Source organism: Nocardioides sp., from assembly GCF_030150155.1.
Classification (GTDB): domain Bacteria; phylum Actinomycetota; class Actinomycetes; order Propionibacteriales; family Nocardioidaceae; genus Nocardioides.
On record NZ_JASLGR010000027.1, the window covers coordinates 1 to 54,786 of the forward strand.

General features: G+C 70.5%; 58 protein-coding genes, 2 tRNA genes and 1 pseudogene (1 of these 61 only partly in view). 40 read left to right on the plus strand and 21 right to left on the minus strand.

Annotated elements, in window-relative coordinates; translation table 11 throughout:
- The 3 genes from Q1V88_RS07410 to ilvC form a co-directional block, all read left to right on the plus strand.
- The coding region (locus tag Q1V88_RS07410) for a thiamine pyrophosphate-dependent enzyme (RefSeq protein WP_300679962.1) at positions 1-942 on the plus strand (942 nt) is incomplete at its 5' end.
- 2 nt (positions 943-944) lie between these two features.
- Entirely contained in the window at positions 945-1,511 is a 567-nt protein-coding gene (gene ilvN, locus Q1V88_RS07415; RefSeq protein WP_300679966.1) for an acetolactate synthase small subunit, read from the plus strand.
- A gap of 30 nt (positions 1,512-1,541) precedes the next feature.
- Positions 1,542-2,567, plus strand: a complete 1,026-nt coding sequence (gene ilvC, locus Q1V88_RS07420) for a ketol-acid reductoisomerase (RefSeq protein WP_300679969.1) — start codon at positions 1,542-1,544, stop codon at positions 2,565-2,567.
- Positions 2,568-2,659: 92 nt separating this feature from the next.
- On the opposite strand, the gene Q1V88_RS07425 is transcribed toward ilvC, so the two are convergent.
- On the minus strand, positions 2,660-3,052 hold the full coding sequence (locus Q1V88_RS07425) for a PPOX class F420-dependent oxidoreductase (protein WP_300679972.1): 393 nt from the start codon (positions 3,050-3,052) through the stop codon (positions 2,660-2,662).
- 166 nt (positions 3,053-3,218) lie between these two features.
- Between Q1V88_RS07425 and efeU the strand changes: the two genes are divergently transcribed.
- Genes efeU through efeB form a run of 3 tightly spaced genes read left to right on the plus strand, consistent with a single transcriptional unit; the run spans position 3,219 to position 7,293 of the window.
- Positions 3,219-4,748: an iron uptake transporter permease EfeU gene (gene efeU / locus Q1V88_RS07430; protein ID WP_300679974.1), complete on the plus strand. Its 1,530-nt coding sequence runs from the start codon at positions 3,219-3,221 to the stop codon at positions 4,746-4,748.
- Positions 4,749-4,777: 29 nt separating this feature from the next.
- Positions 4,778-6,013: an iron uptake system protein EfeO gene (gene efeO, locus Q1V88_RS07435; RefSeq protein WP_300679977.1), complete on the plus strand. Its 1,236-nt coding sequence runs from the start codon at positions 4,778-4,780 to the stop codon at positions 6,011-6,013.
- The gene (gene efeB, locus Q1V88_RS07440; RefSeq protein WP_300679980.1) at positions 6,013-7,293 is read left to right on the plus strand and encodes an iron uptake transporter deferrochelatase/peroxidase subunit; all 1,281 of its coding nucleotides are present in this window, start codon (positions 6,013-6,015) and stop codon (positions 7,291-7,293) included. Before efeO ends, efeB begins: the two co-directional genes overlap by 1 nt.
- Before the next feature lie 18 nt (positions 7,294-7,311).
- Here the strand turns inward: efeB and Q1V88_RS07445 are convergent, their stop codons facing one another.
- Entirely contained in the window at positions 7,312-7,881 is a 570-nt protein-coding gene (locus Q1V88_RS07445) for a class I SAM-dependent methyltransferase (protein WP_300679982.1), read from the minus strand.
- Positions 7,882-8,154: 273 nt separating this feature from the next.
- Here Q1V88_RS07445 and Q1V88_RS07450 point away from each other — a divergent pair, with 273 nt between their 5' ends.
- From Q1V88_RS07450 to Q1V88_RS07470, 5 genes are read left to right on the plus strand one after another with little or no spacing between them, the layout of a single operon-like run.
- On the plus strand, positions 8,155-8,301 hold the full coding sequence (locus Q1V88_RS07450; protein ID WP_300679985.1) for a hypothetical protein: 147 nt from the start codon (positions 8,155-8,157) through the stop codon (positions 8,299-8,301).
- A gap of 11 nt (positions 8,302-8,312) precedes the next feature.
- Positions 8,313-9,377, plus strand: coding sequence for a 3-isopropylmalate dehydrogenase (locus tag Q1V88_RS07455; RefSeq protein WP_300679988.1), 1,065 nt, complete (start codon positions 8,313-8,315; stop codon positions 9,375-9,377).
- 20 nt (positions 9,378-9,397) lie between these two features.
- Positions 9,398-10,492, plus strand: coding sequence for a branched-chain amino acid aminotransferase (locus tag Q1V88_RS07460; RefSeq protein WP_300679992.1), 1,095 nt, complete (start codon positions 9,398-9,400; stop codon positions 10,490-10,492).
- 30 nt (positions 10,493-10,522) lie between these two features.
- On the plus strand, positions 10,523-12,049 hold the full coding sequence (locus Q1V88_RS07465) for a serine/threonine-protein kinase (RefSeq protein WP_300679995.1): 1,527 nt from the start codon (positions 10,523-10,525) through the stop codon (positions 12,047-12,049).
- Between the two features lie 24 nt (positions 12,050-12,073).
- Entirely contained in the window at positions 12,074-13,468 is a 1,395-nt protein-coding gene (locus Q1V88_RS07470) for an amidase (protein WP_300679998.1), read from the plus strand.
- A 31-nt stretch (positions 13,469-13,499) separates the two neighbouring features.
- Here Q1V88_RS07470 and Q1V88_RS19570 read toward each other — a convergent pair.
- From Q1V88_RS19570 to Q1V88_RS07490, 4 genes and pseudogenes are all read right to left on the minus strand, one after another.
- Positions 13,500-14,600: pseudogene (locus Q1V88_RS19570) on the minus strand (GGDEF domain-containing protein); the annotation flags it as partial.
- A gap of 50 nt (positions 14,601-14,650) precedes the next feature.
- Positions 14,651-15,259, minus strand: a complete 609-nt coding sequence (locus tag Q1V88_RS07480; protein ID WP_300680000.1) for an energy-coupling factor transporter transmembrane protein EcfT — start codon at positions 15,257-15,259, stop codon at positions 14,651-14,653.
- Entirely contained in the window at positions 15,256-15,957 is a 702-nt protein-coding gene (locus Q1V88_RS07485) for an ABC transporter ATP-binding protein (protein ID WP_300680003.1), read from the minus strand. The genes Q1V88_RS07480 and Q1V88_RS07485 overlap by 4 nt, the downstream gene beginning before the upstream one ends.
- Positions 15,954-16,565: a biotin transporter BioY gene (locus tag Q1V88_RS07490; RefSeq protein ID WP_300680005.1), complete on the minus strand. Its 612-nt coding sequence runs from the start codon at positions 16,563-16,565 to the stop codon at positions 15,954-15,956. Before Q1V88_RS07490 ends, Q1V88_RS07485 begins: the two co-directional genes overlap by 4 nt.
- A gap of 95 nt (positions 16,566-16,660) precedes the next feature.
- Between Q1V88_RS07490 and Q1V88_RS07495 the strand changes: the two genes are divergently transcribed.
- Positions 16,661-17,239: a TetR/AcrR family transcriptional regulator C-terminal domain-containing protein gene (locus Q1V88_RS07495; protein ID WP_300680008.1), complete on the plus strand. Its 579-nt coding sequence runs from the start codon at positions 16,661-16,663 to the stop codon at positions 17,237-17,239.
- A 78-nt stretch (positions 17,240-17,317) separates the two neighbouring features.
- Here Q1V88_RS07495 and Q1V88_RS07500 read toward each other — a convergent pair whose 3' ends face one another.
- From Q1V88_RS07500 to Q1V88_RS07515, 4 genes are all read right to left on the minus strand, one after another.
- On the minus strand, positions 17,318-18,070 hold the full coding sequence (locus tag Q1V88_RS07500) for an SDR family oxidoreductase (protein ID WP_300680011.1): 753 nt from the start codon (positions 18,068-18,070) through the stop codon (positions 17,318-17,320).
- Positions 18,071-18,171: 101 nt separating this feature from the next.
- Entirely contained in the window at positions 18,172-18,585 is a 414-nt protein-coding gene (locus Q1V88_RS07505) for a VOC family protein (protein WP_300680014.1), read from the minus strand.
- Positions 18,586-18,662: 77 nt separating this feature from the next.
- On the minus strand, positions 18,663-19,082 hold the full coding sequence (locus Q1V88_RS07510) for a hypothetical protein (protein ID WP_300680017.1): 420 nt from the start codon (positions 19,080-19,082) through the stop codon (positions 18,663-18,665).
- 399 nt (positions 19,083-19,481) lie between these two features.
- On the minus strand, positions 19,482-20,258 hold the full coding sequence (locus tag Q1V88_RS07515; RefSeq protein ID WP_300680019.1) for a 3-methyladenine DNA glycosylase: 777 nt from the start codon (positions 20,256-20,258) through the stop codon (positions 19,482-19,484).
- 39 nt (positions 20,259-20,297) lie between these two features.
- On the opposite strand from Q1V88_RS07515, the gene Q1V88_RS07520 reads away from it, so the two are divergent.
- The 9 genes from Q1V88_RS07520 (at position 20,298) to Q1V88_RS07560 (ending at position 26,964) form a co-directional block, all read left to right on the plus strand.
- The gene (locus Q1V88_RS07520; RefSeq protein WP_300680022.1) at positions 20,298-21,014 is read left to right on the plus strand and encodes a hypothetical protein; all 717 of its coding nucleotides are present in this window, start codon (positions 20,298-20,300) and stop codon (positions 21,012-21,014) included.
- 50 nt (positions 21,015-21,064) lie between these two features.
- Complete coding sequence (locus Q1V88_RS07525; protein ID WP_300680024.1) at positions 21,065-21,889, plus strand: fumarylacetoacetate hydrolase family protein; 825 nt, start codon at positions 21,065-21,067, stop codon at positions 21,887-21,889.
- A 17-nt stretch (positions 21,890-21,906) separates the two neighbouring features.
- Positions 21,907-23,376 carry a glutamate--tRNA ligase gene (gene gltX, locus Q1V88_RS07530; protein ID WP_300680026.1) on the plus strand — a complete coding sequence of 490 codons (1,470 nt, stop codon included), beginning with the start codon at positions 21,907-21,909 and terminating at the stop codon, positions 23,374-23,376.
- A gap of 17 nt (positions 23,377-23,393) precedes the next feature.
- Complete coding sequence (locus tag Q1V88_RS07535) at positions 23,394-24,335, plus strand: CPBP family intramembrane glutamic endopeptidase (protein WP_300680029.1); 942 nt, start codon at positions 23,394-23,396, stop codon at positions 24,333-24,335.
- Between the two features lie 53 nt (positions 24,336-24,388).
- Positions 24,389-24,460 (plus strand) — tRNA-Gln (locus Q1V88_RS07540).
- Positions 24,461-24,555: 95 nt separating this feature from the next.
- Positions 24,556-24,631 (plus strand) — tRNA-Glu (locus Q1V88_RS07545).
- A 140-nt stretch (positions 24,632-24,771) separates the two neighbouring features.
- Complete coding sequence (locus tag Q1V88_RS07550) at positions 24,772-25,251, plus strand: peptidase inhibitor family I36 protein (protein ID WP_300680032.1); 480 nt, start codon at positions 24,772-24,774, stop codon at positions 25,249-25,251.
- A 64-nt stretch (positions 25,252-25,315) separates the two neighbouring features.
- Positions 25,316-25,849, plus strand: a complete 534-nt coding sequence (locus Q1V88_RS07555) for a sigma-70 family RNA polymerase sigma factor (RefSeq protein ID WP_300680034.1) — start codon at positions 25,316-25,318, stop codon at positions 25,847-25,849.
- Positions 25,849-26,964, plus strand: a complete 1,116-nt coding sequence (locus Q1V88_RS07560; RefSeq protein WP_300680037.1) for a hypothetical protein — start codon at positions 25,849-25,851, stop codon at positions 26,962-26,964. The genes Q1V88_RS07555 and Q1V88_RS07560 overlap by 1 nt, the downstream gene beginning before the upstream one ends.
- A 446-nt stretch (positions 26,965-27,410) precedes the next feature.
- On the opposite strand, the gene Q1V88_RS07565 is transcribed toward Q1V88_RS07560, so the two are convergent.
- Complete coding sequence (locus Q1V88_RS07565) at positions 27,411-28,130, minus strand: IclR family transcriptional regulator (RefSeq protein WP_300680040.1); 720 nt, start codon at positions 28,128-28,130, stop codon at positions 27,411-27,413.
- Positions 28,131-28,182: 52 nt separating this feature from the next.
- On the opposite strand from Q1V88_RS07565, the gene leuC reads away from it, so the two are divergent.
- The 3 genes from leuC (at position 28,183) to Q1V88_RS07580 (ending at position 31,080) form a co-directional block, all read left to right on the plus strand.
- On the plus strand, positions 28,183-29,595 hold the full coding sequence (gene leuC, locus Q1V88_RS07570) for a 3-isopropylmalate dehydratase large subunit (RefSeq protein ID WP_300680042.1): 1,413 nt from the start codon (positions 28,183-28,185) through the stop codon (positions 29,593-29,595).
- 27 nt (positions 29,596-29,622) lie between these two features.
- The gene (gene leuD, locus Q1V88_RS07575; protein ID WP_300680044.1) at positions 29,623-30,216 is read left to right on the plus strand and encodes a 3-isopropylmalate dehydratase small subunit; all 594 of its coding nucleotides are present in this window, start codon (positions 29,623-29,625) and stop codon (positions 30,214-30,216) included.
- A 231-nt stretch (positions 30,217-30,447) separates the two neighbouring features.
- The gene (locus tag Q1V88_RS07580) at positions 30,448-31,080 is read left to right on the plus strand and encodes an HU family DNA-binding protein (RefSeq protein WP_300680046.1); all 633 of its coding nucleotides are present in this window, start codon (positions 30,448-30,450) and stop codon (positions 31,078-31,080) included.
- 123 nt (positions 31,081-31,203) lie between these two features.
- On the opposite strand, the gene Q1V88_RS07585 is transcribed toward Q1V88_RS07580, so the two are convergent.
- On the minus strand, positions 31,204-31,854 hold the full coding sequence (locus Q1V88_RS07585) for a 2-phospho-L-lactate guanylyltransferase (protein WP_300680049.1): 651 nt from the start codon (positions 31,852-31,854) through the stop codon (positions 31,204-31,206).
- A 113-nt stretch (positions 31,855-31,967) separates the two neighbouring features.
- Between Q1V88_RS07585 and Q1V88_RS07590 the strand changes: the two genes are divergently transcribed.
- Both Q1V88_RS07590 and Q1V88_RS07595 read left to right on the plus strand, forming a co-directional pair.
- Positions 31,968-32,747, plus strand: coding sequence for a lysophospholipid acyltransferase family protein (locus Q1V88_RS07590; RefSeq protein WP_300680052.1), 780 nt, complete (start codon positions 31,968-31,970; stop codon positions 32,745-32,747).
- Entirely contained in the window at positions 32,744-33,760 is a 1,017-nt protein-coding gene (locus Q1V88_RS07595; protein WP_300680054.1) for an NAD(P)H-dependent glycerol-3-phosphate dehydrogenase, read from the plus strand. Before Q1V88_RS07590 ends, Q1V88_RS07595 begins: the two co-directional genes overlap by 4 nt.
- A gap of 186 nt (positions 33,761-33,946) precedes the next feature.
- On the opposite strand, the gene Q1V88_RS07600 is transcribed toward Q1V88_RS07595, so the two are convergent.
- Positions 33,947-35,041 (minus strand): PLP-dependent transferase, encoded by a 1,095-nt coding sequence (locus tag Q1V88_RS07600; RefSeq protein WP_300680057.1) that lies wholly within the window; start codon positions 35,039-35,041, stop codon positions 33,947-33,949.
- Between the two features lie 57 nt (positions 35,042-35,098).
- Between Q1V88_RS07600 and Q1V88_RS07605 the strand changes: the two genes are divergently transcribed.
- Genes Q1V88_RS07605 through Q1V88_RS07615 form a run of 3 tightly spaced genes read left to right on the plus strand, consistent with a single transcriptional unit; the run spans position 35,099 to position 38,035 of the window.
- Positions 35,099-35,557 carry a hypothetical protein gene (locus tag Q1V88_RS07605; protein WP_300680060.1) on the plus strand — a complete coding sequence of 153 codons (459 nt, stop codon included), beginning with the start codon at positions 35,099-35,101 and terminating at the stop codon, positions 35,555-35,557.
- A complete protein-coding gene (gene murF, locus Q1V88_RS07610; RefSeq protein ID WP_300680063.1) occupies positions 35,554-36,909 on the plus strand; it encodes a UDP-N-acetylmuramoyl-tripeptide--D-alanyl-D-alanine ligase in 1,356 nt (451 codons plus the stop codon). The genes Q1V88_RS07605 and murF overlap by 4 nt, the downstream gene beginning before the upstream one ends.
- Before the next feature lie 10 nt (positions 36,910-36,919).
- Positions 36,920-38,035, plus strand: coding sequence for a D-alanine--D-alanine ligase family protein (locus Q1V88_RS07615; RefSeq protein ID WP_300680066.1), 1,116 nt, complete (start codon positions 36,920-36,922; stop codon positions 38,033-38,035).
- 64 nt (positions 38,036-38,099) lie between these two features.
- Here the strand turns inward: Q1V88_RS07615 and Q1V88_RS07620 are convergent, their stop codons facing one another.
- Positions 38,100-39,050 carry a D-alanine--D-alanine ligase gene (locus tag Q1V88_RS07620; protein ID WP_300680069.1) on the minus strand — a complete coding sequence of 317 codons (951 nt, stop codon included), beginning with the start codon at positions 39,048-39,050 and terminating at the stop codon, positions 38,100-38,102.
- Between the two features lie 82 nt (positions 39,051-39,132).
- Positions 39,133-39,369, minus strand: a complete 237-nt coding sequence (locus Q1V88_RS07625; protein WP_300680072.1) for an Lrp/AsnC ligand binding domain-containing protein — start codon at positions 39,367-39,369, stop codon at positions 39,133-39,135.
- A gap of 68 nt (positions 39,370-39,437) precedes the next feature.
- Here Q1V88_RS07625 and Q1V88_RS07630 point away from each other — a divergent pair, with 68 nt between their 5' ends.
- Positions 39,438-40,403, plus strand: a complete 966-nt coding sequence (locus Q1V88_RS07630) for a thiamine-phosphate kinase (RefSeq protein ID WP_300680075.1) — start codon at positions 39,438-39,440, stop codon at positions 40,401-40,403.
- Positions 40,404-40,575: 172 nt separating this feature from the next.
- Here the strand turns inward: Q1V88_RS07630 and rpmB are convergent, their stop codons facing one another.
- A complete protein-coding gene (gene rpmB / locus Q1V88_RS07635) occupies positions 40,576-40,761 on the minus strand; it encodes a 50S ribosomal protein L28 (RefSeq protein ID WP_165229619.1) in 186 nt (61 codons plus the stop codon).
- A 166-nt stretch (positions 40,762-40,927) separates the two neighbouring features.
- Between rpmB and Q1V88_RS07640 the strand changes: the two genes are divergently transcribed.
- The 5 genes from Q1V88_RS07640 to Q1V88_RS07660 are packed head-to-tail and all read left to right on the plus strand — an operon-like array spanning position 40,928 to position 46,650.
- Positions 40,928-42,625 (plus strand): DAK2 domain-containing protein, encoded by a 1,698-nt coding sequence (locus tag Q1V88_RS07640; RefSeq protein ID WP_300680089.1) that lies wholly within the window; start codon positions 40,928-40,930, stop codon positions 42,623-42,625.
- Entirely contained in the window at positions 42,622-44,844 is a 2,223-nt protein-coding gene (locus Q1V88_RS07645) for an ATP-dependent DNA helicase RecG (RefSeq protein WP_300680091.1), read from the plus strand. Before Q1V88_RS07640 ends, Q1V88_RS07645 begins: the two co-directional genes overlap by 4 nt.
- Positions 44,841-45,410: a 16S rRNA (guanine(966)-N(2))-methyltransferase RsmD gene (gene rsmD, locus Q1V88_RS07650; RefSeq protein ID WP_300680094.1), complete on the plus strand. Its 570-nt coding sequence runs from the start codon at positions 44,841-44,843 to the stop codon at positions 45,408-45,410. The genes Q1V88_RS07645 and rsmD overlap by 4 nt, the downstream gene beginning before the upstream one ends.
- Positions 45,411-45,443: 33 nt before the next feature.
- Positions 45,444-45,923, plus strand: a complete 480-nt coding sequence (gene coaD / locus Q1V88_RS07655) for a pantetheine-phosphate adenylyltransferase (RefSeq protein ID WP_300680097.1) — start codon at positions 45,444-45,446, stop codon at positions 45,921-45,923.
- 1 nt (position 45,924) lies between these two features.
- A complete protein-coding gene (locus tag Q1V88_RS07660; RefSeq protein WP_300680100.1) occupies positions 45,925-46,650 on the plus strand; it encodes a class I SAM-dependent methyltransferase in 726 nt (241 codons plus the stop codon).
- On the opposite strand, the gene Q1V88_RS07665 is transcribed toward Q1V88_RS07660, so the two are convergent.
- Genes Q1V88_RS07665 through gmd form a run of 3 tightly spaced genes read right to left on the minus strand, consistent with a single transcriptional unit; the run spans position 46,623 to position 49,521 of the window.
- Positions 46,623-47,537 (minus strand): lysylphosphatidylglycerol synthase domain-containing protein, encoded by a 915-nt coding sequence (locus Q1V88_RS07665; RefSeq protein WP_300680103.1) that lies wholly within the window; start codon positions 47,535-47,537, stop codon positions 46,623-46,625. The two genes, Q1V88_RS07660 and Q1V88_RS07665, sit on opposite strands and share 28 nt — an antisense overlap.
- Positions 47,534-48,535 (minus strand): GDP-mannose 4,6-dehydratase, encoded by a 1,002-nt coding sequence (locus Q1V88_RS07670; RefSeq protein ID WP_300680105.1) that lies wholly within the window; start codon positions 48,533-48,535, stop codon positions 47,534-47,536. The genes Q1V88_RS07665 and Q1V88_RS07670 overlap by 4 nt, the downstream gene beginning before the upstream one ends.
- A complete protein-coding gene (gene gmd, locus Q1V88_RS07675; RefSeq protein ID WP_300680108.1) occupies positions 48,532-49,521 on the minus strand; it encodes a GDP-mannose 4,6-dehydratase in 990 nt (329 codons plus the stop codon). The genes Q1V88_RS07670 and gmd overlap by 4 nt, the downstream gene beginning before the upstream one ends.
- 52 nt (positions 49,522-49,573) lie before the next feature.
- Between gmd and Q1V88_RS07680 the strand changes: the two genes are divergently transcribed.
- The 4 genes from Q1V88_RS07680 to mutM all read left to right on the plus strand — a co-directional run bounded on the left by Q1V88_RS07680 (position 49,574) and on the right by mutM (position 52,028).
- Positions 49,574-50,158 (plus strand): YceD family protein, encoded by a 585-nt coding sequence (locus Q1V88_RS07680; RefSeq protein WP_300680110.1) that lies wholly within the window; start codon positions 49,574-49,576, stop codon positions 50,156-50,158.
- Between the two features lie 85 nt (positions 50,159-50,243).
- Positions 50,244-50,429 carry a 50S ribosomal protein L32 gene (gene rpmF / locus Q1V88_RS07685; protein ID WP_300680113.1) on the plus strand — a complete coding sequence of 62 codons (186 nt, stop codon included), beginning with the start codon at positions 50,244-50,246 and terminating at the stop codon, positions 50,427-50,429.
- Positions 50,430-50,488: 59 nt separating this feature from the next.
- Positions 50,489-51,178 carry a ribonuclease III gene (gene rnc, locus Q1V88_RS07690; protein ID WP_300680246.1) on the plus strand — a complete coding sequence of 230 codons (690 nt, stop codon included), beginning with the start codon at positions 50,489-50,491 and terminating at the stop codon, positions 51,176-51,178.
- On the plus strand, positions 51,171-52,028 hold the full coding sequence (mutM, locus tag Q1V88_RS07695; RefSeq protein WP_300680115.1) for a bifunctional DNA-formamidopyrimidine glycosylase/DNA-(apurinic or apyrimidinic site) lyase: 858 nt from the start codon (positions 51,171-51,173) through the stop codon (positions 52,026-52,028). The genes rnc and mutM overlap by 8 nt, the downstream gene beginning before the upstream one ends.
- 64 nt (positions 52,029-52,092) lie before the next feature.
- Here the strand turns inward: mutM and Q1V88_RS07700 are convergent, their stop codons facing one another.
- Both Q1V88_RS07700 and Q1V88_RS07705 read right to left on the minus strand, forming a co-directional pair.
- Positions 52,093-52,434 (minus strand): hypothetical protein, encoded by a 342-nt coding sequence (locus Q1V88_RS07700; protein WP_300680118.1) that lies wholly within the window; start codon positions 52,432-52,434, stop codon positions 52,093-52,095.
- Between the two features lie 2 nt (positions 52,435-52,436).
- Positions 52,437-52,907, minus strand: a complete 471-nt coding sequence (locus Q1V88_RS07705) for a hypothetical protein (RefSeq protein WP_300680121.1) — start codon at positions 52,905-52,907, stop codon at positions 52,437-52,439.
- 134 nt (positions 52,908-53,041) lie between these two features.
- On the opposite strand from Q1V88_RS07705, the gene Q1V88_RS07710 reads away from it, so the two are divergent.
- Positions 53,042-54,786 carry the 5' portion of a DUF707 domain-containing protein gene (locus Q1V88_RS07710; protein ID WP_300680123.1) on the plus strand. 133 nt of this gene lie beyond the right edge of the window, so 1,745 of the gene's 1,878 nt are visible here — the first part of the coding sequence; the start codon lies at positions 53,042-53,044; its stop codon lies off the right edge, out of view.

A 54,786-nucleotide genomic window follows, 5' to 3' on the forward strand; every position in this document is an offset into this window, starting at 1 on the left:
CTGCAGAAGAGCGACCTGATCATCTCCCTGGGCGCCCGCTTCGACGACCGCGTCACCGGTGACCTGTCGACGTTCGCGCCGCACGCGCTGATCATCCACGCCGACATCGACCCGGCCGAGATCGGGAAGAACCGGCACACCGACGTCCCGATCGTGGGCGACATCAAGGAGGTCATCACCGACCTCGTCGCCGTGCTCGAGGCCGAGGACAAGCCGGGCGACTACGAGTCGTGGGTCGCCTACCTGACCGGCATCCGCAGCCGCTACCCGCTCGGCTACGACAAGCCGACGGAGGGTCTGGCACCGCAGTACGTCATCGAGCGGCTCGGCAAGATCGCCGGGCCGGATGCCCTCTACGTCGCGGGCGTGGGTCAGCACCAGATGTGGGCGGCACAGTTCGTGGGCTACGAGAACCCGCGCACCTGGCTGAACTCGGGTGGCGCCGGCACCATGGGCTACTCCGTGCCGGCCGCCATGGGCGCGAAGGTCGGTCGCCCCGACGCGACGGTGTGGGCGATCGACGGCGACGGCTGCTTCCAGATGACCAACCAGGAGCTGGCCACGTGCGCGATCGAGGGCATCCCGATCAAGGTCGCCATCATCAACAACGACAACCTCGGCATGGTCCGGCAGTGGCAGACGCTCTTCTACCAGGAGCGCTACTCCAACACGAACCTGCAGAAGCACGACAAGGCCGTGCGCATCCCCGACTTCCCGAAGCTCGCCGAGGCCTACGGCTGCGTCGGCCTCTCGTGCGACACCGAGGAGGACGTCGACGCCACGATCGAGAAGGCGATGGAGATCAACGACGTGCCCGTCGTCGTCGACTTCCGCGTCAACAAGGACGCCATGGTGTGGCCGATGATCGCGGGCGGCGCCAGCAACGACGAGATCCAGTACGCGCGCGACCTCGCGCCCAAGTTCGACGAGGATGACCTGTAGCCATGGCCCAGCCCGATATCGCCACGTCCACCGGTCGGCACACCCTGTCGGTCCTGGTGGAGGACCGTCCCGGTGTCCTGACCCGGGTCGCGGCGCTCTTCAGCCGCCGCGGCTTCAACATCGAGTCCCTCGCCGTGGGCCCGACCGAGCATGTCGGGCTGTCCCGCATGACGATCGTGGTCAACGTCAACGACACCCCGCTGGAGCAGGTGACCAAGCAGCTCAACAAGCTGATCGAGGTCATCAAGATCGTCGAGCTGGAGCCCGGACAGGCAGTCAACCGACAGCTGGTCCTGGTCAAGGTCAGCGCCACCGCGGAGACCCGCGGCCAGGTGCTCGACACGGTCCAGCTCTTCCGTGCGAAGGTCATCGACATCGCTCCTGATGCCGTCACCATCCAGATCGCCGGCAACTCCGGCAAGCTGGCTGACTTCCTTCGTGTGATCGAGCCCTTCGGCATCCGCGAGCTGGTCCAGTCCGGCGTGATCGCCATCGGTCGCGGCTCCCGTTCCATCTCCGAGCGACCGGCCCGTCCGGTCGCCGTGCCGGCCCCGCCGGCAGCATCGTGAATTTTCCAACCCACCCAAAGGAGAGCCCCCGTGGCTGAGATTTACTACGACGACGACGCCGACCTGACCCTGATCCAGGGCAAGAAGGTCGCGGTCATCGGTTACGGCAGCCAGGGTCACGCCCACAGCCTCAACCTGCGTGACTCCGGCGTCGACGTGCGCGTCGGTCTGAAGGAGGGCTCGAAGAGCCGCGCCAAGGCTGAGGACGCCGGCTTCACCGTCGGTACGCCGGCCGAGGTCGCCGAGTGGGCCGACGTCATCGTCATCCTGGCCCCCGACCAGCACCAGCGTGGCCTGTTCAACGACGAGCTCAAGCCGTTCGTCACCCCGGGCAAGACCCTGGTCTTCGGCCACGGCTTCAACATCCGCTTCGGCTACATCACGCCGCCCGAGGGCGTCGACGTGATCATGGTCGCCCCGAAGGCCCCGGGTCACACCGTCCGTCGCGAGTACGTCGCCGGCCGCGGCATCCCGGACATCATCGCGGTCGAGCAGGACGCCTCCGGTTCGGCCTGGGACCTCGCGAAGTCCTACGCCAAGGGCATCGGCGGCACCCGCGCCGGCGTCATCAAGACCACCTTCACCGAGGAGACCGAGACCGACCTGTTCGGTGAGCAGGCCGTCCTCTGCGGTGGCGTCTCGCACCTGGTCCAGGCCGGCTTCGAGACCCTGACCGAGGCTGGCTACCAGCCCGAGATCGCCTACTTCGAGGTCCTGCACGAGCTCAAGCTCATCGTCGACCTGATGTGGGAGGGCGGCATCGCCAAGCAGCGCTGGTCGGTCTCCGACACCGCTGAGTACGGCGACTACGTCTCCGGCCCGCGCGTGGTCACCCCGGCTGTCAAGGAGGCCATGCAGGGCATCCTCTCCGACATCCAGGACGGCACCTTCGCCAAGCGCTTCATCGAGGACCAGGACAACGGCGGCAAGGAGTTCCTGACCGCTCGCGAGACCGAGGCCCAGCACCCGATCGAGGCCACCGGCAAGCTGCTGCGCTCGCACTTCTCGTGGTCGCAGACGGACGCTGATTACACGGAGGGTTCCGCAGCTCGCTGATCTCCAGCGCGCAGCGGAGCGTCCGCGGCGTTGCGCACTGGAAACTGATCCACCTAGAAGCCCGGTTCCTCGGAGCCGGGCTTCTGGCATCCCTACTCGTCGAGGCGGATGAGCACCACCGCGTCGCCGTACGTCAGGCCCTTGCGCTTCATCGGGATGCTCCCCATCAGTCGGGACAGGGTGACCTGGAAGCCGTACTTCTCCCGGCCCTTGCGCTTGACCTCGTCGAAGAGCGGCCCCGAGGCGACCATCTCGGGGGTGCCGGAGAGCACCGGGGAGCCGTCCTTGACCTTGCCGCTCATCGAGCAGGCCTGGAGGGTGACGCGGGGGTTGTTCCGCAGCCGCTTGGCCTTGCCGGACCCGCTGGAGGTCCAGAACCCGACCCGGCCGTCGCTGAGCTGGTTGATCCAGACGGGGGAGGGGACGCCGTCGCCACTGCGGCGGAAGGTGACGAGAGAGACGCACTTCTCATCGGCGATCGACATGTGCTCAGCGTAGGTCCGGCGTCGACCGGGGAGAAGGGCCTCGCGACGCCGGCCGGAACCCGGGGGGCTAGTCGGTTAGGCTTGCCTAATGTAGGCTCCGCTTAGTAAGCCAATGCTTCGGAGATCGTCGTGCGCGCCGTCTCCCCGGACTGAATCGTAGATCGACGTGCTTCCCACTTTCGTGATCGGCCTCCGTGAGGGGCTCGAAGCGGTCCTCATCGTCACGATCATCGCGACGTTCCTGCGGCAGAACAACGCCAGCATGCGCGGCATGTGGTTCGGGGTCGGCGCCGGAGTCGCCCTGGCGACCGCCGTCGGCATCGCCCTCAACGCCGTCGAGCAGGCTCTCCCGCAGGACAAGCAGGAGATGATGGAGACCGTCATCGGCGGGATCGCGGTCTTCTTCGTCACCGGGATGATCCTGTGGATGCGCACCCACGCCCGCACGATGAAGCGCGAGCTCGAGTCCCAGGCCGCCGACGCGCTCGCCTCGGGCACGCTCACCGCGCTGACCGTGATGGCCTTCCTCGCCGTCCTGCGCGAGGGCTTCGAGACCTCGGTCTTCCTGGTCGCCACCTTCCAGCACGCCTCCAGCGCCCCCTCGGCGGTCTCGGGTGCGGTGCTCGGCATCGTCTCCTCGGTCATCCTGGGCTGGGCGATGTTCGTCGGTGGCGTGCGGATCAACCTGCAGAAGTTCTTCAAGATCACCGGGGTCTTCCTGGTCTTCGTCGCCGCGGGCCTGGTGATGTTCGCCTTCCGCACCGCGCACGAGGCCGGCTGGGTCAACGTCGGCCAGGGTCGCACCGTCGACCTGGCCTGGCTCGCCCCGAACGGCTCGATCCGCTCCGCGCTGCTCACCGGCGTGCTCGGCATCCCCTCGGACCCCCGCGTGATCGAGGTGCTGGCCTGGTTCGCCTACCTGCTCCCGATGCTCGCCCTGATGTTCTGGCCGGCGAAGTGGGCGCTCAGCGCCACCACCGCCCAGCGCGCCCGCCTGGGTGGTGCCGGTGCCGCCGTCGTCCTGGCCGCGATCCTCTTCGCCGCCGTCCCGATGCCGACCGTCTCGCTGCCCACCGAGGCACCCGACAGCACCGGCGCGACGGTGCAGGTCTCCGTGACCGGCACCAGTGCCGCACTGGAGCGCGCGAACCACACCTATGCCCTCGGCAACCCGACGCCGACCACCGACCACGGTGCCGACACCCGCTGGACCGCCTCGAAGGTGATGGGCACGCAGCCCACCACGCTCTCGCTCCAGGACCTGATCGACCTCAACGGCGGACGGATCCCCAGCGGCCTCGGTGCTGCAGCGGGCCCGTTCACCGCCAGCTGGACCGACCAGACCCAGCTGATCGTGCTGACCCGCAACGGCGGCCTGGTCGACGGTGAGCTCGGCGGCGCCCTCGTGCTGCGCTACAGCGGCGGGGGCCTGACCACGCCGCGGATCCTCACCGTCGAGGGCTGGCACGTCGCTCCGACGTACGCCGACACGGCCCGCGCCACCATCACCGACACCCAGAGCGCCCGCAACGCCCGCGCCCTGTGGAAGTCCTGGGTCCCCGTGGCCCTCCTCATCCTGGCCGCCGGTCTCGGCCTCCAGGCACTGCGGCGCCGCTCCCAGGCCGCCGCCTCCGGGCCGATCGAGCCCGCCGCGAGCGAGCGCTCGCACACCGGCTCCACCTCCACGCTCTCCTGAGCGACTCCACCCTCCCGAGAAGGAAACTCATGTCGTACAACGCCCTGCCGTCCGCCCTGCGCCGGATCAGCCTCGTGGCTGTCACCTCCGTGCTCTCCGTCTCCGCGCTCGCCGCGTGCGGCAGCAGCGACGGCACCAAGGCCAAGGACTCCGGCTCCAAGGGTGGCGCCGCCCAGATCTCGGTGAAGATGGTCAGCGGCACCAACGGCGACGAGTGCCAGGTCAGCGAGACCACCGCGCCCGCCGGCCCGGTCACCTTCGAGGTCACCAACGAGTCCGCCTCCGGCCTCACCGAGTTCGAGATCCTCTCGGGCGAGAAGATCATCGGCGAGAAGGAGTCGCTGGCTCCGGGGCTGCCGAAGGCCACCATCACGCTCACGATGGGTGGCGGCGACTACACCATCTACTGCCCCGGTGCGACCACCGAGAAGACCACGTTCAAGGTCACCGGCAAGGCTGCCGCCGCGCCGACCGGCACCGCCGCCGAGCTGCTCCAGCAGGGCGCCACCGAGTACGCCACCTACGTCACGACCCAGTTGGGCGGGATGGTGACCGGCGTACAGAAGCTCAAGGAGGCCGTCGACGCCGGTGACGTCGCCGCCGCTCAGAAGGCGTACGTCGAGGCCCGTCCGTTCTACGAGAAGATCGAGTCCGACGTGGCCGGCTTCGTGCTGCCGGGCTTCGACCCGACCGACAACAAGGGCAACCTCGACTACCTGGTCGACATGCGTGCCTCCAACAAGGACGACGCTGTCGGCTGGAGCGGCTTCCACGCCGTCGAGCGCGATGTCTTCGGCGCCAAGAAGATCACCGCCCAGACCAAGAAGTACGCCGCCGACCTGGTCACCAACGTGACCAAGCTGGCCGAGCTGTCGAAGTCCCTGACCTACAAGCCCGAGGACCTCGCCAACGGTGCGGCCGGTCTGCTCGAGGAGGTGCAGGCCAACAAGATCTCCGGTGAGGAGGAGGCGTTCAGCCACACCGACCTGGTCGACTTCGCCAGCAACGTCGAGGGCGCGCAGCAGGCCTTCGAGGCGCTGCGCAACGGCCTCAACGAGATCGACAAGACGCTGACCGAGACCATCGCCAAGCGGTTCTCCGACGTCACCACGCTGCTGGAGACTTACAAGGACCCGTCCGCGCTCGGCGGCTACAAGCTCTACACCCCGGAGCTGAAGAAGACCGACGCCAGCAAGCTGAGCCAGAGCGTCCAGGCGCTCCAGGACTCGCTGTCGCGTCTGGCTGAGAAGGTCGCGACGGCCTGATGACGCTGGAGGGGGAATCGGCCGAGGTCGTCGGCCAGGGCGTCTCGCGGCGCAGGCTGGTCGCGGGCACGGGTGTCGGTGTCGTCGCCGGTGCCGCGGCCGGGTTCGCGCTGGGGCACGCGACGGCGGCGGAGTCGACGCCGGCCCACGGTGGCGACGCCATCGACCTGGGTCGCAGCTACGACTTCTACACCGGTTCGCACCAGGTCGGGATCGAGACGGCGCCGCAGCGGCACACCGTCTTCATGACCTTCGACCTGGTCGACGGCACCACCACGCAGGACCTCCAGGTCCTGCTGGCACGGTGGTCGGCCGCAATCTCCCAGCTGATGGCCGGGCGCAGCGTGGGCTCGGTGGAGCCCACCCGCGCCGACGGCGTCCCCCAGGACACGGGCGAGGCCTACGACCTGGCCCCAGCGTCACTCACCGTGACGCTGGGGCTCGGCTCGGAGTTCTTCGCCGAGCGCTTCGGCCTGGCCGACAAGAAGCCGAAGCTGCTGGCCGACCTGCCGGCGCTGCCCTCGGACCAGCTCCGGCCCGAGCTCACCGGGGGAGCGCTCTCGCTCCAGGCCTGCTCCGACGACCCGCAGGTCGCCTACCACGCGATCCGTGACCTGGCCCGGATGGCGCGGGGGACGACCACCACCCGCTGGACGGTGCTCGGCTTCGGTCGCGCCTCGGCGGGCAAGGGTCAGACCACGCCGCGCAACCTGATGGGCTACAAGGACGGCACCCGCAACGTCTCCACGCCGCAGGACTACACCGACCACGTCTGGATCGGTGCCGAGGACGGCGAGGTCGACTGGATGGTCGGCGGCTCCTACCAGGTCGTGCGGAAGATCCGGATGGACATCGAGATCTGGGACTCCGCCACCGTCACGGTGCAGCACCGCACCTTCGGCCGGAACAAGGTCGAGGGCGCGCCGCTGACCGGGACGAAGGAGTTCGACACCCCGAACTTCACCGAGACCAAGGACGGCAAGAAGGTCATCGACCCGGCCTCGCACATCGCGTTGGCCTCGCACGAGAACAACAACGGCACCAAGATCCTGCGCCGGGGCTACAACTTCACCGACGGGATCAACGACCTCGGTCAGCTCGACGCGGGGCTGCTCTTCCTGAGCTACCAGAAGAACCCGGACCAGTTCGTGCAGCTGCAGAAGCGGCTGGGCAGCTCGGACCTGCTCAACGAGTACATCGCCCACATCGGCTCGGGCCTGTTCGCGGTCCCGCCGGCGCCCCAGCGCGGGCACTACATCGGCGAGTCCCTCTTCGCCTGAGGCACTGCCTCGGGGTGGTCAGCGACGCGTGGCGACGAGCACGCTCGCGTCGCTGGCCACCATCAGGTCGACGGTGGTGAAGTCGGCGTCGGTGAGCCACAGCTCGCGCAGCCAGTCCACCCGGCCGTAGGCCACCGGCGGCCAGGTCTCGCTCGGCCAGAAGTCGTCGAGTACGACGATCCCGCCCGGCTCGACCAGGTCGATCACCTTCTCCGGCGTGACCTCGTCGGGCTGACCGGAGTCGAGGAACAGCAGCGAGAACGGGCCCTTGTCGGCCAGCGTCGCCCAGTCGGCGGCCAGCACCTCGACCTGCGGGTCCCCGGCGAACATCGCCGAGGCCGCGTTGGCCAGGGTGGCGTCCACCTCGGCGGTGAGGATCCGGGTGTCCTCACGACGTACCCCCGAACGGAGCCAGGCCGTGCCGACGCCGGTGCCGGTGCCGAACTCGGCCATCGTGCCCTCGCGGGTCGCGGCCAGGGTCGCCAGCAGGCGACCTGTCTCGTTGCGGCAGAACGAGACGAAACCCGCTCTGCGGGCCACGTCGAAGGCCCTGGTGACGAGCTCGGGCAACTCCGGGGGCGCGCTCATGGCGTCATTCTTCCATGCCCTGTCCGGCAGCGGGGATCCGTGGTACCCTCGGTTCACTATGCGAGCGCACCTCACCTTTATTCAGGTAGTAGGACGCCGCGACGGGGTCCAGACTTTCTGATCTGAGAAGCCACCACCGTCGCGGCGGATGGTGTGCTCCCCATCGTCGATGCTCCTGAGGAAATGCCAGGACCGTCGGCCCCGAGCACCGGCTCGGCTTCTCGTTCCAGCACTGGTCCGTTCCCGCGGACCGGCGATCCCAGGAGAAGCGCCATGCCGATGACCACCCTGTCCCGCATCCTCGAGTGGGGCCCCGCGAGCCACGACCCGGACAACCCGTTCAGCGTCGAGAACGCCGCCGACGCCGCGCTGTCTCGATTCGAGACGGCCCCCGACGACGAGCGCCCCGACGACAACTAGAGTTGCCTCCCGTGACTACTGCTCCTGACTCCGTGAAGCTCGCCGTCATCCCTGGCGACGGCATCGGACCCGAGGTGACCACCGAGGCCCTGAAGGTCCTCACGGCAGCCGCACCGGTCCAGTTCGACCAGACCACCTACGAGCTCGGCGCGGAGCACTACCTGCGCACCGGCGAGGTGCTCCCGGACGAGGTGCTCGCGGAGCTCAAGCAGGCCGACGTGATCCTGCTCGGCGCGATCGGCGGCAAGCCCAACGACCCGAACATCCCTCCGGGGCTGCTCGAGCGCGGCCTGCTGCTGCGCACCCGCTTCGAGCTCGACCACCACGTCAACCTGCGTCCCAGCCAGCTTTACCCGGGTGCCGTCAGCCCGCTGGCCGACTCGGTGCTGGCCAAGGGCCCGATCGACTTCGTCGTCGTGCGTGAGGGCACCGAGGGTCCCTACACCGGCAACGGTGGCGCCCTGCGCGTGGGCACCCCGCACGAGATCGCCACCGAGGTCAGCGTCAACACCGCCTTCGGTGCCGAGCGCGTGATCCGGGCCGCGTTCGCCCGCGCCCAGGGCCGTCCGCGCAAGAAGCTCACCCTGGTCCACAAGACCAACGTGCTGGTCAACGCCGGCTCGCTGTGGTGGCGCCTGGTCCAGGAGGTCGCGCAGGAGTTCCCCGACGTCGCCGTGGACTACTGCCACATCGACGCCGTGATGATCTTCCTGACCACCGACCCCCAGCGCTTCGACGTGATCGTCACCGACAACCTGTTCGGCGACATCATCACCGACCTGGCCGGCGCCATCACCGGTGGCATCGGTCTGGCTGCCAGCGGCAACATCAACGCCGCCGGCACCTACCCGTCGATGTTCGAGCCGGTGCACGGCTCCGCCCCGGACATCGCCGGTCAGCAGAAGGCCGACCCGACGGCCGCGATCCTCTCGGCCTCGCTCCTGCTCGACCACCTCGGTTACTCCGACGCCGCCAAGGCCATTGACGACGCCGTTCTGGCGGACCTCGCCGCACGGGGCACGCAGCCCCGCCGTACCTCCGAGGTCGGCGACGCGATCGCCGCTCGCCTCGCCTGATCTGCGATAGGAGGGGCCTGATGGCCCTCGACATCACCACCACCCTCAACCCCACCCCGAAGTCCGACGCCGAGGTGGCCGAGATCCTGGCCGACCCCGGCTTCGGCAACTACTTCACCGACCACATGTTCGCGATGGAGTGGACGCCTGAAGCGGGGTGGCACAACGCCCGGATCGAGCCCTACGGCCCGCTCTCGATGGACCCGGCCTGCTCGGTGCTGCACTACGCCCAGGAGACGTTCGAGGGGCTCAAGGCCTACCGTCACCCCGACGGCACGGTGTGGGGCTTCCGGCCCGAGGCGAACGCGGCTCGGATGGCGCGCTCCTCGCAGCGGCTGGCGTTCCCGGTCGTGGAGACCGAGGACTTCGTCCAGGCCGTCGCCGAGCTGGTCAAGGTCGACGAGCGCTGGGTGCCGCAGGTGGGCGAGGGGGAGGAGAAGTCGCTCTACATCCGGCCCTTCATGTTCGCCTCGGAGAACTTCCTCGGCGTTCGCTCGGCGCACCACGTCACCTTCATGGTGATCGCCTCGCCGGCCGGTGCCTACTTCAAGGGCGGCGTGAAGCCGGTCAAGCTCTGGCTCTCCTCGGAGTACACCCGGTCGGGTCGCGGTGGGATGGGGGCGGCCAAGACGGGCGGCAACTACGCCTCCTCGCTGGCCGCGCAGGACCAGGCCTACGCCCAGGGCTGCGACCAGGTGATGTTCCTCGACGCCTCGGAGGGCAAGTACCTCGAGGAGCTCGGTGGGATGAACCTGTTCCTGGTCTACGGCGACGAGGGACGTCTGGTCACCCCGGAGACCTCGGGCACGATCCTCGAGGGGATCACCCGGGCCTCGCTGATCGAGCTGGCGCGGGCCCAGGGCCTGACCGTCGAGGAGCGCCAGATCGAGCTCTCGGAGTGGCGCGACGGCGTGGCCTCGGGTGCGATCACCGAGGTCTTCGCCTGCGGCACCGCCGCCGTGATCACCCCCGTCGGGGAGCTGCTGTCCGAGGACGGCTCGATCGTGACCCCGCAGCCGGGTGGCACGATCACCACCGCGCTGCGCGAGACCCTGGTCGATCTGCAGTTCGGTCGCGGTGCCGACACGCAGGGCTGGACGCGTCAGTTCGTCTGAGCGTTGTGAACTGTCGCTAGCCTCATCGGTGTGACTCGTCTTGGCCGCTACCGCGTTGAGCGGATCATCGGCGAGGGCGGCATGGGCGTGGTCCACCTGGGAGTGGCACCCGACGGCACCCAGGTAGCGATCAAGGTCCTGCGCCAGCAGATCGTCGGAGACGAGGAGGCCCGCGAGCGACTCGCTCGCGAGGTCTCCTCGCTCCAGCTCGTGCACTCGCGCTGGGTCGCCGAGATCCTCGACGCCGACCCGTGGGGGCCGACGCCGTACGTCGTCACCCGCTACGTCCCGGGGCGGTCGCTGTACCAGACCGTGGCCGAGGACGGTCCGATCCGGGGCGACGACCTGGTCTGGCTGGCCCGGGGGCTCCTGGAGGGGATCGGGTCGGTGCACGACGCCGGGGTGCTGCACCGTGACGTCAAGCCCTCCAACGTGCTGATGGAGGGCCGCACGCCGGTGCTGATCGACTTCGGCCTGGCCCGGGTCGCCGACGACCCGCGACTGACCCAGACCGGCTGGCTGCTCGGCACCCCGGGCTACCTGGCCCCCGAGGTGCTCTACGGCGACGACCCCACCGAGGCCGTCGACGTGCACGCCTGGGCCGGCACGATCGTGTACGCCGCCACGGGCCGACCGCCGTTCGGCAAGGGCCCCGCGATGGCGATCATGGATCGCACCCGCCGCGGCGAGCACGACCTGCGCGGCATCGAGGAGCCGATGCGCTCGGTGCTGGAGTGGGCGCTCGCCCCCGAGCCCGAGGATCGGCCCACCCTCGCTCAGCTGCAGGAGCGGCTGCGCCACCACAGCACCGATCCGACGGTCGTCCACCGCCGGATGGGTCGTGACCTGGTCCCGGCCCCCGCGCCGACGGCGGTGCTCCCGGAGTGGGAGCCGTCGGTCGAGGACGCCGACGAGCACGAGGGGTTCACGGCCCTGGAGCCGTACCCGCTCGTCGAGCCGGCGCCTGCCCCGGCACCGCTCGCGCCCCGGCTCGGGATCGGCGAGCGTAGCCGCCGGGCGGTGCTGTGGGTGCTGGTGATGGCCTCGTGTGCGATGGCGCTGGCGGCGTACCCCTGGGTAGGCAGCGTCGTGGTGCTGGTCGTGGTCTGGGTGGTGCGCAGCAGCTCGCTGGCCGCGACCCGGGTCGAGCAGCGCCGCGCCGAACGCGGAGCACGCTGGCACGACCGGCCGCGGCTGGTGCTGGGTGCGCCGGTCGACCTGGTCCGGGCGCTGCCCAGCACGGTCGTGCTCGGGTTGTGGGCCTGCGGCATGGTGGTCGCCACCGTGCTGCTCTGCTACGCGGTCGCCTCCCCGGTGACGCTGGCCCTGCTCTGTGCCGGCGCCGTCTGCGTGCTGGCCCTCCTGCTCGGCTCCGGCGGCGCCCAGGTGCGTTCGCCGCTGAGCCGCGTGATCGTCCCGCTCGCCAGCCAGCCTCGACGTTGGCTGATCTCGGTGCTGATCCTGGTCGCCGTCACCGGTGTCGGTGCGGGTTTCGCCGCACGCGGCGCCGACTGGACGCCGTTCAGCCAGGCGCCGTTCTCCGGCCTGGAGCCCTGACCCCCGACCCTGAGAGGTGCCCTGATGGAGATCCACGACCTGAGTGCGGTGGAGCAGGCGGCGCTGGTACGTCGCGGCGAGGTCAGCCCACGCGAGCTGGCCGCCCACTACCTGGACCGGATCGACAGGCTCGACGACGTCGGCGCGTTCGTGACGGTGACCGCCGAGCGCAGCCTGGCCGCGGCCGAGGCGCTCGGACCGGTCCCGGCTGTGGCCGGGCCGCTGTGGGGCGTGCCGACCGCGATCAAGGACCTCAACGCCACCGCCGGGGTGCGCACCACCTTCGGGTCGGCCGCGTTCGCCGACTACGTGCCCGAGGTCTCCGACAACGTCACGCTCTCGATCGAGGCCGCCGGGATGGTGAGCCTGGGCAAGACCAACACCCCCGAGTTCGGCTCGCCCTGCTACACCGAGCCCGACGTCGCCCCGCCGGCCGTCACCCCGTGGGACCGCACTCGCAGCGCTGGCGGCTCCAGCGGGGGAGCCGGTGCGGCGGTCGCGGCCGGGCTGGTGCCGCTCGCGCAGGGCTCCGACGGCGGCGGCTCGATCCGTATCCCCGCCTCGGTCTGCGGCCTGGTCGGGCTCAAGCCGTCGCGTGGTGTGATCAGCGGCGCTCCGATGTACGGCGACCCGATCGGTCTGGCCACCGCCGGCTCCCTGGCCCGGAGCGTGGGTGACGCCGCGGCGCTGCTCGACGTGCTGGCCGGACGCCGGGTGGGGGACCCGTACTGGACCCAGGGACCCGACTCCTACCTGGCGGCCGCCGGTGAGCGGCCCGGCCGGCTCCGGGTGGCGCGGTTCGTCGAGCCCGTGATCGCCGACGTCGTCCCCGACCCCGAGGTGGTGAGCGCCTGGGAGCAGGCCTCGACCCTGCTGGAGTCGTTGGGCCATGAGGTGATCGACGTACCGGTGCCGCTGCCGCACGAGGCGGTGGGGACCTTCGAGGTGTGCTGGGCGGTGCTGACCGCGCTGTCGGTGGTGCCGCCCGAGCGCGAGCACCTGGTCCGGCCGCTGACCCGGTGGCTGAGCGAACGCGGGCGGGCGATCAGCGCCCCCGACTTCGGGCTGGCGATCGGTCAGCTGCGGCGCTACGCGGCGCAGGCGCTGGCGGCGCTGGAGCCCTACGACCTGGTGCTGACCCCGACTCTGGCCCAGCTGCCGGCCCCGCTCGGGGCACTGCGCGACGACGCCGACCCGGCACGGGACTTCGCCCTGCAGAAGGAGTTCACGCCCTGGACGAGTGCCTGGAACGTGACCGGGATGCCGTCGATCAGCCTGCCGCTCCACTGGAGTCCGACGGACCTGCCGGTCGGGGTGATGCTGGCGGCGGCACCGGGACGCGACGCGGTGCTGGTGTCGGCTGCTGCTCAGATCGAGGAAGCGGTGGGCGGATTCCACCGTCGCCCTCCGGGGTGGTGACCCGCGGGCTGGGGGCGTAGATCACGCTGCGTCCCCGGCCCTCGTCCTTGGCCTGGTACAGCGCCGCGTCGGCATGCGCGATCGCGGCGTCCAGGCCGATCCCGGGCCCGACCGCGGCGATCCCGAAGCTCGCCGAGACCTCCGCGCCCGGCACCGGGTTGTGCGCGCGCAGCTCGCGGTTGATCGTCTCGACAGCGACCTGGGCGGCGTGCACGTTGGCCCCGGGCATCAGGATGAGGAACTCCTCACCGCCGAAGCGGGCGTGCAGGTCGGTGGAGCGGGTGGCCTCCCGGACGGCGTCGGCGAACCGGCTCAGGACGTCGTCGCCGCAGGTGTGGCCGTAGGTGTCGTTGATCTGCTTGAAATGGTCGAGGTCGGCCACCACGACGGCGGCCTGCTGGACGCGGCGCAGTTCGCGGGCGGCGAGCTGGAAGAACGCTCCGCGGTGCAGGAGGCCGGTGAGGTCGTCGTACGCCGCCGATCGCCGCAGGTCGAAGACCAGCTGCTCATGGCTGAGCGCCCCCATCGTGTGCGAGGCGGCCAGCACCATCACGATCATCAGCAGGGTGTTGGGCACCCCGCCGAAGACGGTGGTGAAGAGGTCGGACTCGGGGCCGAGGGCGACGTAGACGCAGGTCCGGGCCAGGTAGAACAGGGTGACGATCGTGGAGACCGAGGCCAGGGTCGTCGTGATCGGGGACAGGCCCAGGCCCTGCATGCGGGTGGCGCGACGGCTCAGCCACAGGTCGAAGCTGGCCAGCGCGAAGTTCATCGTCATCGCCATGAGGTACAGCGCCCCGCCCGGCCAGATCGTCTGGTCGGGGTGGTCCAGGGCGGCGACGACGCCGATCAGCAGGGGCAGCGGGAGCAGGACGAACCAGCGTGGTCTGACCCCGCGGTTCGAGCGGGCGCCCATCCAGACCGCGACGGCGCCGGTGACCGAGGTGACGTTGCCGAGCGGGTTCGCCACCGCCTGCCACGGGGTGCCGTTGGCCAGCCAGAGCAGGGAGGCGACCAGGAACAGGCCCAGGGCCAGGCACCACCAGCCCGAGACCGGGGCGCGGGTGGCGCGATAGGTGGAGCCGAAGAGGATCAGCATGGTCACGCCGATCAACGCGAACACGACGCGCATGGTGGCAATGTCGAGCAACGCTGGTCTCCTTCCCCGGTGGCGGCCCCAGGTTACTGGTCGTCACCGATCCCGCGGGCCTGAAGGGCGGCACCGGTTTCGTGAGCCCGGGCCACGATCCGGATCACGAAGGGCGTGAGCCAGGCGCGGGGGGTGCGCAGGCCACGGGCCCGGGCGGCGTCGCGGGTCTCGGTGGCGAGCTGCAGCGCCGAGGGCAGCGACTGGATCGCCAGGCCGATGGTGAGCGCCACCCGGTCCGGATCGACGCCGACGCGACGCAGCGGAGAGATCCACCGCACGATCGCGTCGATCATCGCTGTCGAGGCCGTCGTGGTCGACAGGGACAGGGCCAGCAGGCCGAGCGAGACCAGGTCGAGCAGGGTCTCCACGGCCCGCTCGGCCGACGTCCACCACCACTGCAGCAGGGCGGCGACGACCGCCACGATCAGCACCATCCGCAGCGAGCGCCAGGTCGAGGCCAGGTCGAGCCGGGCGATCAGGGCCAGCACGATCGCGACACCGAAGCCGATCAGGGCCGAGGGGAGGCCGTGCAGGGCCACGATCAGCACCGAGAGCACGATCAGCCCGCCGAGCTTGAGGCCGACCGGGAGCCGGTGCAGCAGGGTCCGTCCGGGGCGGTAGACGCCCAGCGGCATGCTCATCGGCCGACCGCGCCCACGTAGGCCTCGATCGCGGCCGGGGCCGGACCGTCGAAGACCACCCGGGCCCCCTCGACGACCAGCGCCCTGTCGCAGCGGGCGGCCAGGTCGAGGTCGTGGGTGACCAGGATCAGCTGCTGGTCCAGTCCCATCAGGGTGTCCCCGACGATGCGGCTGTTGCGCAGGTCGAGCAGGGTGGTCGGCTCGTCGGCGACGACGATCGCGGGGTCGGTCGCCAGGACGCCGGCCAGGGCGAGCATCTGGCGCTGCCCGCCCGAGAGGGTGTGGACGCTCTGGTCGGCGCGTTCGCGCAGGCCGTACCGCTCCAGGACGTCCAGTGCCGCCGTACGCCGCTCACGCTTGTCCTTGTGGGTGCGGCGCAGGGACAGCTCGACGTCCTCGACGCAGGTGGGCATCACCATCTGCGCCGACGGGTCGGTGAAGCAGAAGCCGACCTGGCGGCGGACCTTGGCACCGTTGCGGGCGACGTCGAGTCCGTTGACGGTGACGGTCCCCGAGGTCGGGGTGATCAGACCGTTGATGAGGCGCGCCAGGGTCGACTTCCCCGAGCCGTTGCTCCCGATGATCGCGACCCGACGCTCGCCCAGGGCGAGGGTGGTGGGGGCCAGCAACTCCCGTTCGGAGCGGATCTCGGGATCGGCGTCGGGGACGGCGACCCTGGCGGCGTGGAACTCGATCAACGGCGCAGCAGCTGCGGGAACGCGCGGTGGACCTCGGCGGCGACCAGGGCGACGACGGCGCTCTTGACGATGTCGCCGAGCCAGTAGGCGCCGTCGATGGAGAACGACTTGTGCCAGCCCAGGCCGAGCACGGTCTGGAGGCCGACGACGCCACCGAGGTGGTTGATCACGGTGGCGACCAGGCAGGCCAGGAAGATCCACAGCGCCTGGGTGCGGCGGCGACCGATCACGTACTTCACCAGGGCGCCGACGGCCAGCGCGGCGATCGGGAACGTGTAGAGGTACCCGGCCGTGGGGCCGGTGAAGACCGCGGCACCCGAGGAGTGCTCGGCGAAGACCGGCAGCCCGACCAGGCCGAGGAGGAGGTAGAGGCCGGTGGCGACGAAGCCGCGGACCGGGCCGAGCACGGCGCCGGTGAGGAGGATCGCCGCGGTCTGCAGCGTCAGCGGGACGCCGGCGCCGCCGACGGGGATGGCGGCCGTGTACGACGCCACCGCGATCAGTGCGGCGAAGGCGGCGATCAGCGCCAGGTCGGTGGTGGAGAAGCGCGCCGGGGTGGGACGCACGGTGGCGGTGGCAGCGCCGGGGGCGGGGTCGGTCATCGTCATGGGGGACTCTCTGCGGGGGTGAAAACTGAACGGTGGTCAGGTGAACGGCGTTCAGGTTATGCTTGACTCGTCAGTAGGTCAATGGGGGAGTGCGCATGCGATATCGCCGCGACGATGTCGTCGAACGGGCCTTGGGCCTGCTCGACGTGGTCGGGCTGCCGGAGTTGACGATGCGTCGCCTGGGCGCCGACCTGGGCGTGCAGCCCTCGGCGCTCTACCACCACGTCGCCAACAAGCAGACGCTGCTGGCGCTGATGGCCGACGAGCTGCTGTCGCGGGCCACGTGGCCCACCGGCGGTCCCTGGCCCGATCAGGTCGCCGGGGTGTGCGAGGCGCTGCGCGAGACGCTGCTGGGCTGGCGCGACGGGGCCGAGCTGGTCGCCACGGTCTGGTCCTTCGGCCTCGGCGGTGCCGAGCCGTACCGGCGCCTGGTGGCGGCGTTGGAGGCCGGTGGGGTCGATGGTTCTGGCGCGGCCGGTGGTGCCGGTGCGCTGGCGCCGACGGCGGCGCGCACCCTGCTGCACTACGTCTACGGGCACGCGGTCGACGAGCAGACCCACCGTCAGGCCGCCGATGCGGGAGCGATCGAGTCGGAGGCCCGCTCGGACGACTTCGGCACCGGACTGGCGATGGTGATCGCCGGCATCCAGGTCGTCCACGGCGCTCGGGTCTAGGCGTTCCTGACGAGACCGACCTTTCTGGCCCTTCGGATGGGTCGGAAGGGCCAGAAGTGTCGGTCTCGACGCGAGCCCCTAGGCGCCGCCGGCGACGCGCAGCGTGGTGCCGGAGATGAAGCCGGCGGCCTCGGAGAGCGCGAAGGCGACGACGTCGGCGACCTCGTCGGGACGACCGACGCGGCCCATCGGGTGGCGTTCGCCCAGGCGCGCCACCCGGCCGGGATCGCCCGCCGCAGCGTGCAGAGCGGTGTCGATGATGCCCGGAGCGACGCCGACGACCCGGATTCCGCGGGTGGCGACCTCGAGTGCGAGGCCCTTGGTCAGCGCGTCGACCCCGGCCTTCGCTGCGGCGTAGTGCACGTACTCGCCAGGGGAGCCCGTCGTGGCCGCCCCGGAGGAGATGTTGACCAGGACGCCACCGTCGGGCAGCACCTGGGCCGCGCGACGGGCGACCAGGATCGCAGCGGTGAGGTTGAGCTCCACCACCCGGCGGATGAGGTCGACCGGGGTGTCGACCAGCGTGCCGATGTGGAGCGTGGCGCCGGCGTTGTTGACGACTCCGTGGAGGCCTGCGTCGCTCTCGTGGCCGCGGGTGGCGTCCTCGGCTGCGGCGAAGAGCTCGTCGACACCGTGCTCGGAGGTCAGATCGGCCCGCACGACGGTGCAGCGCACTCCGGTCCGAGCGATCTCCTCGCGCGTCGCCGCGGCCGCCTGGTCGTCGTCGGCGTACCCGAGAACGAGGTCGTAGCCCTCACGAGCCAGCCGCTCGGCGCAGGCCCGGCCGATTCCGCGAGTGCCACCGGTGATCACCACTGTGCGACGCGCCATGCTGTGACCCTAGTGGCTCGTGTCAGAAGTCATTGGTCGGTTCGCACTCGGGGCACGCACCCCGAGCACGCCCACCATCCCCAAACCTCTGACACGAGCCACTAGTGCGGGAGCACCGACTCGCCCAGCGGGCTCGGGTTCATCGCGATCTCCCAGCGGAAGCCGTCAGGGTCGGCGAAGTAGCCCGTGTAGCCGCCCCACGCCCGCTCCTGTCCGGGGCTCGTCGCCGCCCCGAGCGAGGCCGCCAGCGCGAGGATCTGGTCCACCTCGGCCGCAGTGGCGACGTTGTGTGCGATCGTGATCGGCGGTACGCCGTCACCGGCCGGAGCCCCCACCTCGGCCTCGAACGCGCGCCGGTCCCACAGGGACAGGATCAGCCGCTCCCCGGCCCGGATCATGATGACCTCGTCGCCGTCCTCGAACTCCGGCACCCAGCCGAGCCCGTCGACGTAGAAGGCCCGCGTCGCCGCGAGGTCACGCACCGCCAGGGTGAGGAAGCTGATTCGCTGGTCCATGCTCGCGAGTCTGGCACGGCGCCGCCCACGCGGCGAGGGCCGGTGCCGGGGCCCGGAAGGGACCCCGGCACGTCGGGTCAGCCGATGTTGATGGCGTTGGCGGCGAACGGGAAGCCGCCGACGGTGGCGACCTGGAACGTGGCGGTGAAGTCGAGGGGCGCACCAGCCACGGCATGGGAGCCGCAACCCGTAGAGGCGGTGATGTACCCGTCGCCGTCGAACCCGACGTGGTTGATCGCGAGAACGCCGGTCGCCTCGTTGTAGGTGGCGGCAGCCGCCCCGATGATGCTCATGCTGCAGAGCGATCCGGTGAGTTTCATCGACAGGTCGTTGACGTGTCCGGTGATGACGTCGCTGCCTGTCGTGGCTCCGCTCTCCGCCTCGAACTTCCAGGTTCCGACCTGGGTCAGGGTGGTGGCGCCGAGCCAGCCGGAGCACGTGCCGAAGGCAACGGATCCCAACGTGGCGGCGGGGTCGACGCTGCTGCCGGACGTCACATAGTTGCTCGACCCGGTCAGGCTGCTTGAACTGCAACTCTCCGTGTACGTCGACGTCGGACTGTAGGCAGTGAGTGTGGTCGCGGACCCGGACGTGGCGGTGATGACGTGGGTGCTCACGCCGCCTCACACCGTGACGGTGTACGGAGTGCCGGCGAACGCGGCAGCAGCGACGACGGCGGAAGCGGCAGCGGCAGCACCGCTGATCAGGAGGGTCGACTTCTTCGTGGGCATGGGGGGGAGTCCTGTTCTGGAGGTCGAGTGCCCGCACCGGACGATGCGAGCACGTGAGTCGACGGGAGATCCAGCGGTCACGACGGCTCGCAACTCATGACGGCACGGTGTCGCGGGCCGCAACAGGGCCGAAAGGCACGGTGTGCAGAAAAAGCGCCCTGGCTTCTACGTGGCGAGCAGGCGCTCGCACTCGGCGATCAGCGCCGCCCGGATCGGACGGGCCCGCTCGGCGAAGAGCCGCTGCGTGGCGGCGTACTCCGCCTTGCCCTCGGCGGTCTCGACTCGGACCGGTGTCCAGATCTCTCCGGTCGGGTCGAGGACGGTCCCCGTCATGTCGTACGGCGCCGCGCGCATGTCCAGGATCCTGACGTCCCAGGCCAGCTCGAAGGCGTCGGCGATCAGGTCCGAGCAGATCAGGCCGGCCATCCGGAAGGCGTGCTTGTAGAGGTCCATCGTGCCGTGCAGACAGGCCGGCTGCTCGAACGCCGGTCGGTTGGCGGCGGTCGGGGTCAGGGTGTTGAGGCCGATCGCCGGGGGAGTGAAGAAGCGGAACGCGTCGAAGTGGGAGCACTGGATCCGGTGGGACTCCACCACGGTGTCGGTGGCCTCGGCGCCGAGTCGTAGTGCGACCGGGTGACGGGTGCCGACCTCGGCCGAGCGGTAGACCATCGCCCACTCGTGCATCCCGAAGCAGCCGAAGTTCCCCTCCCGGGCGGCGGTCGCCGTCAGCAGCCGGTGCAGGCCCGCGACCAGGTCCCGCTTCGCCTCGGGCAGCACCTCGGCCCCGGGCGTCCAGCGCAGCAGCTGGGCGGGCCTGAACGAGTAGTACTCGAACAGGAAGTCGTGCACCGGGTGCTTGATCCGCGCGGAACGTCGGGCCAGGTGCGGGTCGACGTACGGAGCCAGCCGGGCCCGGTGGGCCGCAGCACGCTCTTCAGCCACGCCCACACCACTCACGCCGATAACCCTAGGGTGGGGAGGGTGAGCAGCCGAATGGTCGATGACGTCGAGGTCTACCGCGTGGCGCGCGGCATCGTGCGGGGCGAGGGTCGGATCGACCCGCTCTTCGACGACTTCGTCCGCGGCTTCGCCGACGCCTTCGGCGTCGCTCCGCTGGCCCTCCTGAGTGACCACGTCGATGCCGGTCACGGCCAGGTGGACCCACGGTTGTGGGTGGTGATCGAGCGGGCGGACGACGTACGGCAGTTCGTTCGCGACGAGCCGATCGAGAAGGTGATCGAGCGTCACCGGATGCTCACCGACCTGTTCGCCCTGACGGTTCCCACCGATGACCTGGCGTCGCGGTTCGGTCTGCCGAAGCGCCAGACCTGGGCGAGCAGTGCCTCGCGGCTCTTCGTGGTGGTCCGCGACTTCGAGAGTGCAGCGATCGAGGCCGCCCATCGTCAGGTCAGCGCCGGAGCCGTCGACGCGTTCGCTGCCGGGCTCGGGCTGGGCGAGCAGTTCAGCTGCACCCGGCGGTGGGAGCCGTGGCCGCCGGTGGTCTTCGTGCACACCGACGCCCAGGCCCAGGCTCTGCGCGAGGCGGGCGAGCCGCAGCGGTGGTCGCAGCGCTACGCCGACCTGGTCCGCGGGTTCGACGAGTTCGGCTACGTCAGGCCCGAGGACGTCACGATCAAGGTCGACAGCGAGGAGACCTTCCAGCGCGACTACCAGGGCAGCTCGTACTACTACTTCTGAGTGCCACTTCTGATCCGTCGTCGCCGGGAGCGTGACGATAGGCTGGGCGGGTGCGCATCGCGAGATTCACCCATGCCGGAGCAGACCCTCAGTACGGAGTGATCACGGGGGAGCTCGACCAGTTCGGGCAGCCCGAGGACGATGCGGCAGTCGTGGTGCTGGCCGGAGATCCGCTGTACGTCGGCATCGTGCCGACCGAGCAGACCATCCCGTTCTCCGAGATCAAGCTGCTCGCCCCGGTGATCCCGCGCTCCAAGGTCGTCGCGATCGGCAAGAACTACGCCGACCACGTCGCGGAGATGAAGGACGTCACCGGCGGTGACGTGCCGACCGAGCCGATGTTCTTCCTCAAGCCGAACACCTCGGTGATCGGGCCCGGCGACGCGATCGTCTACCCGCGCCAGAGCGAGCGGGTCGACTTCGAGGGCGAGCTCGCCATCGTGATCGGTCGGATCTGCAAGGACGTCCCGGCGGAGAAGGCCGCCGACGTGATCTTCGGCTTTACCCTGGCCAACGACGTCAGCGCCCGTGACCTCCAGGTCACCGACAAGCAGTGGAGCCGGGCCAAGGGGTTCGACACCTTCTGCCCGCTCGGTCCGTGGATCGACACCGAGCTCGGCCTGGCCACGATCAAGTCCGGCATCGATCTCAAGACCTACCTCGAGGGCGACCTCGCCCAGGACGGCGTCACCTCGGACCTGATCTTCGACATCCCGCGGATCATCGAGCACGTCAGTGCCGCGATGTCCCTCCTGCCCGGCGACGTGATCCTGACCGGGACGCCCGCCGGAGTCGGACCCATGCAGCCGGGCGAGGAGGTCGAGGTCACCTCGTCCTTCCTCGGTTCCCTGGCCAATCCCGTTATCAAGAAGTGAAGTAAGGACTCATCCCGATGACCACGCCCGTTCGCGTTCGTATGGCCCCCTCCCCGACGGGGAGCCCGCACGTCGGCATGATCCGTACGGCCCTGTTCAACTGGGCCTTCGCCCGCCACCACGGTGGCACGTTCGTCTTCCGGATCGAGGACACGGATAAAGAACGAAGCACGCGCGAGTCCCTCGACTCGATCATCGAGCTGCTGCGTTGGTGTGGCCTGACCTGGGACGAGGGCCCGGAGGTCGGCGGCGAGTACGGCCCCTACTTCCAGTCGATGCGCAGTGACATCTACGCCGACGCGCTGGCCAAGCTGCTCGAGGGCGGCCACGCCTACCAGTGCTACTGCACCAACGACGAGGTCGAGGCGCGGCGCAAGGCGTCCGGCTCCAAGGTGATGGGGTACGACGGCTTCTGCCGCGACCTCTCCGCCGAGCAGCTGGCCGCCTTCCAGGCCGAGGGTCGCTCCTCGGTGCCGCGTCTGCGGATGCCCGACGGCTCCCTGACCTGGAACGACCTGGTCCGCGGCGAGGTGACCTTCGAGTCCCAGTTCGTGCCCGACTACGCCCTGGCCCGCGCCAACGGTGACCCGCTGTACACGCTGGTCAACCCGGTCGACGACGCCCTGATGAAGATCACGCACGTGCTGCGCGGCGAGGACCTGCTCTCCTCGACGCCCCGCCAGCTGGCCCTCTACGAGGCGCTCAAGGCGATCGGCATCGCCGACTTCACCCCGGAGTTCGGCCACCTCCCGTACGTCATGGGCGAGGGCAACAAGAAGCTCTCCAAGCGTGACCCCGAGGCGCACGCGCTGGCCTACCGGGACAAGGGCTACCTGCCCGAGGGCCTGCTCAACTACCTCTCCCTGCTCGGCTGGGCGATCGCGGCCGACCGCGACATCTTCACCCTGGAGGAGATGGTCGAGGCGTTCGAGATCGGCGACGTCAATCCGAACCCGGCCCGCTTCGACCTGAAGAAGTGCGACGCGATCAACACCGCCCACATGCGGATGCTGAGCGTCGAGGACATCACCAACCGGGCGCTGCCGTTCCTCAAGGCCGAGGGCGTGCTCTCGGACCCGGTCACCCCGGCCGACCAGCAGCTCCTCGAGCTGGCGATGCCGTTCGTGGCCGAGCGGGTCAACAAGCTCACCGAGATCGGCGACATGCTCCGGTTCCTGTTCGTCTCCGACGCGGACTTCGCGCTCGACGAGACCGACAAGGCCAAGCTGGTGGACACCGACGAGGGCCAGGCCGTGGTCCAGGCGGCGTACGACGCTCTCAGCGGGATCGACCCGTGGTCGGCGGCCAGCATCAACGACGCCCTGCAGACCGCGCTGGTGGAGGAGATGGGGCTCAAGCCGCGCGTCGCCTTCGGTGCCGTCCGGGTCGCCGTCACCGGCAAGCGGATCAGCCCGCCGCTGTTCGAGTCGCTCGAGCTGCTCGGTCGTGAGCGCAGCCTCACGCGTCTGCGTGACGCGCTGAGCTGACCCCGGCTCGTATCACGATGACCGGGAGCCTGGAGTACCACGAGATCAACCGCGCCCACGGGGTAGCGGGCTGGCGCACCGTGCTGGGCACGGTGCTGCTGCTGATCCTGTTCCTCTGGCTCCCGGTCGTCGTCTCGGTGCCGTTCCTGGCCGGGCTCACGATCGACGGAGCCAGCCAGCAGCGGATCACCGACTTCTTCAACCTCGACCCGGTCACGCCGGGCAACCTGGCCTACCTCGATCTCGGGCTGGCCACGGCGATCGGCTCGGCGATGTTCGTCGCCTGGCTGATCCACGGCCATCAGGCACCGCGCTGGCTGCTCTCGGTGGCCGGCCGGATCCGATGGCGCTGGTTCCTGACCTGCCTCGGCCTGGCGGTCATCACCCTGGTGGTCACGCTGGCCGTCTCGGCGATACTGCCGGCGGGGTCGAGCGAGACCCAGATGTCGGGGCCGGTGCACGACTTCACCCGTCAGACGTTCTGGTTCGTCGTCGTCATCGTGGTGCTCACTCCGTTCCAGGCGGCGGGGGAGGAGTTCGCCTTCCGCGGCTACCTCACCCAGGCCTGGGGAGGGTGGGCCTCGCTCCGCTCGCGCCGATGGGGCCGGGTGGTCGCGGTCGTCGTACCGGCTCTGTTCTTCGCCCTCGCGCACGGTCTGGGGCAGGACGTCCCGGTCTTCTTCGACCGCTTCGCGTTCGGGGTCGTGGCCGGGATCCTGGTGATCGCCACCGGCGGCCTGGAGGCGGGTCTGGCGATGCACGTGCTCAACAATCTGGTGGCCTTCGGGGTCGCCCTGGCCTTCGGTGACATCACCACGACCCTGACCGAGGCGAGCGGCAGTTGGTGGATGATCGTGTCCACCCTCACCCAGTCCCTGGTCTTCGCGGCCCTGGTGCTGTGGGCCGCTCGCCGACAGAACGTGGCCCTCCGTTTTGGTCCGCAGGCCCCGCCCCTGTAATGTTCTTTCCGGCCCAAGGGGTGCGGGGAACTCTCCGCAACCGACCGGGTCATTGGTCTATGGTGTAATTGGCAACACTACGGATTCTGATTCCGTCATTCTAGGTTCGAGTCCTAGTAGACCAGCTCAGATCGCACTCCCCTCGGGAGCTGCTGATGTGAAGGCGGTTCCGCCGCCCGTCCTGAACGGGGCCAGCGCAAGCAGGCCCGACAGCGACACTGCCCCCGTTGTGTAGCGGCCTAGCACGCCTGCCTCTCACGCAGGTAGCGCCGGTTCAAATCCGGTCGGGGGTACCAGCCACGAAGGCCCCGCGATCGCGGGGCCTTCGTGCTTTCTGGGGGCGCCGAGCGCCGGAGCGCCGGGTGGACCTGGTGGTGCACGAAACTTTTTTCGCCTGACGTGTCTCGATGCGGGTGATGCCGGACATCTATCTGTCATGAGCCCCTGTCGCGCCCTGCTCGCTCCGCTGCTGACCGTCGTCGCCGTGCTGGGGGTCCACCTCCCGGCAAGCTCGGCCGACGAAGCCTCGGTGGCCCTGCGGGCCGAGGCGGCCACGTTCCTCGACGAGAACCCCGGTGGTTCGCTCGAGGGCACCGAGGTCGTCTACCCCGACGGCAGTGGGTTCGTCGCCGTCGCCAAGAGCGTCAGCTCGCTGAGCCAGTGCGCCGACGGACGCTTCTGCATGTGGGGGAGCACCAACTTCACGGGCTCCTTCACCTATGTCAGCGGCTCGGGGCTCAAGCCCCTGACCGCGACCGTCAAGTCCTTCTACAACGATCGCTCGTACGTCGCCCGGCTTTCCAACAACGCCGGCACCGCGTCGACCTGCTACGGCCCGGGCGCCACCGTCGCCTCGGTCGCTGCGACCTCGCAGTCCCCGGCGCAGGTGCGCCTCGGGGTGAGGACGACGTGCTGAAGGCGAGCGCACGATGGAGGACGGTTGGCATGCTGGGTCCCCGGCGACGGCGGGGGATCCCTGAGTGAACGAGCACGAGTTCGAGAAGGTGTTCTGGGTGGTTCAACCCCAGCTCGTGCGTTTTGCCTTGACCCAGCTGGATCGAGCCGGGGCCGAGGATGCTGTGTCCAACACGCTGTTGGCCCTGTGGCGCAAGGACCTCGACTATCCCGAGGACGCTGTCGCCGAGCGGCAGCTGCAGTCCCTGGCCTTCCAGGTGCTGAGCGGCCACGTCAGCAACGAGTACCGCTCCCGACGACGCCGACGAGCCCTGCTCGATCGGCTCGCCACGCTGCGTGAGGGCGAGCTGGTCGCTGCCGGTGACATCGCCGGTGACGCTGCCGCCCAGGCCGAGAGCAACCAGTGGCTCGGCCGGCTCAGCCCTGCCGACCGGCAGGTGATCACGCTGTTCAACGAGGGCTTCGACATCGAGGAGACCGCCCGGATCCTGGGCTGCTCGGCCTCGGCAGCGTCCAAGCGCCGTACGCGCGCCCGGGACCGGCTCCGCGCCATCGTCACCGCCGACCACGCCACGGCCGTGCACGAGGGGAGGCAGTGATGAGGCTCGCCCACGGCGACGACCCCGAGCTGCGCGAGCTGCTCGACTCGATCGGACTGCACACACCGGTGGCACAGCCCGCACCCGAACGCGACCCCGCCGCGATCGCCATGCTCGCGACGATCCTGGCGACCCCGCGCCACGACCTCGCCCAGCGGCGACGCCTGCCCCGTGAGCCCCGCGCACCTCGGTCCGCGGCGGTGCGGTGGGGCACCCGTGTGGTGGCCGTCGCAGCGGTCGCGGTGCTGGTCTTCGCGCTCACCCAGGTCCTTCCGCAGCGCGGTGGCGGTGGCCCCGCGGTCGCGCTGACCCCACCGATGCTGACCCTGAGCGGGATCAGCGAGGCCGACGCCGCGACGGCGGGCAGTGCCGCCGACGGCGTACTGACGACGTTGGCCGAGCATGCCTCGGCCGCCGCCGCGCCCGCCGACGAGCCGGTGCAGCGGCTGGAGATCGCCGGCTGGTGGGCCTCCACGACGCCTGCTGACGGCACCGCACCGGTCGCCACCGTGCTGCTGCCGACGGTCTCGACGGTCTACGTGCTGCCGGACGGGGACCGTCGGGCGATCGAGCGACGCGGTACGCCGCTGGACCGCTACGGCCGGGTGGCGGCGCTGCCCGACGGCGACTCCTCGGCGGTCAGCAGCGATCAGACCACGCCCCTGGACCCGAGTCGCGGGCCCGACTATCCGGCCACCCTGCCGACGACGGTCGTGGGCATGCGGGAGGCGCTCGCCCCGGCCGCCGACTGTGCCGGGATGGTGGCGAGCTGCCTGCTCAGCAGCGTGCAGGACCTGTTCGAGAACTACGTCGTCCCGCCGGCGGTCACCGCCGTGGTCTGGCGCACGCTCGCGACCGAGAGCGGGATCACCTCGCTGGGCGAGACGAAGGACCGTCGAGGCCGTACGGCGCAGGTCCTCACCGCACCGTCGATCAATCCGCGCCAACAGATCCTGGTGCTGATCGATCCCGATCACGGGACCTACCTGGGCTCGGAGAACGTGCTGATCAAGGCCGACGAGAACTTCGGCTTCGACCCGCCGGCGGTGGTCTCGTTCACCGCGGTGGTCTCGGCGCAGCGGGTGCCCGTCTCGGCGGTGCCTGCGGTGCGGTGACGGTGGTGCCGCTGGTGCCGAGAAATAAAGTTCGGGCCAGGTGTCCCGAGCCCCGGTGTGCCGGACATCTCAGCGGTATGGAGGGTTCACTGAGTCAGGTCGGGGCTACTGCCCAGTCGATCGACGTCGGTCTGTTGCAACGGATTCGACGTGACGACGAGGCATGGCTGGCGGATGCGCGTGAGCGGTTGGCCGCGCGGATGTACTCCGGGGAGCGCCGAAGGCGCGCAGGTCGCTGAGATCCGGGTTCACCACGCCCGAGATCCGGCTTCACCACGGGTGACTTCCGGGTTCACCACGCCTGAGATCCGGGTTCACCACGGGTGAATTCCGGGTTCAGCACGCGGCGTCCCGGCGCGCGTGAGAAACCCGGAACTCGGCGGTGAGAAACCCGGATCTGGGCGGTGGTGAACCCGGATCTCGGCGGTGGTGAACCCGGAATTCGGCTATTCAGCAGCTCGACGCAAGGACTCCGACAGGCGCTCCGCTGCGGCGATGATCGCCGGGGCGTGCATCCGGCCGGGCTGGCGGGTGAGGCGCTCCAGCGGGCCCGAGACCGAGACCGCGGCGATGATCTTGCCGCCGGGGGAGCGGACCGGGGCCGAGACCGAGGCCACGCCGGCCTCGCGCTCGCCGACCGACTGTGCCCAGCCACGGCGGCGGATGCCTGACAGGGCGGCGGCGGAGAAGGCAGCGTTCTGCAGGCCACGGTGGACCCGCTCGGGGTCCTCCCAGGCCAGCAGCACCTGGGCGGCCGAACCGGCACGCATGGTGAGCTGGGAGCCGACCGGGATGGTGTCACGCAAGCCCGAGGGGCGCTCTGCGGCTGCGATGCACACACGCATGTCGCCCTGGCGGCGCCACAACTGGGCGGTCTCGCCGGTGATGTCGCGCAGCCGGGCCAGCACCGGGCCGGCGGTGGCCAGCAAGCGGTCCTCGCCGGCGGCGGCAGAGAGCTCGGCGAGCCGCGGGCCGAGCACGAAGCGCCCCTGCAGGTCGCGGGCGACCAGACGGTGATGCTCCAGGGCGACGGCGAGACGATGGGCCGTGGGTCGGGCCAATCCTGTCGCCGTGACGAGCGCCGCAAGGGTCGCGGGCCCGGACTCGAGTGCCGTCAAGACCGCAGCGGCCTTGTCCAGCACGCCTACTCCACTACCGGTGTCCATAGTGCGAGACTAATTGTCTCAACACCTGGAATGCAAGAGTATGCTCCGATTCATGGCAAAGACGCTGAGTGAGAAGGTCTGGGACGAACACGTCGTGCGCTCGACGGAGGGCGAGCCTGACCTGCTGTACATCGACCTCCACCTCGTGCACGAGGTGACCAGCCCGCAGGCCTTCGATGGCCTCCGGCTCGCGGGCCGTTCGGTCCGTCGCCCCGATCTCACTCTCGCGACCGAGGACCACAATGTTCCCACGCTCGACTGGGACAAGCCGATCGTGGACCCGATCTCGCGCACCCAGATCGAGACGCTGCGCAAGAACGCCGAGGAGTTCGGCGTACGGCTGCACCCGCTCGGCGACATCGAGCAGGGCATCGTCCACGTCGTCGGCCCGCAGCTGGGGCTGACCCAGCCGGGCATGACGATCGTGTGCGGCGACTCCCACACCGCCACCCACGGCGCCTTCGGCGCGATCGCGCACGGCATCGGCACCTCCGAGGTCGAGCACGTCCTGGCCACGCAGACGCTGCCGCAGGCCAAGCCGAAGACGTTCGCCGTCACGGTCAACGGATCGCTGCCCGACGGTGTGACCGCCAAGGACCTGATCCTCTACATCATCACTCAGCTCGGCACCGGTGCCGGCATGGGCTACATCGTCGAGTACCGCGGCCAGGCCATCCGCGAGCTCTCGATGGAGGGCCGCATGACGGTGTGCAACATGAGCATCGAGTGGGGCGCGAAGGCGGGCATGATCGCCCCCGACGAGACCACGTTCGCCTACCTCAAGGACAAGCCCGAGTCGCCGAAGGGCGCCGAGTGGGACAAGGCCGTCGAGCACTGGAAGACGTACGTCACCGACGAGGACGCGACCTTCGACAAGGAGGTCGTCTTCGACGCCGCCGACGTCACGCCGTGGGTCACCTGGGGCACCAACCCGGGCCAGGGCGCGCCGCTGGGCGGCACCGTCCCGGCGCCGGCCGACTTCGACGACGCGATCGAGCGCACCGCCGCCGAGAACGCCCTGTCCTACATGGACCTCACCCCCGGTGAGGCGCTGCGCGAGGTCCACATCGACACCGTCTTCGTGGGCTCGTGCACCAACGGCCGGATCGAGGACCTGCGGGCCGCCGCCGCCGTCCTCGAGGGTCGCAGCGTGGCCGAGGGCACTCGGATGTTGGTCGTTCCCGGCTCGGCCCGGGTGCGGCTCGAGGCCGAGGCCGAGGGTCTGGACAAGATCTTCCTGGCCGCCGGTGCCGAGTGGCGCGGTGCGGGCTGCTCGATGTGCCTGGGCATGAACCCCGACAAGATCGGTGCCGGCGAGCGCAGCGCGTCGACGTCGAACCGCAACTTCGAGGGCCGCCAGGGCAAGGGTGGTCGCACCCACCTGGTCTCCGTCCCGGTCGCCGCGGCCACCGCGGTGCGCGGCACCCTCTCCTCGCCCGCCGACCTCGCTCCGGCGAACGCCTGATCCGCGTACGCGCTAGAAGGAATCGACATGGACAAGTTCACCACCCACACCGGCACCGGCGTCCCGCTGCGACGCAGCGACGTCGACACCGACCAGATCATCCCCGCGGAGTACCTCAAGCGGGTCACCCGCAGCGGCTTCGAGGACGGCCTCTTCGCCGCCTGGCGCGGCGACGCCGACTTCATCCTCAACCAGGACGCCTACCGCGAGGGCACCGTCCTCGTCGCGGGTCCCAACTTCGGCACCGGCTCCTCGCGCGAGCACGCCGTCTGGGCCCTGCAGAACTACGGGTTCCAGGCCGTCATCTCCTCCAACTTCGGTGACATCTTCCGGGGCAACTCCGGCAAGGCCGGTCTGCTGACCGCGCTCGTCACCGAGGACGTCGTGGAGAGGCTCTGGGACTACCTCGACGCCCAGCCCGGCGCCGCGGTCACCGTCGACCTGGAGAACCAGCGGATCACCACCGCCGGTGGCGAGGTCGACGCGCCGTTCGAGATCGACGAGTACACCAAGTGGCGTCTGGTCAATGGCCTCGACGACATCGGCATCACGCTCTCGCACGAGGACGACATCGCCGCCTACGAGGCGACGCGGTTCAGCTGGAAGGCCGTCACGCAGTGACGATGGCCGGCTGAGAGGCGACCGTACGACGACCGCCGCAGGCCCCGGGAACGGGGCCCGCGGCGGCGTTTTTTCGTTGCAGGGCTGAGAAATCGGCCGATTTGACCTGAAATCACCGGATGTGGCAGTGCGACACGCCACGTTGTGGTGTGCGGAAGGCCACACCGTGGTTAGCGTTCAAGACGACGGCGGGCATCCACGCCCGGCGCGAGCTGAACTGAAAGGTCGATCGTGAACAAGTCTGAGCTTGTCGAGGCGCTCTCCGCGCGCTTCGACGGAAACAAGAAGGCTGCGTCCCACGCGCTGGAGTCGGTCCTCGACACCATCACTCGTGCCGTGGCCGATGGTGAGAAGGTCGCCATCACCGGGTTCGGTTCGTTCGAGAAGCGGGTCCGCGAGGCACGGTGGGTGCGCAACCCGCAGACCGGCGACCGGATCAAGGCGAAGAAGACCCACGTCCCGAAGTTCACCGCCGGCGCCGACCTCAAGAACGTCGTCTCGGGGGCCAAGAAGCTGCCCAAGCTGGTCACCCCCAAGCCGGTGCAGAGTGCCGTGGCCAAGAGCGCCGCGACCGCCAAGGCTGCCGCCACCAAGGTCGCCCCGAAGAAGGCGGCGACCAAGGCCGCCCCGGCGAAGAAGGCCGCTGCCGCCGCATCGACGGCGAAGACCGCCGCCACCAAGGCTGCTCCCGCCAAGGCTGCTCCGGCGAAGACCGCTGCGGCGAAGAAGGCAGCCCCGGCCGCCACGAAGAAGGCGGCCGCCACGAAGGCCGCCCCCGCCAAGAAGGCTGCTGCGACGAAGGCCGCTCCGGCCAAGACCGCGGCCAAGAAGGCCCCCGCGAAGAAGGCCGCCAAGAAGGCCTGACCCCGCCACGCGCCTGCGGGCCGTCCCTGGTGGGGCGGCCCGCAGGCGGGTCCGGGGAGGGGGGGGTGAGCGCGGTCGGAGACAGCCAGCCCGGTCAGAGCCCCTCAGAGCCCCTCAGAGCCCTCAGGGCAGGCGCGCCACCACAGCGGCGGTGAACCGGCCGACCCCGAGCTCGCGGGCCTTGCCCAGCGCGTCCAGGTCGTCGACGTCACGACGCAGGGAGGCCAGCGGGCCGGTGATGGAGAGCGCTCCGGCGTTCTGGTGGCGCTGTTGGGAGCCACCGCCGAACTGCGGGTCGAAGAGCCCGATCGGCGCCGTGTAGAGCGTCGTTCCCAGACCGTCGGCATCGGCCACGTACGCCGCCAGCGTCGGCGGTGCCGAGGCCAGGGCGACGGTGAGATCGACGGGACGCAGGGCGGGCAGGTCGCCGAGCAGCGCCGCCGGTCGAAGCGTCGGCCAGCGCCGCGCCGCCTCGGCCGCCGCCAGCCGGAGCGACCCGTTGAGGTCGTCGGTGATGCCGTCGGGGATCGCGAAGCAGCCCACCGCCGCCAGGTCGGTCGCGAACGCAGCGTCGTCGGTCACCGCGAGCACCGCGCCCACGCCGGGCGTGTTCAGGCACGCCGTGGCGGTGTCCAGGGCGAAGGCCTCGGCCAGCTGTCGACGTACGTCGTCAGGGATCCCACGCAGCCGGGACTTGCCCCGCGCCGGAGGCTTGACCGGCAGCAGCACCACATGGGTGGGCTGCGTGGTGCCGGATTCGTGGGTCGAGGACATCCCTCAGATCCTTGCAGGTCGCGGTAGAGGGCGCCTGGCAGGGTGAGGCGGTAATCTGGCCGATCGTGGGCAAGTACCGGAAACTCAGTGAGAAGCTCGATCTCGGATATGCGGTGAGCGTTCCGCTGGTCAAGCCGTTCCTCAAGGCCACCACCAAGCAGCGGTGGGAGGGTGCCGAGAACATCCCGACCAGCGGTGGCGTCATCCTCGCGATGAACCACGTCTCCCACATCGACCCGCTGACCGCGGCCCACATCACCTGGGATCACGGCCGACTCTCGCGCTACCTGGCCAAGGCCAGCCTGTTCAAGATCAAGGTGGTCGGCCCGGTGCTGCGTGCTGCCGGCCAGATCCCCGTCGAGCGTGCCTCGGCCGGTGCCGACGCCCTCAAGGCGGCGATCGACGCGGTCAACGACGGCAAGCTGATCGTGGTCTACGTCGAGGGCTCGATCACCAAGGACCCCGACGGCTGGCCGATGGTCGGCAAGAGCGGTGCGGCCCGGATCGCGCTGGCCACCGGCGCACCGGTGATCCCGGTGGGGCAGTGGGGTGCCCAGTTCCTGTTCAACGGCTACGAGAAGAAGTTCAGGCCCTTCCCGCGCAAGCTGGTGCAGATGAAGGTCGGTACGCCGATCGACCTGAGCGATCTCGAGCACAGTGATCGACCGGCGGTCGAGGACGTCAACCTCGCCACCGACCGGATCATGTCCGCGATCGTCGGCCTGGTCGCCGACATCCGCGGTGAGGAGCCGCCGGCCGAGCTCTATGACCCGCGCAAGGCCCGGAAGGCGGCCCGCGAGGCCGAGCAGGCTGCGAAGACTGAGCCGGCTGAGCAGAAGGAGCAGGCCGATCCCGGCGCAGCGAACGGCTCGGACGGGGTGTCCGAGGCGTGAGCGCCGCACGTGCAGGCCGGGTCGCCGTCTTCGGCTCCGGCTCCTGGGGGACCGCGTTCTCGACGGTGCTGGCCGATGCCGGCAACGAGGTGACGATGTGGGCGCGTCGCCCCGAGCTCGCCGAGGCGATCAACGCCACCCGGACCAACCCTGACTACCTGCCCGGCATCGAGCTGCCCGAGGCGATCACGGCCACCCACGACCCGGAGCGGGCGCTCGAGGGCGCTGACATCGCCGTCCTGGCGGTGCCCAGCCAGTCGCTGCGCGACAACCTGCGCGAGTGGGCGCCGTACATCGGCGACGGCGTCACCTTCGTCTCGCTGATGAAGGGGGTCGAGCTCGGCACCCTGGATCGGATGAGCGAGGTCATCGCCGACGTCACCGGCGCCGGTCCGGAGCGGATCGCGGTGATCAGCGGCCCGAACCTGGCCAAGCCGATCGCGCTGCGCGAGCCGGCCGCCTCGACGGTGGCCTGCGCCGACGAGGAGGTCGCCAAGATGCTCCAGGCGCGGGTGCACAGCCCGGCGTTCCGGCCCTACACGTCGGTCGACGTGGTGGGCTGCGAGATCGGCGGCTCCTACAAGAACGTGGTCGCGATCGCGGCCGGCATGGCGGTGGGCCTCGGCTTCGGTGACAACACCACCGCGACGGTGATCACCCGCGGCCTGGCCGAGACCGCGCGTCTGGGGATGAAGCTCGGCGCCAACCCGATGACGTTCATGGGCCTGGCCGGCCTCGGTGACCTGGTCGCCACCTGCTCCTCGCCGCTCTCACGTAACCGTACGTTCGGCGAGAAGCTGGGCCAGGGGATGAGCGTCGAGGACGTCGTCGCCCAGACCCGTCAGGTGGCTGAGGGCGCCAAGTCCTGTGCCTCGCTGCGGGCACTGGCCGAGCGTTGCGAGGTCGACCACCCGCTGGTGGCCGCCGTCGACGACGTGGTCGCCGGGCGGCTCACCGCGGGGGAGCTGATCGACGCGATGCTGGAGCGGCCGACCAAGGCGGAGACCGACTGAGCGTCGCGAACTGAGCGAGGCCGACACCGAGCTTGCTCGTGTGTCGTGCCGAGCGAGGGAGCAAGCCGCCCGGAGGGCGGCAGGCCGACACCGAGCTTGCTCGCGTGTCGTGCCGAGCGAGGGAGGTAGTCGCCCGAAGGGCGACCGACCGACTGAGGGTCGCGATCTGAGCGACTGACCCCCGGGTCAGCCCTCCAGCAGCGACAGCGCCGAGGCCAGGTCCTCCCACAGGTCGTCGACGTCCTCGATGCCGACACTGAACCGGACCAGGCCCTCGGGCACGTCGGGCGACTCGCCGGCCCAGCGCCGGCGACGCTCGAAGGTCGACTCGACGCCGCCGAGGGAGGTGGCGTGCACCCACAGCGTGGTGGAGTGGGTGAGCAGCTCGGCGGCACCGGCCGAGGGCAGTACGGCGGCCAGCATCGCGCCCGAGCCCGGGTAGCGCACCTCGGTGATCGCCGGATGCGCCTCGAGCCGACGGGCCAGCTCGGCGGCGTTGGCCGAGGCGGCCTTGACCCGCAGCGGCAGGGTGCGGATGCCGCGCAGGGCGAGCCAGACCTCGAACGGACCAGGTACGGCACCGATCAGGTCCCGGCGGCCCTTGAGCACCTTCCACAGGTCGGGGTCCGTGACCACCAGGGCGCCGAGGTTCACGTCGGAGTGCCCGGCGAGGTACTTGGTCACCGAGTGCACGACGATGTCGGCGCCCAGCGCCAGCGGCTGCTGCAGCACCGGCGTGGCCAGGGTGTTGTCGACCACGACCCGGATGCCGCGCTGGTGGGCGGCGGCGATCAGGGCGGGCAGGTCGGCCAGTCGCATCTCGGGGTTGGTCGGCGACTCGATCCACAGCAGCGCGGTGTCGTCGTCGAGAGCCGCGATCACGGCCTCGGTGTCGGCGATGTCGACGAGCCTGGTCCGGATCCGGCCGCGTGCCTCCAGGTCGGAGAGCTGGCCGATGGTGCCGAGGTAGGCCTGCCCGGCGACGACGGTGGAGTCGTTGACCAGGTCGAGGAGCGTCGCGGTCGCGGCCTGGCCGCTGGAGAAGGTGAGGGCGAGCCCGCCTTCCAGGGCGCCGAGGGTGGACTCGAACGCCACCCAGGTGTCGTTCGTGTAGCGCCCGTACTCCTTGTCACCGCCGCCGACGTACGTCGAGGCCATCGTGATCGGGTGGTTGAGTGGCTGGTCGGGCTCGTGCGGGGGACGACCGGCTTGCACGGCGACGGTGGCGGGCTTGAGCAGGTTCGGGGTGGTCGGCACAGTCGGATCGGGTGACGCGGTCATAGGGTCCAGTGTGCCGACCTGGGTTCTGGGGGCGCACGCCAGTAGGGTGGCGGCACCATGATCTGGTTCATCCTCGCCGCTCAGTTCGTCATCACCGCCGCCGCCGGAGTCCGCTGGACGAGGGTCGCCCAACAGGGCGGATACCAGCCCGGGTGCGCCGTCGCCGTGAAGCGGTCGAGCTCCGCGCAGGGCTCACCGGACCGGGTCGGCTTCCTCATCCTGGCGGTGGCCTCCGTGGTCGGCTGCGTGATCTGGCTGCTCTCCCTCCCCGCCGCGCTGCTGTGGCTGTTCTGGCCGCGCTCGGTGCCGCTGCGGGACGCCGCGACCCCGCTGGTCTGGGACAGCCGGGCGGTGCGCTTCATGATCACCTCGACGGCCACGCTCTTCCTGCTGATGGCCGCGCTGATGATCGCCACCATCTACATCGGCCTCTACTTCGTCTCGCTGCTGCCGCTGGTGGCGATCGTCGCCGTCGAGTGGGCGCTGCGGATGTCGACCAAGGCGGCCACGGCATGATCCCGCTCGACCTGGACACCATCGCCCGGGTCGTCGGCGGCACCGTCCACGGTGAGGCCGCCGGCGTCACCGTCACGGCACCGGCCGTCCTGGACGGTCGCACCGCCGAGGCGGGTGCGCTGTTCGTCGCCTTCGCGGGCGAGAACGTCGACGGCCACGAGTACGCCGCCCAGGCCGGCGCCGCGGGTGCGGTGGCCGTGCTGGGCTCGCGGCCGACGGCTCTGCCGACCGTCGTGGTCGACGACGTCCAGACCGCGCTGCAGAACCTCGCCGCCTACGTCCTGGTCCAGCTGCGTGCCGCCGGGGAGATCACGGTGATCGGGGTGACCGGCTCCCAGGGCAAGACCAGCACCAAGGACATGACCGCGGCGATCCTGGCCGCCCAGGCGCCCACCGTCGCCACCCTGGGCTCGCTCAACAACGAGCTCGGCGTCCCGCTGACCGTGCTGCGCGCCACTACCCAGACCCGTTTCCTGGTCCTGGAGATGGGGGCACGGGGCAAGGGGCACATCCGCCAGCTCACCGACATCGCGCCGCTCGACGTCGCGATGGTGCTCAACGTCGGCTTCGCCCACCTCGGCGAGTTCGGCTCCCGCGAGGCGATCGCCCATGCCAAGGGCGAGCTGGTCGAGGGGCTGCGTGCGGGTGGGATCGCGGTGCTCAACGCCGATGACCCGCGCGTGGTCGCGATGCGGGCGCTCACCGAGGGGAAGGTGCTCACCTTCGGGACGGCCGAGCATGCCGACGTACGCGTGGCTGACCTGGCTCAGGATCGGCTCGGTCGCGCCTCGTTCACCCTGCACACTGCCGACGCCGAGGCCGAGGTGGCGCTGCCCGTCGTCGGGGCACACCAGGCGTTCAACGCCGCCGCTGCGGCGACCGCCGTCCGGGCCGTCGGGATCGCACTGGACGCCGTTCCCGGCCCGCTCGCCACCGCGACCCTGTCGCAGTGGCGGATGGAGCTGCACGAGCTGCCCAGTGGCCTGACGCTGCTCAACGACTCCTACAACGCCAACCCCGACTCGATGCGGGCCGCGCTCGACGCCCTGGCAGCGATCCAGACCCCCGGGCGCCGGGTGGCGGTCCTGGGGGAGATGCTCGAGCTCGGTGAGGGCTCCGACTCCGAGCACCGTGAGATCGGTGCGTACGCCGCCGAGCGGGCCGACCGGGTCCTGGTCGTCGGCGAGGGCGCCCGCCCGATCCTCGACGGCGCCGGGTCCGAGGCGCTGCTGGTGCCCGACAACGCCGCGGCCGTCGCCTGGCTCGGCGAGCACCTGGGCCAACGTGACGTGGTTCTCGTCAAGGCCTCCCGTGGGGCGCGCCTCGACGAGGTCGCCGCAGCCCTTGAGTAAGTTCGCAGGTGTGAAGCAGAAGATCCGTGTTGCCCTGTTGTTCGGTGGTCGGTCGGGGGAGCACCCGATCTCGATCGTGACGGCGGCAGGGGTGCTCGGAGCGATGGACCCCGAGAAGTACGACGTCGTGCCGATCGGGATCACCAAGTCCGGCCAGTGGGTCGTGGGCAGCGCGGACCTCTCCGCCGCCGCCCTCACCGGAGCCACGCTGCCCGAGGTGGAGGCGACGCCGGGCAGCGGCGTGCTGCTCTCCGGTGCCAGTCTCCAGGTGCTGCAGCCGGGCTCGGTGCCTGAGCAGCTCGGTGAGGTCGACGTGGTCTTCCCGGTGCTGCACGGCCCGTACGGCGAGGACGGCACGATCCAGGGCCTGCTCGAGCTCGCCGACGTCCCGTACGTCGGCTGTGGCGTGCTGGCCTCGGCGGTCGGGATGGACAAGGAGTTCATGAAGCTGGTCTTCGCCGGGCGGGGCCTGCCGGTGGGGCCGTACGTCGTCGTGCGGCCGCGTCAGTGGGAGCAGTCCCGTGACGACGTACTCGCGCAGGTGGCCGACCTGGCGCTGCCGCTCTTCGTCAAGCCCGCTCGCGGCGGCTCCTCGCTCGGCGTCACCCGGGTCGATGATCTGACGGACCTGGCAGACCTGGAGGCCGCCGTCGCCGAGGCCCAGAAGCACGACCCGAAGGTGATCATCGAGGCAGGCCTGGAGGGCCGCGAGATCGAGTGCGCCGTCCTCGGCGGCCGTGACGGCGCCGCCCCGCGGGCCTCGGTGCCCGGTGAGATCGTGGTGGACGCGGCCGAGGGCGCCGACTTCTACGACTTCGAGGCGAAGTACGTCAGTGGCACCCAGGCGCGCGCCGAGGCACCGGCCGACCTGCCCGCCGACGTCGCCGAGAAGGTCCGCCAGACCGCGATCGCGGCGTTCGAGGCCGTCGACGCCGAGGGACTGTCGCGGGTCGACGTCTTCGTCAGCCCCGCCGGTGACGTGGTGATCAACGAGATCAACACGCTGCCCGGGTTCACCCCGATCTCGATGTACCCGAAGATGTGGGAGGCCACCGGCCTGTCCTACTCGGATCTGATCGACGAGCTGATCCAGCTCGCCCTGGAGCGCCCGCGCGGCCTGCGCTGAGCCTCCGAACGCACCACGGGCCCCGAGTCGATCGACTCGGGGCCCGTGGCGTCGATGCGCACGATCAGCGCGCCAGCGCACGACCGATCAGGTCGACGGCGAGCTCGCCGAGGGTGGTGCCCGACGCGCTGCAGGCGAAGGGCAGCACCGAGGTCTCGGTGGCCCCGGGGGTGATCGCGGCCTCCAGCACGACGAAGGAGCCGTCGGCGTCGACGATCAGGTCGGTGCGGGAGATGTCGCGCAGACCGAGGGTCTCGTGCACGGCCACGGCGGCGTCACCGACGGCGGCGACGACGTCGTCGGGCATGTCGAGCGGGGTGAGGCTGACGTACTCGGCGGTGTAGCGCGCCGAGAAGTCGAACTCGTGGCCCTTGGCGAAGTCGATCTCGATCGGGGCCAGAGCCTTCGGGCCCTCGTCGGTGTCGCGGACCACGACGGAGACGTTGGCGCCCGGGTAGAACCGCTCGATCAGGGCCTCGTCGTAGTAGGCGTAGGCGGTGACCAGGGCCGAGGGCAGCTCGGAGAGGCCGTCGACACCGGTGACGCCGAGCGCGGAGCCGCCTCGGGTCGGCTTGACCACGATCCGGTCGCCGAGCAGGTTCATCACCTGCTCCATCAGCGCGCTGGCGCCGATGTCACGGAAGGTCTGTGCCGAGAGCCCGACCGAGTCGGGGACCGGGATGCCGGCGCGGCGCAGGATCTCGCGCGAGGTGCCCTTGTCGTAGGCCACCCGGCAGGCACGCGAGTCCGAGCCGACGAACGGCAGCCCGATCAGCTCGAGCAGGGTCTGGATCTCGCCGTCCTCCCCGAACTGGCCGTGCAGGGTCGGCACCGCGGCGACGACCTTGTCGCGCTCGAGGTGGTGCAGCAGGTTGCGGTCGAAGTCGTACGACGTCACCTCGACGCCGGCAGCGCGGAGCTCACGGACGATGTTGCGGCCACTGGCCAGCGACACGTCACGCTCGTGGCTCAGGCCGCCCGCGATCACAGCGATCGGTCCGGCAAGTTCGGTCATGTCAGTCACCTCAGGTACAGCACTTTCGGTTCAGGTGTGTCAGATGAGTCAGGGGTCTGGTGCTTCAGAAGCGTCAGAAGCGTCAGATGTGGATGACGGGGCACGTCAGCGTGCGGGTGATGCCGTCGATGGCCTGGACCTTCGAGACGACCGTCGCGCCCAGCTCGTCGATGTTGCGGGCCTCCGCACGGACGATCACGTCGTACGGGCCCGTCACGGCCTCGGCCAGGGTGACGCCGGACATGGCGGTAGCCGCCTTCGTCACGCTCTCCGACTTGCCGACGTCGGTCTGGATGAGGATGTAAGCCTGGACGGACATGGGTGAACTCCCGGTGAGGTCTGTGGCCATTGCCCCAGCAACCTATCGCACCATGATGAGATGGCCCTGTGGCAGATGGCATCGACGGCAAGACCCTGGGGGAGCTCGGGGAGTTCGGACTGATCCGGGAGATCGTGGCTCGATTCCCGCAGGGGGAGCAGGTTCTGGTCGGGCCCGGCGACGACGCCGCACTGCTGCGGATCCGCAACGGTCACGTGGTGGTCTCCACCGACCTGCTGGTCGAGGGACGCCACTTCCGCCAGGACTGGGCCAGCGCCCGCGACATCGGGCACCGCGCTGCCGCACAGAACCTCTCCGACCTCAATGCGATGGGCGGTACGGCGCACTCCCTCACGCTCGGCATCGCCGCCCCCGCTGAGCTCCCGGCCGCCTGGGTGCTCGACTTCGCCACCGGCTTCGCCGAGGAGGCGGCCCTGGTCGGTGCCAGTGTCGTGGGCGGCGACGTCACCCGGGCGGACTCGATCGTGATCGCTGTGACGGTGATGGGCTCGGTGCTGCAGGCACCTGTGCTGCGCTCGGGGGCGCAGCCCGGTGACGTGGTCGCGATGATCGGGCGGCAGGGCTGGGCCGCGGCCGGGCTGGCGGTGTTGGGGCGCGGGTTCCGCTCCCCGCGGGCCGTCGTGGCGGCCTATCAGCGCCCCGAGCCGCCGTACGCTGCGGGGCCCGCGGCTGCCGCGGCCGGAGCCACCTCGATGATCGACATCTCCGACGGACTGCTCTCCGAGGCCGAGCACCTGGCCCACGCCTCGGGGGTGCACCTCGACATCGACACTTCGGCGCTGGAGATCCCCGAGCCGTTCCAGGCGGTCGGGATGGCGCTCAACGTCGACCCGAGCACCTTCGTGCTCAGTGGGGGCGACGACCACGCGCTGCTCGCGACGTTCCCGACCTGGGTGCCGCTGCCCGAGGGCTGGATCCCGATCGGGACCGTGGCCGAGGCAGGGGAGCTCGGAGCGCGGGTGAGCGTCGACGGGACGGCGTACGACGGGCCGACGGGGTGGACGCACTTCTGAGCCCTGCGGGGGCGAACCCGGATCTGGGTGGTGGTGAACCCGGAAGTCGGCGGTGGTGAACCCGGAAGTCGGCGGTGGTGAACCCGGAAGTCGGCGGTGGTGAACCCGGAGGTCGGGAAATGGGAGAAGCCCCCGCCAGAAGGCGGGGGCTTCGTCGCACGAATGCGTCAGGTCAGCGCGAGACCTTGCCGGCCTTCAGGCAGCCGGTGCAGACGTTGAGGCGCTTCGGGGTACCGTTGATGGTAGCCCGGACACGCTGGATGTTCGGGTCGAAGCGGCGCTTCGTGATCTTACGGGACCACGGCCGGTTGTTGCCGAAGCCCGGCTTCTTGGCGCAGATATCGCAAACGGCAGCCACCGTGAACTCCTGGGGTTGATCTTCTAGGTCTGGTTGTGCTGTCCGACAGGATCAGGACCCGCCTGGGCCGAACAACCGAACGAGCGTATCCCAGCCGAACGGCTGGGCGGAAATCGTCGGACTGTTGACTATGGTTGGGCCGGTGCAGACCGTCAGCCTCGCGACCATGATTCGCTTCGCGGATCTTGCGACCGAAGGGCTCACCGGTGCGCGTGAGGAGATCGACACCCTCAACGTGTTCCCGGTCCCCGACGGCGATACCGGGACCAACATGCTTCTCACCATGTCCGCCGCGCGTGATGCGCTGCGCGAGGCGGCGGGGATGCTGGAGGCCGGTGTCAGCCACGGAGCGTCGCCCTTCGCCGCGTTCAGTAGGGGAGCGTTGCTCGGCGCCCGCGGCAACTCCGGGGTGATCCTCGCCGAGATGCTGGGCGCGATGATGAGCCGGCTCGGTGCCCGCTCCCCGGAGGAGTCGGTGCCGCACTGCGTTGCCGCCGCCCTGGGGGCAGCCTCCGACGCCGCCTACGCCGCCGTCGGTACGCCGGTCGAGGGCACGATCCTCACCGTGTGCCGTGCCGCCAGTGACGCCGCGGCCCAGGTTGCGGCCCGCACCGACGCCGCCGTCGGCGTGATCGAGGTGCTCGCCGCCGCCAGCGCCGCCGCCCGGGAGGCGCTCGCGCTCACCCCGACCCAGCTCCAGCGGCTGGCCGACGCCGGTGTCGTCGACGCCGGTGGCCGGGGGCTCACGATCCTGTTCGAAGCCGCCGAGGCGACCCTGACCGGCACCGTCAGGTTCGTGCCCGCACCCGCCCCGCGCACCCTGGCCGAGCGCGAGGGGGAGAAGGTCGAGAAGGAGAAGCGCAGCGAGCGACGCCGCCGCGAGCGCAAGCCCCGCGGCACGGTGGAGACACCGGGCGGCGACCTGACCGCCGAGGGGCCGGCGTACGAGGTGATGTTCCTGCTCGCCGCCGACGACGAGGCGATCTCGCCGCTGCGCGAGACGCTGGCGCCGCTGGGCGACTCCCTGGTCATCACCGGACGCGAGGGGCTGTGGCACGTCCACGTTCATGTCGACGACGTCGGCGCCGCGATCGAGGCCGGGATCGAGGCGGGCCGGCCGCACCGGATCCGGGTCACCCACTTCGCCCAGCAGGGTCGGATCGTCGCCGGCGAGCCGGTCGGCCGCAAGGTCCGCACCGGCCGCTCGGTGATCGCCGTGGCTGCCGGTCGTGGCCTGGACCGGCTCTTCTCCGAGGCCGGTGCGCAGGTGGTGCGCAGCGCCACCGCCAAGCGGCCCTCGGTCGGGCAGCTGCTCAAGGCGATCGAGCGCTGCGGCGCCGCCGAGGTGGTCATCCTGCCCAACGACCCCGACAGCCTGCGGGTCGCCCAGATCGCCGCCACCACGGCGTACCAGGACCACGGCATCCGGGTCGAGGTCGTGCCCAGCCAGGCCCAGGTCCAGGGGCTGGCCGCCCTCGCGGTGCACGAGCCGAACCGGCCCTTCGACCGTGACGTGCTGGAGATGACGGCAGCGGCCAGTCACACCCGGCACGGTGCCGTCACGATCGCCGCCAAGCGCGCGATCACCAGTGCCGGGACCTGCGAGGAGGGCGACGTGCTCGGTGCCGTGGACGGCGACTTCGTCGTGATCGGCTCCGAGCTGGCCCCGATCGCCAGCGACATCCTGGCCCGGCTGCTCGGTGCCGGTGGTGAGCTGGTCACCCTGGTGGCCGGCGCGGACAAGGGTGCCTCCGAGCTGGCCACGGCCACCGCGGCCTGGGTCGAGCAGACCTACCCGCGGATCGAGGTCGCCGTCTACGAGGGCGGGCAGAGCCGGTACCCGCTGCTGGTGGGCGTGGAGTGATCACCCTCGACTCGCCCCTGGCGACGGTGCTAGGCGCCAAGAACGCCAAGGGGGACAAGCTCACCAAGGCGTTCGGGATGCGCACCGTGGGGGACCTGCTGCACCACTTCCCGCGGCGCTACCTTCCGACCGGCTCGCTGACCAAGATCGACGAGCTGCGCGAGGGCGACCTGCTCACCGTGATCGGCGACATCGCCCGGGCCGACCTGCGCAGCTACACCGACCGGCGCACCGGGCGCCCGGCGTTCCGGGTCGAGGTGGTGCTGCGCACCGACGGGCCGGCACTGAAGATGACGTTCTTCGCCAAGTCCAAGCACGTCGCGGAGTGGCAGCAGCGGCGCCTCACCCCGGGGACCAAGGGGTTCTTCCAGGGCAAGGCCAGCGTCTTCAACAACCAGTGGCAGCTGACCAACCCGCAGATGGTGATCTTCGGTGACGCCGAGGAGGGCACCAGCGAGCTGGAGTTCATGTACGGCGAGATGCCGCCGCTCTTCCCGATCTACCCGCTCACCGCGGGAGTGATGACGTTCGACGTCCACCGGGCCGTCCGGTTCGCGCTCAGCGTGCTCGCCGAGCCCGAGGACCTCCTGCCCGAGCGGGTGCGCGAGGACTACGACCTGATCGGCAAGCGGACCGCGTACGAGTGGATCCACGAGCCGGAGTCGATGGAGCAGGTCGCGGCCGCCCAGCGTCGCTTCCGGTTCGAGGAGGCGCTCGGCCTCCAGCTGGTGCTGCTGCGCCGCCACGCGCGGCTGCGCGCCCAGGCCGCCCGGCCGCGCACCGGCGGCGGCGACCTGCTGGCCCGGTTCGACGCCCAGCTGCCCTTCACCCTGACCGAGGGCCAGGTCGCCAGCGGTGCCGAGATCGAGGCCGACCTGGCCCGCTCCTTCCCGATGAACCGGCTGCTCCAGGGCGACGTCGGCTCGGGCAAGACCCTGGTCGCACTGCGCGCGATGCTGCGGACCGTGGACTCCGGGGGCCAGGCGGCCCTGCTGGCCCCGACCGAGGTACTCGCCCAGCAGCACTACCGCTCGATCAGCGCGATGCTCGGCGAGCTCGGTGCCGGCGGTCTGCTCGGCAGCGGCACCGACGTCGAGCTGCTCACCGGCTCCATGACGAAGACGCAGCGCACCCCGGTGCTCAGCCGGATGGCGACCGGGGAGGCCGGCATCGTGATCGGCACCCACGCGCTGCTCTCGGAGGGCGTCCAGTTCTACGACCTCGGCCTCGTCGTCGTCGACGAGCAGCACCGCTTCGGCGTCGAGCAGCGCTCGGCGCTGCGCGACCAGGCCGGCAACATGCCGCACACCCTGGTGATGACCGCGACCCCGATCCCGCGCACCGTCGCGATGACGGTCTTCGGCGACCTGGAGATCTCCACCCTGGCCGGGCTGCCCGCCGGACGGGCCGAGATCCAGACCACCGTGGTCCCGCTGGCCCAGCACCCGGGCTGGGCGACCCGGATCTGGGAACGCGTCCGCGAGGAGGTCGGCAAGGGCCATCAGGTGTACGTCGTCACCCCGCGGATCACCGGCGACGACCCCGAGCAGATGTGGACCGAGGCGGTCGACGTCGACGAGGACGGCAACCCGGTGCTGGTCAACCGGGCGTTGACGGCCGTCACCGACCTGACCGACCAGCTCCGCCGCGGTCCGCTCGCCGGACTGCAGGTGCAGATGCTGCACGGTCAGATGGCCGCCGAGGAGAAGGACCGCGTGATGCGCGCCTTCGCCTCCGGGGAGATCGACGTGCTGGTGGCCACCACGGTGATCGAGGTCGGTGTCGACGTACCCAACGCGACGGCGATGGTGGTGATGGATGCCGACCGGTTCGGCATCTCCCAGCTGCACCAGCTCCGCGGCCGGGTCGGACGTGGCTCGCTGCCGGGCCTGTGCCTGCTGGTCACCCCGGCCGAGTTCGGTGCTCCGGGGCACGAACGGCTGGCCGCCGTGGCCTCGACCACCGACGGCTTCGAGCTCAGTCGGATCGACCTGGAGCTGCGTCGTGAGGGCGACGTCCTGGGGGCCGATCAGTCGGGCGGCAGGAGCAGCCTGCACAATCTTCGTGTCCTTCGCGACGAGGAGACCATCGGCCAGGCCCGTGCCGCCGCGGCGACGCTGCTGGCCGATGATCCCGAGCTGCGGGGGGCTCCGCTGCTGGCTCGGGCGGTGGGGGAGATCGAGCGATCCGCGGAAGCGGACTATCTGGAGCGTTCATGACGCGCATCATCGGAGGATCGGCCGGCGGCCGACGCCTCGCGACCCCACGGGGGTCACAGACCAGGCCGACCAGCGACAGGGTCCGCGAGGCGTTGTTCTCCGCGGTCGAGTCCTGGTGCGGCTCGTTGCAGGGACTGCGCTTCCTCGACCTGTACGCCGGCTCCGGCGCGGTCGGCCTGGAGGCCTGGTCCCGCGGTGCCGGGGTGGTCACCCTGGTGGAGTCCGACCGCAAGACCGCGGCCCTGATCGCCGGCAACGCCCGCGACCTGGGCTTCGCCAAGGCCAACGTAGTCGGTGCTGCGGTGGCCTCGACGCTGCTGGCGCCGCCCGCGGCGCCGTACGACGTCGTCTTCTCCGACCCGCCCTATCCGCTCACCGAGGACGAGCTCGCCACCGACCTGGGGTTGCTGGTCGAGCACGGCTGGCTGGTGCCCGGCGCCCTGGTGGTCGTGGAGCGCTCGGCGCGCAGCCCCGAGCCGACCTGGCCCGAGGGGTTCTCCGAGCAGCGCTCGAAGAAGTACGGCGAGACCACGCTGTGGTACGCCACCGCCCCCGAGGCCGAGTGAGCCGGCGCGGGCCGATCGCCTAGGGTGTGGCCCATGACACGGCGCGCCGTCTGCCCAGGATCCTTCGACCCGGTCACCCACGGACACCTCGACATCATCGGTCGGGCCGCGGGGCTCTTCGACGAGGTCGTGGTCGCGACCGGCACCAACGTCTCGAAGTCGAAGCTGTTCAGCCCCGACGAGCGGCTGGCGATGCTGCGTGAGGCGGTGGAGCCGTGGCCCAACGTCTTCGTCGCCGGGTTCGAGGGCCTGATCGTCGACTTCTGTCGCGAGATCGACGCCGTCGCGATCGTGAAGGGGCTGCGCGGTGCCACCGACTACGAGTACGAGCTGCCGATGGCGCAGATGAACTCCCACCTCACCGGGGTGGAGACGATCTTCCTGCCCGGCGCCGTCAGCAACGCCTTCGTGTCGTCCTCCCTGATCAAGGAGGTCGCCGCGTTCGGTGGCGACATCTCCGCGTTCGTGCCCGACTTCGTCGCGGCCCGGATCACCGAGAAGATGGCGGGCTGAGATGGTCTCGGCTGCCACCCGCCTCAAGCGGGCCTACGTCGCCTCCGCCCGGGTCGCGGGCCAGGGCCTGATCAAGGCCGGCATCGCCTCGGCCGACGTGCCGCCGGTGGAGGACCGCTGGGCGCACTGGCGTCACAGCCTGACCAAGATCTACGACTCGGTCGCGATGATGGAGCTCGACGTGCCGTGGTGGACGTACGACGCGATCGCCGAGGTGGATGCCTGGCTGGCCGCCCGACGTCGCGGCGGTCGTCCGCTGCGGGTGTTCGAGTACGGCTCGGGCGCCTCCACGCTGTGGCTCTCCTCGCGGGTGGACGAGGTCTTCACGGTGGAGAACGACCGGTCCTTCGGTGAGCTGATGGCACAGCGGTTCGCCGACATCGAGAACATCTCGCTGCGCGTCGTCGAGCCGGTGGCGAGCCCGGCACCCCTGATCACCTCGGCGAAGGACGGCTACGCGGGCCAGGACTTCAGCGACTACGTGCACGCCATCGACGACGTCGTGGGCGAGTTCGACCTGGTCGTCGTGGACGGTCGGGCCCGGGAGGCCTGCCTGGCCTATGCCGCCCCGCGGGTGGCACCGGGCGGCATCATCCTGGTCGACAACTCCCGGCGCCGGCGCTACCGGGACGCGATCGCCGCCTCGGGTCTGGTCGAGCGACGGCTGCCGGGGCTGACCCCGACGCTGCCGTACCCGGATCAGACCTCGCTGCTGACCGCCCGCTGACGCAGCGCTGCGACGATCGCCAACGCCACGTCGGCGATCAGCAGCAGCACCCGGGAGGCCAGCGCCACGGTCACGGCCGGGGTGGTGCCGATGAACGGGGTCAGGCCGACGGCGATCAGGGTGTCGCGCACCCCGGCACCGGCCGGTGCCGGGATGAACGCGATCCCGGCGGCCCAGCCGAGCGCGATCGCCCCGATCGAGGCGGCCACCTCGCCGACGCCGGGTGAGTCGAACGCGCTGGCCAGGATCGCCACGTGGGCGCCCATCACCAGCCAGGCGATCGCGGCCCAGCCCAGGGCCCGGCGCAGGCCGGCACCGCGCAGCGTGATGCCGAGCGGCTCACGGCCCAGCCGACGCATCAGCCAGTCCAGCATCGCAGGCAGGGTGCGGGGGTGCAGGCCGATCGCCAGCGGGATCAGTGCCAGCAGCAGCCACCAGTAGCGGGTCAGCCCCTCGCTGCTGCTCCACGGCAGCAGCAGTGCCCCGGTGGCGATCCCGGTCGCGGTGATCGTCGCCATGAAGAGCATGTTGGCGGCGAACATCACGGTCCGGCCGATGCCCCAGCGCTTGCCGAACTCCATCTGAGCCAGCACCGGCCACACCGAGCCGGGCAGGTACTTGCCCAGCTGGGAGACGTAGAAGACCCGCGAGGCGGCACCGGGATCGGGTGCGTCGGCCGGGTCCAGCAGGCCGTCGAGCAGGGCCAGCCAGGAGCGCTGCATCGCGATCGTGCCGCCCACGGCTGCGACTCCGGCCACGATCACGGCCGGGGCGTTGAGCCGGCGTACGGCGGCGCCGAGGTCGTCGGTGGAGTGCCACACCAGCCAGATCCCGAAGCCGACCACGAGGGCGGCCAGCAGCCAGCGCAGTCCTCGGCGCCACGTCATCGGGTGGGCGCCCCGTCCAGGTCGGCCGCGACCATCGCGGCGACCACGTCGGGGAAGGAGACGGTGGGGGACCAGCCCAGCGCGGTCCGGGCGTGGGTGGCGTCGCCGACCTGGGTGGCGGGGTCGACCGGGCGGACGAACGCCGGGTCGGTGCGCACCAGGTGCTGCCACTCGACGATGTCGGCGGCAGCGAAGGCGGCCTCGACGAAGTCGGCGACGGTGTGCGCGACCCCGGTCGCGATCACGTAGTCGTCGGCATCGGCGGCGCGGTTGGCCCGCACCATCGCGTCGACGTAGTCGGGTGCCCAGCCCCAGTCGCGGCGGGCGTCGAGGTTGCCCAGCACGAGCTCGGAGGCCTCCCCACGCGCGATCGCGGCGACCGTGGAGGTGATCTTGCGGGTGACGAACGAGGTCGGCCGTCGCGGCGACTCGTGGTTGTAGAGGATCGTCGCGGCCACCGCGAGCCCCCGGCCCCGGTAGACGGCGGCGAGATGGTGGGCGAACGCCTTCGCCGCACCGTACGGCGACACCGGACGGATCAGCGTGGTCTCGGTCTGCGGGGACTGGGCCGGGGTCCCGAAGATCTCGGCACTGGAGGCCTGCACCACCCGCACCGGGGCGCCCGTGCGCTCCTGGACCCACCAGGCGGCCTCGAAGACGGTCAGGGCGCCCTGGCCGGTCAGCGCGCTGGTGCCGACCGGGTCGGCCCACGAGGCGGCCACCGAGCTGGCCCCGGCGAGGTGATAGATCTCGCCCGCCTCGACCTCGCCGATCAGGGCGGTCACCGCGGCGGCGTCGAGCAGGTCGCCGTCGTGCCAGATCACCTGGTCGGCCCAGTCCTGACCTGCCAGCGACGGGCTGGAGGGGGCGTGGTGCAGGGCGTGCACCTCGACGCCCTCGGCCAGCAGCCGCTCGCACAGGTAGGAGCCGTCCTGGCCGGTGGCTCCGGTGACGAACGCCCGGGTCGGTGGGCCGGCGGGGGAGACGGGCAGGCTCATCGGCCCGAGAGGCGCTCGGTGGCGTGCCCGAGGTCGGCGTCGACCATCATCTCGACCAGCTCGACGAACGTCGTGGTCGGCTTCCAGTCCAGGCGCTCGCGGGCCTTGGAGGCGTCCCCGATCAGCAGGTCGACCTCGGCGGGGCGGAAGAACGCCGGGTCCTGGCGGACGTAGCGCTCCCAGTCCTCGATCCCGACGTGTCGGAAGGCGATCTCGAGGAAGTCGCGGATCGAGTGGGTCTCCCCGGTGGCGACCACGTAGTCGTCGGCCTCCTCGGCCTGGAGCATCCGCCACATCGCCTCGACGTAGTCCCCGGCGAAGCCCCAGTCGCGGCGGGCGTCGAGGTTGCCCAGCACGATCTCGTCCTGAAGGCCGAGCTTGATCCGGGCCACCGCACGGGAGATCTTGCGGGTGACGAACTCGGGTCCGCGCCGCGGGGACTCGTGGTTGAACAGGATCCCCGAGGAGGCGTGCATGCCGTAGGACTCGCGGTAGTTGATCGTCATGTAGTGGCCGTAGACCTTGGAGACGCCGTACGGCGAGCGCGGCCACAGCAGGGTGCGCTCGGACTGCGGCACCTCCTGGACCTTGCCGAACATCTCCGAGCTCGACGCCTGGTAGAAGCGGGTCCGGGTGGGGTCGTCCCCGGCGAAGAGCCGGACCGCCTCCAAGATGTTGAGCACACCCATCCCGGTCACGTCGCTGGTGACCTTGGCGTTCTCCCAGGAGTAGGCGACGAACGAGATCGCTCCGAGGTTGTAGACCTCGTCGGGCTCGGAGGCCGCCAGCGCCCGCATCAGGCTCGACTGGTCGGTGAGGTCGCCGTTGTGCAGCGTGATCCCTGGCAGCAGACGCTCGACATGGCCGCGCTTGGGGTTGTTCTGCCCGCGGATCAGTCCGTGGACGTCGTACCCCTTGGACAGCAGGAGCTCGGCGAGGTAGAGGCCGTCCTGGCCGGTGATGCCGGTGATCAACGCGCTGGGCATGGAGTCGCTTTCGAGTCGGCTATCAGGGTTGCGCAAGGCTACCGTGTTCCTCGTGAGTGCAACCCCCCACCGCCTGGACCCGCGCGCCCCGTTCGTGATCGACACCCACGAGCTCGGTCGGCGCCCCGGTTCGCAGCGCGAGCTGACCGTCACCGTGCCGGCTCCGGCCGAGCTCGGCATCGAGATGCTGGCCGTTCCCGAGGGCGTTCCGGTCGACCTCGACCTGCGACTGGAGGCCGTGATGGAGGGCGTGCTGGTCACCGCCGACGGTGTCGCCCCGTTGAAGGGGGAGTGCGTGCGCTGCCTGGAGCCGATCGTCGACGAGATCGACATCCACTTCCAGGAGCTCTACATGTACGACGACACGCGTGACGCCGCCACGGTGGACGAGAACGACGACATCAGCCTCACCGACGGCGAGCTGGTCGACCTCGAGCCCGCGCTGCGCGACGCCGTCGTGCTCGACCTGCCGCTCCAGCCGCTGTGCTCGGAGGACTGCCTCGGGCTGTGCACCGAGTGCGGCTTCCGTCTGGTCGAGGACCCCGAGCACACCCACGACGCCCCGATCGACCCGCGCTGGGCCGGGCTGGTCGGCCTGGAGACCGGCGACGAGGCCTCGACGGAGACCGCCGAATAACACTTGGGGGCGTTTCCCCCCTAGGATCATCAAGTTGTCTTTTGCGGACAACCCCGACGCATTGTGCAAGTTAGAGGAGAAGATCGTGGCTGTTCCGAAGCGGAAGATGTCGCGCAGCAACACGCGCCACCGTCGTTCGGCATGGAAGGCCGTTGCGCCGACCCTGGCGACCTGCGCCAACCCGGCCTGCGGTGCCAAGCACCTGCCCCACCGCGCCTGCGGTGAGTGCGGCCAGTACGGCGCCAAGGCTGACCGTCGCCAGGTTCTCTGACCACTCGGTCAGGACGAACGGCGATAGCCACGTCTAGCAAGAACGCGTCGATCAACTACATCGACCTTCGCTCGCAGCTCGGGGATCCAGTTCTGGACCCCGAGCTGCTTGAGCTTGCGCTCACGCACCGGTCCTATGCCTACGAGAACGGCGGGATCCCGACCAACGAGCGCCTGGAGTTCCTGGGTGACTCGGTGCTCGGTGTGGTCGTGACCGAGACGCTCTACAAGCGCCACCCCGACCTGCCCGAGGGTCGGCTCGCCAAGCTGCGTGCCGCCGTGGTCAACGCCCGTGCGCTGGCCGGTGTCGGCCGCAGCATCGGTCTGGGCCAGCACCTCAAGCTGGGCCGTGGCGAGGACGCCACCGGTGGACGCGACAAGGACTCGATCGTCTCCGACACCGTCGAGGCGGTGATCGGCGCGGTCCACCTGTCGGGCGGCATCGAGGTCTCCTCGGTGCTGGTGCACCGGTTCTTCGACCCGCTGATCGAGGAGGCCTCCCACCTCGGTGCGGGCCTGGACTGGAAGACCTCGCTCCAGGAGCTGACCGCCGAGCTCGGCCTCGGTGTCCCGGAGTACGTCATCACCGACGAGGGCCCCGACCACATGAAGACCTTCCACGCGAAGGTCAAGGTCAAGGGCGAGCTGTACGGCAACGGCGTCGGTGGCTCGAAGAAGGTCGCCGAGGCGCAGGCCGCCGAGACGGCGTACCGGGAGATCCGCGCCGCCCACCAGTCGGCGGATGCCTGAGCTTCCTGAGGTCGAGGTCGTCCGGGCGGGGCTCGAACGCCACGCCGTCGGACGCATCACGACCTCGGTCGAGGTGCTGCACGCCCGTCCGGTGCGCAGCATCGTCGGCGGCCCCGCCGCCTTCGTCGCCGAGCTGACCGGCCGCACCCTGGTCGCGGCCCGACGCCGCGGCAAGTACCTCTGGGTCGCCCTCGACGACCCCGACACCGGCGACGCCCTGATGGTCCACCTCGGGATGAGCGGGCAGATGCTGATCCAGCAGCCCGACGCCGCCGCGGAACGACACCTGCGGGTCCGCTTCGGCCTCGATCAGGGCTCCGAGCTGCGCTTCGTCGACCAGCGGATGTTCGGCGGCCTGGGGATCAGCCCCGGCGGTGCCGTGATCCCACCCGAGATCGCCCACATCGCCCCCGACCCGCTGGAGGAGGCGTTCGACCCCGACCGGGTCGTGGCCCGGATGAAGCGCTCGGCCAGCGGGATCAAGCGCCTGCTGCTCACCCAGACCGTGGTCAGCGGGGTCGGCAACATCTACGCCGACGAGGCACTGTGGCGTGCCGGCGTCCACGGCGAGCGTCAGGGTCAGAAGCTGACCAAGCCGGTGCTGCACCGCGTCCTGGAGTCGGCCGCCGACGTGATGCGCGAGGCGCTCGCCCAGGGCGGCACCTCCTTCGACGCGCTCTACGTCAACGTCAACGGTGAGTCGGGCTACTTCGACAGGTCCCTGCATGCCTACGGCCAGGAGGGCCGGGCGTGCGACCGCTGCGGTACGCCGATCACGCGGGTCTCCTTCATGAACCGGTCGTCCTACTTCTGTCCGGCCTGCCAGCCGGCACCGCGCTCGGCCCGCTGAAGGCCGACTGCTCGTAGCCGTAACAGACGGGCGACATCGCCCGGGCCGCAGCTCCGATCCGGCGTCATGTGGTCTCGTGGGGGTGCGCGGTGTGGACCTGTTCCAGATAGACGGTGGTGTCGTCGACGTAGAACCACACCCGCGCGGAGCCCTTGAGGGTCGGCTTGTGCTGCCAGCGCTGGTAGGTCCGGCTGCCCCGAGTGACCACGCCCAAGGATCCCTTGAGTGGGTAGTTGGTAGGAGTCGTCGCCAGGGGCGTGCGGGTCAGGAAGTCCCAGGTGTCGCTCATCGGGTTCCGGATCGTGGCGACGAGGTCGCGCCAGCCCTTCTCCGACTGCGTCGTCGCGAACCTCAAGACGTACTCCGACCTCTTGGCCGGTCGCGGGACGGCAGTCTCCTTGGCCATGCTCAGGGGCGCTCGACGACCGTGTCGGCGGAGTCGCCGTCCACATCGAGCCAGTCGACCGGCTGCGAGCCGAGGCCCGCGGCGATCGCCGTGGCGGTCTCGCGCCAGCTGGTGAGTTGGGTGATCGCGAGGTGGGGCTGCTGGGTCGAGAACGAGGCTCGGGCGGCGTCGACGACGTCGCGAGCGCACTGCTCCCGGTCCTCGATGCTGAGGGCGAACATCCACGGATACCGGCTGGCCAAGCGCTCGGACAGGGGGCCGTCCTCGAGCGACATGGAGACGAGCGTCGCGGCGATGTCCAGGAGCTTGGCTCGGGCGTCGGCCTCGCGCTGAGACATCAGCACGAGCGACTCCCCGTCGCGGCGGGTCACCGTGACGGGGTGGTCCTCAGCCTCGGCGAAGACCTCGGCTGAGTGTTTGCTCAGGTCCGAGGAGCGCCGGGTGTGCAGGGGGAGGGCGGCTCCGAGCGTCATGCATTCCAGGGTATTCGGAACGTGTTCGGAACTCTAGGGCGGTGCCGCGGTTCCGCGCCGCGCGGCTCCATCGCGAGGCGCTGGGGGTTCAGGTTCGGCCGGAGCGTGCCGACTGGGCTGAGGTGAGACTCAGCGTGATCGTCCCGTCCCATCGTGGTCGACGGTGGGTGATCGAGTGCCTAGACTCACTCGAGGCCGCGGCGCTGGTCGCCCAGCACGCCCCGGAGCCGGTGCAGGTCGAGGTCGTGCTGGTGATCAACGGGGAGCGCGACGACAGTCCGGCGCTGGTCCGGGCCTGGGCCGAGACGCCGCGCAGCGTCGACCTGATCGTGCTCGAGAGCGACCGCGGCAGCGTCACCCATGCCCGCACCCTCGGGTTGGAGGCGGCCACGGGGGAGTGGGTCACGTTCGTCGACGACGACGACCGGGTCGGCCCCGGGTTCGTCGCGGCGCTGGCCTCGGTCGCCGGACCGGGGTGGATCGGGGTCGTACCCGGAGCCCGGATCCACCACGAGCGCTGGGACGAGCCGGACTGGAGCGGCGACATGGCCGCCGGTCCGTTGCGCATGGCGGGGCGCACCGGCGGGCTCGACGAGATCGGCGACCTCCTGCGACCGGTGTGGGGCAAGGTCGTGTCCTTGGCGCAGGCCCGCGAGATCGGCTTCGACGACACGCTGGCACGGTACGGCGACGACACGATCTTCTGGCTCCGGCTGGCCGAACGCTTCGCACCCACCCTGAGCGTCGCCGACGCGGGGCCGGAGGCGGCGTACCTCTATCGCGTTCGTGCCGACGGCATCACCGGCTTCGGTGCCGCGACCACCTGGGAGAGTCACGTCGGGCCGGTGCTCACGATGCTCACCGCCCTGGGCCGGATCGGTGCTCCCGGGACGCCGCTGCGGGCCCTGGCCGACCGGCTCGCCGCCGCCCCGATGACACGGGTGCTCGACCACGCCCGCGAGCATCCCGAGGATGCCGGCCGGGTGCGTGAGGCACTGGTCACGCACGGGCTGCTGGATCAGGACTCAGGTCCTGGGCCGTCGCGCCGATGGAGTGGCGTGACCTCGACCTCGTCGCGCCGTTTCCTCGCCCTCTTCCGGGCCGGCAAGAACTCCCTGCACCCCAAGCTCGTGGCCCGGTTGGAGGAGCAGAACTTCGACTACGGCCTGTCCTGGTATGCCGACGAGGACCCGGTCGCGCTGGGGATGGCCGACGGCGCCGCCTTCGTGCACCACGTCGCGGGACAGAAGTGGCCCGGCCTGGTCGCCACCTTCGACGCGATGGCCGACGTGATCGCCCGCTACGACTACGTCTGGATGCCCGACGACGACCTGCTGTGCGAGCCCGAGACGGTGAGCGAGTTCTTCAACATCGTCGCCGACCTCGGCCTGGACCTGGCCCAGCCGGCGCTCGCACCGGGCTCCTCCTTCGTCCACCAGATCGTCGGCCAGCACCCCGCCTTCCAGGTCCGGTTCACCAACTTCGTCGAGCTGATGTGCCCGCTGATGTCGCGCGACATGCTCGCCCGGGCGCTGCCCACGATGCGCGACACCCTCAGCGGCTGGGGCGTTGACGCGGTCTGGCCACGCATGACCCGGACCGGCCGGATCGCGATCATCGACGCCACCCCGATCCTGCACACCCGCCCGATCCTCGGCGGCGACGGCTACCAGACCAACCAGGCCGCCGCGATCCCGATGCGCCTGGAGGAGACGATGGCGTTCGAGCGCTACGACGTGCGCGGCTACGACCGCCCGCACCTCAACTTCGGCGGCCTGCTCACCGACGGCAGCACCGTGTGCCTGGGCGGGCCGAGCACCGCCGCCACCGAGGCGCTGCTGTCCCACCTGGCCGCCTCGGCCGCGGCGATGCCGGTCAG

Bases quoted from the DNA above. Each gene is read 5' to 3' on its own strand.
- Q1V88_RS07605 (WP_300680060.1), top strand. From the start codon at position 35,099: ATGATCTGGTTCATCCTCGCCGCTCAGTTCGTCATCACCGCCGCCGCC.
- Q1V88_RS07535 (WP_300680029.1), top strand. From the start codon at position 23,394: ATGACCGGGAGCCTGGAGTACCACGAGATCAACCGCGCCCACGGGGTA.
- Q1V88_RS07560 (WP_300680037.1), top strand. From the start codon at position 25,849: ATGAGGCTCGCCCACGGCGACGACCCCGAGCTGCGCGAGCTGCTCGAC.
- Q1V88_RS07660 (WP_300680100.1), top strand. From the start codon at position 45,925: ATGGTCTCGGCTGCCACCCGCCTCAAGCGGGCCTACGTCGCCTCCGCC.
- efeO (WP_300679977.1), top strand. From the start codon at position 4,778: ATGTCGTACAACGCCCTGCCGTCCGCCCTGCGCCGGATCAGCCTCGTG.
- Q1V88_RS07665 (WP_300680103.1), bottom strand. From the start codon at position 47,537: ATGACGTGGCGCCGAGGACTGCGCTGGCTGCTGGCCGCCCTCGTGGTC.
- gltX (WP_300680026.1), top strand. From the start codon at position 21,907: ATGACCACGCCCGTTCGCGTTCGTATGGCCCCCTCCCCGACGGGGAGC.
- Q1V88_RS07700 (WP_300680118.1), bottom strand. From the start codon at position 52,434: ATGGCCAAGGAGACTGCCGTCCCGCGACCGGCCAAGAGGTCGGAGTAC.
- Q1V88_RS07425 (WP_300679972.1), bottom strand. From the start codon at position 3,052: ATGTCGATCGCCGATGAGAAGTGCGTCTCTCTCGTCACCTTCCGCCGC.
- Q1V88_RS07565 (WP_300680040.1), bottom strand. From the start codon at position 28,130: ATGGACACCGGTAGTGGAGTAGGCGTGCTGGACAAGGCCGCTGCGGTC.
- Q1V88_RS07620 (WP_300680069.1), bottom strand. From the start codon at position 39,050: ATGACCGAACTTGCCGGACCGATCGCTGTGATCGCGGGCGGCCTGAGC.
- mutM (WP_300680115.1), top strand. From the start codon at position 51,171: ATGCCTGAGCTTCCTGAGGTCGAGGTCGTCCGGGCGGGGCTCGAACGC.
- Q1V88_RS07670 (WP_300680105.1), bottom strand. From the start codon at position 48,535: ATGAGCCTGCCCGTCTCCCCCGCCGGCCCACCGACCCGGGCGTTCGTC.
- murF (WP_300680063.1), top strand. From the start codon at position 35,554: ATGATCCCGCTCGACCTGGACACCATCGCCCGGGTCGTCGGCGGCACC.
- Q1V88_RS07705 (WP_300680121.1), bottom strand. From the start codon at position 52,907: ATGACGCTCGGAGCCGCCCTCCCCCTGCACACCCGGCGCTCCTCGGAC.
- Q1V88_RS07640 (WP_300680089.1), top strand. From the start codon at position 40,928: ATGATTCGCTTCGCGGATCTTGCGACCGAAGGGCTCACCGGTGCGCGT.
- gmd (WP_300680108.1), bottom strand. From the start codon at position 49,521: ATGCCCAGCGCGTTGATCACCGGCATCACCGGCCAGGACGGCCTCTAC.
- Q1V88_RS07495 (WP_300680008.1), top strand. From the start codon at position 16,661: ATGCGATATCGCCGCGACGATGTCGTCGAACGGGCCTTGGGCCTGCTC.
- Q1V88_RS07505 (WP_300680014.1), bottom strand. From the start codon at position 18,585: ATGGACCAGCGAATCAGCTTCCTCACCCTGGCGGTGCGTGACCTCGCG.
- Q1V88_RS07450 (WP_300679985.1), top strand. From the start codon at position 8,155: ATGCCGATGACCACCCTGTCCCGCATCCTCGAGTGGGGCCCCGCGAGC.
- Q1V88_RS07500 (WP_300680011.1), bottom strand. From the start codon at position 18,070: ATGGCGCGTCGCACAGTGGTGATCACCGGTGGCACTCGCGGAATCGGC.
- leuC (WP_300680042.1), top strand. From the start codon at position 28,183: ATGGCAAAGACGCTGAGTGAGAAGGTCTGGGACGAACACGTCGTGCGC.
- Q1V88_RS07470 (WP_300679998.1), top strand. From the start codon at position 12,074: ATGGAGATCCACGACCTGAGTGCGGTGGAGCAGGCGGCGCTGGTACGT.
- Q1V88_RS07445 (WP_300679982.1), bottom strand. From the start codon at position 7,881: ATGAGCGCGCCCCCGGAGTTGCCCGAGCTCGTCACCAGGGCCTTCGAC.
- coaD (WP_300680097.1), top strand. From the start codon at position 45,444: ATGACACGGCGCGCCGTCTGCCCAGGATCCTTCGACCCGGTCACCCAC.
- efeB (WP_300679980.1), top strand. From the start codon at position 6,013: ATGACGCTGGAGGGGGAATCGGCCGAGGTCGTCGGCCAGGGCGTCTCG.
- rsmD (WP_300680094.1), top strand. From the start codon at position 44,841: ATGACGCGCATCATCGGAGGATCGGCCGGCGGCCGACGCCTCGCGACC.
- Q1V88_RS07585 (WP_300680049.1), bottom strand. From the start codon at position 31,854: ATGTCCTCGACCCACGAATCCGGCACCACGCAGCCCACCCATGTGGTG.
- Q1V88_RS07460 (WP_300679992.1), top strand. From the start codon at position 9,398: ATGGCCCTCGACATCACCACCACCCTCAACCCCACCCCGAAGTCCGAC.
- leuD (WP_300680044.1), top strand. From the start codon at position 29,623: ATGGACAAGTTCACCACCCACACCGGCACCGGCGTCCCGCTGCGACGC.
- Q1V88_RS07625 (WP_300680072.1), bottom strand. From the start codon at position 39,369: ATGTCCGTCCAGGCTTACATCCTCATCCAGACCGACGTCGGCAAGTCG.
- ilvN (WP_300679966.1), top strand. From the start codon at position 945: ATGGCCCAGCCCGATATCGCCACGTCCACCGGTCGGCACACCCTGTCG.
- Q1V88_RS07480 (WP_300680000.1), bottom strand. From the start codon at position 15,259: ATGAGCATGCCGCTGGGCGTCTACCGCCCCGGACGGACCCTGCTGCAC.
- Q1V88_RS07550 (WP_300680032.1), top strand. From the start codon at position 24,772: ATGAGCCCCTGTCGCGCCCTGCTCGCTCCGCTGCTGACCGTCGTCGCC.
- Q1V88_RS07600 (WP_300680057.1), bottom strand. From the start codon at position 35,041: ATGACCGCGTCACCCGATCCGACTGTGCCGACCACCCCGAACCTGCTC.
- Q1V88_RS07490 (WP_300680005.1), bottom strand. From the start codon at position 16,565: ATGACGATGACCGACCCCGCCCCCGGCGCTGCCACCGCCACCGTGCGT.